Origin of the sequence: Chryseobacterium taeanense, from assembly GCF_900099685.1 — a bacterium.
Classification (GTDB): domain Bacteria; phylum Bacteroidota; class Bacteroidia; order Flavobacteriales; family Weeksellaceae; genus Chryseobacterium; species Chryseobacterium taeanense.
This window is the reverse complement of record NZ_FNDW01000003.1, coordinates 173014-226490: the sequence shown is the minus strand read 5'-3', so window position 1 is coordinate 226490 and position 53477 is coordinate 173014. Positions and strand designations below refer to the sequence as shown.

The following is a 53477-nucleotide window of genomic DNA, read 5'->3' as shown; positions in this document are numbered from 1 at the left end:
AAAGATCTTTGGTTCCCATTACTGCAGATTTTGAAATGGATAGCTCTCTTCCCGAAGTGGTTGGCAAGCTCAATGCAGATGTCGGTTATAAAAAAATGTTTAAAGCTGCATTCGGAGATGAGAATATTACGGGAGATCGGGTTTTGAAAGCAATTTCCCAGTTTATGGCTACACTTATTTCGGCAGATTCTAAATATGATCGTATGAAAAAGGGCATGGCTGTTTTTACCAGTGAAGAAAATCAGGGAATGAATTTATTTCAGAATAAATGTGCGTCATGTCATTCGGGAGATTTATTTACCGATGAAAGTTACAGGAATACCGGAATGTATTACAACAGTCAGTTTGATGACAGAGGACGGTACAGAGTAACTTTGGATTGGAATGACAATATGAAATTCAGGGTGCCAAGTCTCAGAAATGTAGAATATACTGCGCCTTATATGCATGACGGAAGATTTTATACGCTGGATGCCGTGTTGAATTTTTATTCAGATAACGTAGAAGATCAGCCAAACCTGGATCCTCTTTTGAAACAGAACGGACATCCGGGAATCGCGATGAACAGCCAGGAGAAACAATACATCATTGCTTTTCTGAAGACTTTGTCGGACAAAAACTTTATCTCAAATCCAAAATTTGCAGAATAATTATTGATTATGAAGAAGATAGTTTTTATAATATGCCTGATTATATTTCATGTAAGCCAGGCCAGATCTGTCGATGATAGCTTGTTTATTCACCATCCTTCAGATCTTTTTCTTATGGAAGACTGCGATGCTTGCGGGTGTGCAGCAGGAAATGGCTCTTCCGGATTTGAATCTTTGCTGAACCCTCAGTTTGTAGGCATCAAATATTTTGCTCAGCATTACAAAGCAAAAGAAAACCTGTTCGTTAATGATCTTACGCAGGATCAGTATTTTAATACCATTCAGCTTTGGGGGAAAATTCCACTGACTAAGAAAGTAAGTGTTTATGCCAGTGTGCCTTTTCATTTTCATGAGAAAAAGACTCTTCAGGGAGATGTAAAAATGCAGGGAGTTGGTGATGTAAACCTGATGGGGATTTACCGGCTGATTAATTCAAAAGATAATATCCATCAGCTGAACGGTGGAGTTGGGGTGAAAATTCCGTTGGGTAAGTTTGATGAGAAAGGTGTATCCGGTGTCAATCCGAGTTTTCAGTTGGGAACCGGAAGCTGGGATTATCAGCTGGCTTTAAATTACAAATTTCAGAAGGATAAAATTGCCGTTTTACTGAATACGGATTATACGATGAAAACCGAAAACAAAAAGCATTACCGTTTCGGAAACCAGTGGAATTATTCTGCGACAGGATTTTACAGGATTGCGGGGACAGAAAAATTCATTTTGTCAGGTAAAGCTGGCTTACAGGGAGAAGTTTATGATGCAAACCAACAGTTTAGCGAGATTCTTCCTAACACTTCGGGAAGTGCCCTATACGGAAAACTGGGATTTGAAATGTCTTACCGGAAAGTAAGCCTGGGAAGTGAAATGATGCTTCCTGCATATTCCAATTTGGCCGGAGGTGATATTGAGGCGAGATCACGGTTCAGTGTTTTTGTGAACTTTGGAATCTGAACTTTATTTATTTTAAAAAGAAAATATATCTCTTTTAACATCGTGTTTTTTAAGGCTTTCACAATTATTAAATGTGAAGGCCTTTTTGTTTTAGATAGGATCAATTGTTAATAGATGCGGATGTATAATTGCTAAAGAGAAGATGTGTATTAAATATGTTCTGATATTGGCATCCAGTTTATCACATTATAATCCTTTTTTTCCCTCAAGCCAATAACCTTGCGAATAAATATTACCTTGTAAGTTATCTTTCAGGACTTTTCTGAATGTCTGAACAGATTTTACGTTTCCTGTCAATATAAAATTTGCGGTATTCCATTCATCAGAGTTAAAAATTGGCAATTCATTTATCCATTCTTCATCTCTGAACGTATTTTTTTTAGAAAATACGGTATAATTTTCCAAGCCTAATAATTCAGGTATATTCTGATTCTCATCGTCCAATTCAAAATAAAACTGATATTGATGTTTATTCTTTTTCATGATTGGCAAAATGGAACAGGCAAGTCCCAAAGATGTTTCATCACCAAAAATAAATTGTTTCTTTATGCTTTCGTTATACACTTTTTTTCCTCTCGGAATGCTGATTCGCAGTTCGTCTTGCGGCTCCAGCGAGTCAATATACCGGCTTCCGACACCATTTCCGTGAATGTGAAAAACTATATCTAAAATTCCTTCATCGACATTATGATAGGAAGTGGTATAATTTCTAAACTCCGTATCACTTACACGAATAACATTGGCATGCCCGATTTGGAAGTTCATTCGTGATATATCACCCTGGAAACGTATTTTCTTAATGGTCGGATTGAGGTAAACGGTTTCCAATATTTTCATATCAGTCATTATGGAACCCGTTTTTTCCGTCAGATCAGCCGCCCATTTTGGTAATTTTGAAATCATCTTTATTGCATTAAAATCATAATACAAAGGAACAGATAATAGTATTGAAAAATAATAGAATGAAAGAGGTAAGTATAGGACTAATCGTGGTTTTTGTTTCTGAAAGTTAATGCAGTCATTCCGGTTGATTTAATAAACAGACGCGAAAAATAGGCATAATCTTCATAACCTAATTCGGCAGCAATTTCCTTGACCGATTTATTTGAATGATAAAGCAGTCGCTTAGCTTCCAGAATAACACGCTGCTGAATATGCTGAGTAACAGTAAATCCTGTTGTATTTTTCACACATTCATTAAGATAGGGAACAGAGATATTTAATTTTTGAGCATACCATGCCGGCCGTTTATCTTTAATAAAATTCTTTTCCAATGCTAATTTGAATGATTTTGATATAAGGTAAAAGCGGGAAATAGTATCCACTTGTTTTGTTTTTTTCAAATATTGGGATAGAAATAAAGAAATCAAAGTATTACAACTGTCTTTTAATGAGGACAGATATAATTTGCTTTCTTTTTCTTCAAATAGGTTGATGCACAACAAAAATGTCTGGCTGATGAGAGAAAAATGTTTTGAGCTTATTGGTAATGGCTTTGTGGGTGAGATTTCCTGCAATAATTTCAAATATTCTGGGTGTAGGTTTTCACTGTTGATAGCTAATAAGTAGAACTCTATATCTTCAGCTTTTAAAACTCTGTGAATCTGGTGAGGTGCAATATAAATTACAGAGAACTCTTTTATTTGGTGCTCCTCGAAATCAATTTCAAAATAAGATTTTCCTTTTTCCTGCAAAATAAAAAAATGATAATCGTGCCGATGTGAATATTCGGCTTCTTTTGAAAGTCGGAGATCAGCAATCGGATATTTCCCAACAGCAATACCCTTATTAAATTCCTTTGCTAAAGTGTTTACCGGAATTGATTTTGATTTGCGAGTCATGAAATTTTTTATCTTAAATAATTTACAAGACTTAAAGGTAAAGATTTTTTAATGTGACTTTTTATTATTTTGAAATTATTTAAAACGAAAAGCCTTGCAAATAAAATTGCAAGGCTTTAGATATTACTATCTTAAGATTTGTAGCCCGTAGGGGAATCGAACCCCTCTTACCAGAATGAAAATCTGAGGTCCTAACCGATAGACGAACGGGCCAGCTATCTTCCACTATTATAGTGTGTTAGTTTTTATAAGTTTCAACTCTTATCAATAATCATCAGGTTAGATAATGATTATTTTGTAGCCCGTAGGGGAATCGAACCCCTCTTACCAGAATGAAAATCTGAGGTCCTAACCGATAGACGAACGGGCCAACTATACTTATTAAGCTAGTTTGTTAACGTGCTTAGTTAATTTGCTTTTTAAGTTAGCAGCTTTGTTTTTGTGGATAATATTTTTCTTAGCTAATTTATCCAACAAAGAGATAACTTTTGGCAATTGTTCTGCAGCAGCAGCTTTGTTCTCTTCATTTCTTAACACCTTCATTGCTGTTCTAGCAGTCTTGTGGTAGTATCTGTTGCGAAGTCTTCTTACTTCGTTTTGTCTAATTCTCTTTAATGCTGATTTATGATTTGCCATATCGTTCAAATGTGAGTGCAAAAGTAAAAACTTTTTTTTTATCTACCAAATTAAATTTTAAAAAAAATTAATTTTCTTCTGATAAATATTTTCGGAGTTTATCAATTGCCTGTTCTATTTTAATATTCTCTTCTTCTCTTTCTAATTTTTTGATGGTAGCGGTAAGCATAGCCATCGCGTTGTTCCATTCTCCAGTGGTATTGGTGAAGGTAAGTCCGTCAATCGTGACTGCAAAATCGACTCTTTCTCCTGTTCTGTAAAGTCTGAAACTTATTTTTTCATCACTGCCTGTAATCCCGCCTTCATTGATCTTTAAATCGTAACTTTTTGGGTTAGAGTGGATTTTTTTAAAAAGCAATTTTGCTTCCTGTATTTTTAAATCCGGCATGATATGTATTTGTGGCTTTTATCAAGAAAAATCATTCTCTATTAAAGCGGTGCAAAGATAATATTTTTTTCTTTTAAACAAAATACACTGCTGATTTTTGAATCTACTTTTTGATAAGATATTCTCTATCAGAAACTTTTTCTTTTCAGTGTAATTGGATTTTATTTTAAAATCGTTTTAAAATAAAGTCCCTTTCAACAATTGTTAAAAGGGAATATGTGTATCGCAATACTTTTGTAGCCTATAGGGGAATCGAACCCCTGTTGCAAGAATGAAAATCTTGAGTCCTGACCACTAGACGAATAGGCCAAATTTTGAGGTTGCAAAAGTAATCATTAACTTTTTAACTTCAAAATTATATGTCATTATTTAAAAACTTTCTGAATGACCGTATTCTTAATGCCTTTGGCTTCAAGGTCTTTTTGAAGCTTCACCGCATCTTCCAGCGTAAATACTTTTCCGTAAGTATAGTAGAAAACTCCACTTTCTTTATTTCTGTCTACATCTTTCAATGTTTGGAGAATAAATGAATTTCCATTCAGTTTGGCTCCTGTATAGACTTCGATCGTATAATATCCCGTGCTTAGTTTCTGATTAGGCATAAATCCTACAGCGTATGCATTCCTGAACCCTGCATCTTTTGCGGTTTTAATATTAATATCTCTTACGGATGCTAGATTCGTTACTCCATAATAATATTTGTATTGTCCGTTTTCTTTAATAGGTAAAATGTAGTTCAGTCCTTTCAGTGCCGGATCGCCATCATTATATTTTGTCGGGGAACTCATCAATAAAATTCTGAAATCATTTTTAAGGGCCAGTTCTGCGAGCCTGTCTGGTTCCTGTTTTTTGGGAGCTGCCGGAGTTCCGGATTTTCGGTCAATGGCTTTTTTGTAATCAATAATAGCCTTATATATACTTTCTGCAATTTCATCCTGGCCTTTTTCAGAAGCCAGATAGTGGCTTTCTTCAGGGTGATTGATGAATCCTGTTTCAATAAGTACAGAAGGCATGGCATTCATACGAAGAACGTGAAGGTTCTTTTGCCAGACTCCTCTGGAGGTTCTTTTATCCTTATTAACAAAGTTTTCTTCTACCAGTCCTCCCAGGAGAAGACTCGATTCAAGATATTTACTCTGTTGAAGCTTCAATGCAATCAGAGATTCCGGGGAACTCGGGTCATAAGAACCGAAGGTCTGTTTATCCTTTTCATCTAAAAAGATCACATCATTTTCCCTTTTGGCCACTTCAAGATTGGTGTCATTCTGATCAGGACCCTGTACAAAAGTTTCCGTTCCGTAAGCAGTTGGTCTTTTAGAAGAATTACAGTGAATGGAAACAAAAAGATCAGCCTTACTTCTGTTAGCCAGATTGGTTCTGTCTGATAATGAAGGGTATTCGTCTATTTTTCTGGTGTAAATTACTTTAAAATCTTTATTTTTTTCAAGCATTGCCCCTACTTTTAAGGTAATGGCAAGGGTAATGTCTTTCTCGGCAATCCTTCCGATGTCTTCATAAGATCTGTTGGCTCCATGATCGGTTCCTCCGTGTCCTGCGTCCAAAACAATGGTGAATTTCTTTTGGGAAAAAATAAAGTTGGCCGACAGAATAAGGAGAAATGATAAAATTATTTTAAAATTTACTTTGTGCATCCTACAGTTTTAAAAATTATATTAATTTTGAGCCTTAATTATACCATAAATATAACAAATAAATTGGCCAAAACCGTCTCCAAAAATATATTACAAATTTTAATTATCCTAATTTTTAACAGTTTTTTAGCACAGCAAGCTCCTGAAAAACTGACTGAAAATACGGTTAATGATACTATTGCTAAACGAGATACGATTGTTCTGAAAAAAGAACCTCTGGAGGATGTTCTTCGTACCAAAGCAGACTATAACCGAAGAGATTTTCAGAAAAAAATGATTTATCTCAATAAAAATGCTCAGGTAAAATATCAGGATGTACAGATCGATGCAGATTATATTTCCATTGATGAAACCAAAAGTCTTATGTATGCCCGCGGGAAACAAGACTCTTTGGGGAAGTATATAGAACCTGCTGTCATTACACAAGGCGGGAAAAAGTATGAAACTGATGAATTTCAGTACAATACAAAGACTAAAAAAGCCATCGCTTTCAATGCGAGAACGGAAGAGAATGAAGGGGTAATTGTTGCCGAAAAAACAAAAAAATATAATGATTCTGTTTTTGCCATGAGAAGGGCAAACTATACAACAGATGATTATTTTATCAAGAAGAAAGATACGGCTGCGGATTATCATTTGCGCGCTTCCAATATTAAATTGGTTAAAACTAAAAATAAGTCTTCGATTATTTCCGGACCTATTCAGATGTATATAGAACAGGTTCCGACTCCTTTAATAATGCCTTTTGCGATCTTGCCTTTTTCGGATAAAAGGTCTGCCGGAATCCTCATTCCGAGTTTTGGGGAAAGGCAGGATGTGGGGTTTTTCCTCAACGGCTTAGGTTATTATCAACCAATCGGCGAGCATTTCGACCTTAAAATTCTTTCGGATATTTATACGAAGGGAAGCTGGAATTTACGTCCGGAAATGAACTATATGAAAAAATACCGTTATTCGGGAAACTTTTCTGCAGACATCGGAACGGCGGTAAGAGGAATTAAAGGTCTTGATGATTACAGTAGAACAAGTACTTACAGAATTGCCTGGAGGCATACACAGGATACCAAAGCAAATCCTTTCCTGAATTTTTCGGCATCTGTAGATATTGTGAGTACAAAATTCTACAACAATACACTGAACAATAATTATATTTTAAATCAAAACGTATTAAATACACAACAAAACTCTACGGTGACAATCACCAAAAGATTTTTGAAATTGCCGTCAACTATTACGGCGACCGCTTCGTATTCCCAGAATTTTGCGACCGGATTGTCAGATCTTCGTCTGCCGCAGATGAATGTGGCGATCAATCAGTTTTATCTTTTTAAATCTAAAACAGGAACTAGAACTGGTTTGCTGGAAAATATTACGGTGAATACGGGACTTAACCTTACCAATTTTGTGCAAACGGATGAAGGAGAGCTTTTCACTGCGGCAATGTGGGACAAAATGCAGACCGGTTTAAAAAACAATATTACATTAGGTACCAATACGACTATTGCGAAATATTTTACGTTCAGTCTGGGAGCGAATATTGACAATGCTTTAACGACAAAGACGGTTGATAAATTTTACGATCCGATCCAAAATGTGGTGGTCACTGAAACCAATAAAGGAATCGCAGGATATTCCACTTTTTCCACAACAGCAAGCCTTCAGACAACATTGTACGGACAGGCCAATTTCAAGAAAGGATCAACTATTGAAGCGATCAGACATATGATGACACCGAGTATCGGATTTACTTATTCTCCTGATTTCGGAGGTTCCGGTTTCGGATATTATAAAAATTATTATGATGCGAATGGAGCTTTAACGCCTTATTCTATATTTGACGGAGGAATTATCGGAAGCCCAAGCAGCGGAATGGTTGGTGCGCTAGGATTCAACATCGGGAACAATATTGAAATGAAGGTAAAGTCTAAAAGTGATTCTACGGGAGTAAAGAAGCTAAAGATTTTTGAATCATTAAATCTTTCCGGGAGCTACAATTTTGCGGCAAAAGATCATCCTCTTTCAATTATTACAATCAACGGACAGTCTTCATTTTTCAATAATAAATTAAATGTAAATACAAGCTTATCTTTAGATCCCTATAAAATCGTTTATCTTCCGGGGCAGGATGTTGGAATCAGGACAGAAGACCTTGGAGGGTTCAGTGTTCAGGGATTCAATGTTCAGCTTTCTTATCCTTTAAGTAGTGAAATTTTTGGTGAAAAAACTGATTATGCCAAAAAATATAAGGCGAAAGGGGAGGTGAGAAATGAAAATTATTATTTTGATGACGATAATTATGCCCACTTTAATCAGGCTTGGACATTAAATGTAAATGCCAATTATGCCTTTACCAAAAGTTATGCTTCAAGAACTCCGACAAGGCTGGCCTCTGTAGGGCTTGACGGGAGTATTAAGCTTACCCCGTATTGGAACATCAACGGAAGTACACATTATGACATGGTAACAAAGCAGCTGGCGTACACCAGAATTGGTTTTTCGAGAGACCAACGAAGTTTTACAATTAATTTCAACTGGGTGCCATTTGGCCAATATAAGGTGTATGACTTCTTTATCGGAATCAAAGCGAACATTTTAAGTGATGCTTTAAAATACAAAGACAGAAGTTTTACTCAGCCGAATGCACCATTCTAGCATTAGATTTGATATTTGATTATAGAAATAGAATATAAATTTTATATTTGCACCCAAAATAAATTCTAATGAAAAAAATAATCAACACTGTAAATGCTCCTGCAGCTATCGGACCTTACTCACAAGCCAACATGGCAAACGGAGTTTTGTATATCTCCGGCCAGATTCCTGTAGATCCTACAACAGGCAAATTGGTGGAAGGGATTGAAAAGGAAACGCATCAGGTAATGAAAAACCTTGAGGCTATTCTTACCGAGGCAGGGATGACTTTTAAAAATGTTGTAAAAGCTACGATCTTCCTTAAAAATATGGATGATTTTGCTGTAATGAATGATATTTATGCGTCTTATCTGGATGCAGAAAGTTTTCCGGCTCGTGAAACAGTACAGGTTTCCTGCCTGCCGAAAAATGTGGATATCGAAATTTCTATGATCGCTCATCAGGATTAATGAATTTTATAAGAAATACAATTGCGCTTATCGTGGGACTGGGAATTGCCGGGCTTACCATCACTCTTGGTATAAGAGTGTTTCCGCAATGGGTAACTTTCGATGCTTTTGCCCCGTTTGAACACTGGCAGCGATTTCTTGAAAGTATGCAGAACAATGATGCATTCTTTGGTTTTCTTTTATTTATTTCCGGGCTGGGAACCACTATAGGGGGAGTTGTAACAGCAATGATCGTTAAATATGCTAAAGTGGCTTACGCAATTCTGATAGGGTTTATTATGCTTTTTCTTGCCATGCTGGATGTTATCGTTTTTCCTTATCATCCTACATTTTATAAAATTTCAATTTTCCTTACTTTTTTTCCTTTTTCGTGGATCGGAGGTAAAATTGTAGAAATTATTTATGAACGGCAAAAGAAAAAAAGAACCTCCGAAAAGATAAATCAATCATAAACTAAAACGAAAATCGCTGCAGTCTTGCAGCGATTTTTTGTTGATATGAATGTTAAGTTGATTTCTTATGGCATTTTGAATCCTCTGGTATAAATCTGACCGTAACCATCCACAAATTTTACCGATACATTTCCTGAATATTTATCAAGAATTTTTTCAACATCTTTTTGTGAATTGACAGGTTTTCCATTAATTTCCATAATAATGTAGTTGTCTACAATTCCAATTTTAGCGATCTCACCGCCTTCTGCGACATTTTTGGCAACAACCCCGCTATTTAGGCCAAAGTTTGTTTTAACTCTTTCGTTAAGTGGTTCGAACTCGGCACCGATTTTCTCACTAACACTAAGATCTGCCTTTGTTCTCGTGCTGGTTCCTCCTTTTTGATCTCTCAATGTAACTGTTGCAGTATTTTCTTTACCATTTCTCAAATAAGTTACCACAACTTTATCTCCAGGACGTTTGCTTCCGATGGCAACAGATAGATCTGCATAATCAGTTACCGGAGTATTATCAATTTTAGTGATGATGTCACCTGTTTTTATTCCTGCATCCTCAGCGCCACTATTGTCACCAAATCCAATTACATATACTCCTGAACCAGGTTTAATGTTAGTCTTTTTCTCTCTGTTATAAAGCGCTATTTGCATATCGTTGGATAGATCTAAAGACTGAACCCCAAGGAATCCTCTTTGAACGATACCGAATTTTTTGATATCTTCAATAATTTTTCTGGCTAAATTGGAAGGTACTGCAAATCCATATCCCTGATAATAGCCTGTTGTAGATTGGATTGCTGAATTGATACCGATCAGGTCACCGTTCGTATTCACAAGCGCTCCTCCTGAGTTTCCAGGATTGATTGCAGCATCTGTCTGAATAAAACTCTCAATAGGATTAGCTGCTTTGCCTTCGCTTTTTAATATTCCGATCCCTCTTCCTTTGGCAGAAACAATACCGGCTGTTACAGTGGAATTTAATCCGAGTGGATTTCCTACTGCAAGTACCCATTGTCCGACTTCAATATTATCGGAATTCGCAAAATTCAGATAAGGTAATCCTTTTTCCTCTATTTTTAGTAATGAAATATCTGTATTCGGGTCTGTACCTACTAATGTGGCAATATAAGATTTTTTGTTGCTTAAAACGACTTCCAGTTTATTGGCACCTGCCACAACGTGATTATTTGAAATAATGTAACCGTCAGGCGAAATAATCACCCCTGAACCCATTCCCGATGGCATATTGTCAGGAGTCTGCTGTTGCTGACGTTGTCTTTGCTGGCCTCTGCCTCCAAATGGATCTCCAAAGAAAAAATCGAAAAGATCCTGCTCAGAAGCACGGTTGGCTGTTCTTGACTGATAGTTTTTAATAGTAACTACAGCCGGAACTGTTGTTTTGGCCGCTTTCACAAAGTCATCACCTACCGCAGCAGAATTCATGCCTGCAAAACTTACATTGGAAGCAGACTTCGTAAAGTATGACTGGTCGGTGTTGTCGGAATCATGATTGAAATATTGTAATGTTCCAACGGTAGTAGCTCCCGAAATTACACCTACTACAGCAAATGGTAATAGTTTTTTTAAAGTACTCTTCATTGTATATCTTCTTTATTGTTTTTAATTATTTTATACACTTTTCGTTTTTATTGTAAACAAATTTAATGCTAAATATGTATGCAGTTGGTATGTTTTGTTTCAATTTTAACTAAAATTTAACAGGAATAGGAATACTTTGTGCATTAAGTCATAATTGTCTTTTTTAATTAACATTTATTAAAATATTATTAAAGACAAAATGTCATATACTAAGATATGTTTTAATGATTAAAGTTAAAACATCATAGAGCATGTGATTTTGCCTGATAAATATTCTCAATTGAAAATTGCTTATCTTTGCAAAAATTTTCTCTGAAAGAATGACAAAAAGCGGAAAAATAGAACTGATGTCTCCTGCAGGCGATTTTATATCCCTTCAGGCAGCTATAGATAATGGAGCAGACTCTGTGTATTTCGGAGTAGAACAGCTTAATATGCGTGCAAGAGCAACGATGAACTTCACGATAGAGGATCTGCCGGAAATTTCCAGAAGATGCGAAGAAAAAGGGGTGAGAACATATCTTACGCTTAATACGATCATATACGATCATGATCTTTCTATCATCAAAACCCTTCTTGATAAAGCTAAAGAGGCAAATCTTACTGCTGTAATTGCAATGGATCAGGCAGTTATTGCCTATGCAAGACAAATTGGCATGGAAGTGCATATTTCGACACAAATCAATATCACAAATATTGAAACAGTGAAATTTTACGCTCTTTTTGCAGATACAATGGTGATGAGCCGTGAGTTGAGTATTTCGCAGATTAAAAAAATCTGTAGCCAGATTGAAAAAGAACAGGTAAAAGGCCCGTCAGGAAATCTTGTTGAGGTTGAAATTTTCGGACATGGAGCTTTATGTATGGCCGTTTCAGGAAAATGTTATTTAAGTCTGCATTCTGCCAATTCTTCTGCCAACAGAGGTGCTTGCAAACAGAATTGCCGTAAAAAATATACTGTTATCGATCAGGAAACCGGGTTCGAAATCGAACTGGATAATGAATATATGATGTCTCCAAAAGACCTTTGCACAATAGGTTTTTTAGATGAAATTGTAGATGCGGGTGTTAAAGTTCTTAAGGTAGAAGGAAGAGGAAGAGCTCCTGAATATGTTGCGACAGTAACGAAATGCTACAGAGAGGCTATCGATTCTATTGCAGAGGGTACTTTTTCTCAGGAAAAGGTTGCTGAATGGATGACGCAGCTGGAAACAGTTTATAACAGAGGTTTCTGGAGCGGTTATTATCTTGGTCAGGAATTGGGAGAATGGTCTTCAAATTCAGGTTCGAGCGCTACACAAAAGAAAGTTTATATTGGAAAAGGTAGACATTTCTATCCGAAATCCAACATCGCTGAATTTTTAATTGAGGCTTATGATCTGAACGTTGGTGACAGTGTACTGATTCAAGGTCCTACAACAGGTTCTCAGGAAATGGTGATTGAAACGATGATGGTTGATGAAAAAGGAAATTCTGAAAAAGCGACAAAATCGGATGTAATTACTTTTCCAACTAAATTCCGTGTGCGACCAAGTGACAAGCTTTACAAAATTGTAAAAGAAGTTAATTAATGGTTATCGTAACGCTTCAAAGAGATAAATGTATCGGCTGTAATTATTGTGCGGAATTTGCTCCTGAATATTTCAGGATGTCTAAAAAAGACGGAAAATCGGTATTACTGAAAACAGTTGATAAAAAAGGTTTTTACACACTTAAAACGCCGAATCCCGAAGCTTTGGAACCGTGTGATAAAGCAGCGAAAGCTTGTCCGGTAAAAATTATTTCAGTAAAAATGATCTGATTGCTATGCTAAAAGCCGAGCTTAGAAAAAAATATATGCAGAAAAGAAAAGCCTTGTCAGATGATGAGGCTTTCTTGTTATCCGAAAGGGTTTTTGAAAATTTTATAAATTATTTTAAACCTGTTTCGGGAGATAAAGTCCATATTTTTATTCCTATTTTCAGGTTCAAAGAAATAGACACAAGGCTCTTCATTAATTATTTTTTCAGCCGTAATATCCGTGTATTCGTCCCTAAAATAGTTGATACAAAGTTGATTTCTGTAGAAATTTTTGAAGATACGGTATTTGAAATCAATCAATGGAATATTTCAGAACCTGTTTCTAATGAAGATTCCAAGGTTTCTTTTTTTAATTATGTTATTACACCACTCTTGTATTGTGATCATAAAGGTAATAGAGTAGGCTACGGCAAAGGTTTCTATGACGGTTTTTTTGAAAATATTTCGAAAGAATCAAAAAAAATCGGAGTTAATTATTTTAACCCCGATGAAAATATCGATGATGTCTGGGAAAATGATATTCCGCTAGACTATCTTGTAACTCCTACTGAGGTGCTGTCTTTTTTTAGCAATGGATTGGAGTAGAAATTCAGGAAGAAAAATTTAAATTCTTTTTTTGTATTAGGAGTTGAAACCAGAATATATTGTGCATTCTTCTCAAACGTACCGATTGACTTATTTTTATTGTCAAAATACTCCACATTAAACTTGGCGAAATCCAGCGTGTCACGATTGTGCATATCCTTATAAACCTCAAGATTATTCACTTTAACGGTTTTTACCTTTAGACTGTCTAATTCATGAAACAGGTTTTTAAAAGTAAGACTGTCTGGCTTATGAAAATAACTTTGCATCTGTGAATAGATTACTGTGTCTATTTCCGTATTTCTATTTCCGGATAAATAAAGGGTAGAGAGATCAAGAAGTTCCTGAACTTTCTGCTTGGTGATAAAGTTAATTGCCTGTGCGCTATCCATCTGCACGGCAGGATAGGTTTTGGTATTATTGCTGTTTCTGAGCTTATCAAGATCGCTTATTTCTGTTTTTTTATTGTTACAGGAAACAAATGCAAGAAGCAATAGGGTGAAAACTAAAAAGTTATTTATTCTTTTCATCTGTTGCAATTTTAAATTTGATGGAGATGATTTTTCCGTTATTATCTTTTTTCATTTCTATTACACTTAAATTCTTCAGTGAAGTTGTAGGGGTTGTGACCAGAGTGATATATTTCTGCTTGTCCAGTCTTTCTATGCCATAAATATTATTATCATATATCTGATAAATAACTGCATTATTGCTTATAAGGCTTTCCAGTTGGTTTCTTTTTCTTTTAAGCTCCTCAGGATCTCCATTTGCATCTTTGATCGAAAAATAATAGGCTGCCATCTTATAATCATCCGGTTTTAATTCTATGATTTCTTCATCCGGGGCATTTTCAAGGCTTCTGTTGATTTCCAGGTATTCATAAAAAGGAGAACTGATCTGCATTTTCAGATTTTTGTCTTTGGTCGAATAATAAAAACATTCTCCGGGCTTTATTTTATAAAGAATAGGAGATTCATTTTCCTTAATGACTTTTATTTCCAAAGTATTCACTACACCCAGACCGCGGTCTGCATCGGTAAAACAGTATTTATAGGTTTTTGAAAAAATAACATCCTTAAAACCTAATAATCCTGTAAGAACAACCAGAACGGAAGTGATAAGAGCCCAGGCGTTCTTTTTAATAAAACTTTTTTTCGGTTTTTGTTCTTCCGAATTAGTTTTGGTATTTATATCTTTATTATGTATAATTGATTGATTTTCAGTATTTGATTTTTGTAAAACTTCATTATCGGCTGTTTTTTCTTCCTGTTTTTTTAGTGTAATGTCATTTTGAGGAAGGTTGGGAGCTGTAAAAACTATTTTTTCAATTTCCTTAAGATCATCATCGTCTAAATCTTCATCATCTTTCAGCAATTCTCCTGCAAAAAGATGTTGTTTCTTAAATTCATACCATGAGTCGTAGCCTGCATAAATACTCAATAAATTGAGCATATCGATTCTTGGTAATTTTGTGACAGGTGAATTTTTAAAATAGGTATAAAACGATTTTTCGCTAATGTTTCCTTTAGCTTTTTTTCGGAGATCTTCCTGAAAATATATAATGTCAATTCCCTTCCATTTAGAAATATCATCATAGGAAGGGGTGTATTCTTTCAAATATTGAGCCTGGACATCCTTTTTTAGCTGCTCAAAGTGTAATATATCTAAATCCGTCAATGTATTCTAAAATGATTAAATTATTGATTATCAGTTGTATTTATTTGTAAATCTATTTTACAAAGGTATTACAATTATTTTTCCTACACAAATTTTCTATCTGCCATACCTTTGTCTTGTTCAAATAATAGAACAGAGAAAAGATTTTATAAAACAATATTAACAAAATTAAATTTAATTTATTATGAAAAAGTCATTATTCGTAGCTGCTATCGCTGCTATCTCTCTAGTTGCTTGTAAAAAAACTGAAGCTAACTCTACTGAAGGATCTGTAGATTCAGTTAACGCTGCTGCTGATTCAGCTAACGCTGCTATCGATTCTACTGCTAGCGCTACTGTAGATTCAGTAAAAGCTAACGCTGATGCTGCTAAAGATTCAGTAAAAGCTGATGCTAACGTAGCTAAAGAAGAAGTAAAAGCTGAAGCTAAGAAAGAAGAAGCTGCTAAATAATTAGACAAGCTTTAAAAATAAAAGAACCGCTCACCCAGTGATGCGGTTTTTTTATGCCTTAAAGTTTAAATAACTAATAGTTATTAAATTTATCCTTTCTGTCTCAGGGCTTCATAACAAGTAATCGCAACAGCATTACTCAGATTCAGAGAGTCTATACTACCTGACATAGGAATAAGCGTATTCATTCCTTTGCCGATCCAAAAATCACTCAATCCTGAATGTTCTGTTCCAAATATTACCGCGGACTTCTTTGTGAAATCTCTTATATGAAGATCCTGTGAATTTCCATCCATAATGGTTGTATAGATATTAAATCCGTTTTGGGTAAGAAATTCCAATGTTTGTTCATTCTCTGATTGAAATACTTTCATTCCGAAAAGACATCCGACGCTGGATCTTATAACATTGGGATTGTAAAAATCTGTTTTTCCGTCGGAAACAATCAGTGCGTCAATTCCGAAGGCTTCACAACTTCTTAAAATTGCTCCCAGATTACCGGGTTTTTCTACCCCTTCAACAACAATAATCGTAGAATTTTCTTTTGGGATAAATGAAAATAGATCAGCTGCTTTTGTTTTGTAAATACCGATAATACCTTCTGAACTTCCGCGATAGGCTATTTTTTCATAAACTTTGTCACTCACCAGATGTATTTTCGCTTTGGGAAGATCTTTCTGAAAGATGTTTTCACATATAAAAAACTCAACAGGCTCAAAACCGAATTTCATAGCACGGTCATTTTCCTGTTGGCCTTCAACGGCAAAAACCTCTGATTTTTTCCGAAATCTGTTGTCTGTAAGAAGTTTAGTGATGTATTTTACCTTTTCGTTCTGAAAGCTTTCTATTAACATTCCGCAAAATTATGCAAAATTATTTTTAAGAGCATTTAAAACTGTTTTTTAGAAAATAAAAACTCCGATCAGCAGACCAGAGTTTCTTTAATTTGAGCTTCTATTCTTCAGAAATGTTCAGAGAAATCTGAGAATTGTCAATGAGACTTTGAGGAAGATCTTTTTTATTTTTTATACCAAGAGATTTCAGTTTTTGTGTTTGTATGACGAGATTGTCATTTCCTGTAGAAAGTTGTTTGTAAGCATCATTATAAACATTTTTTGCCTGATCGAGATTTCTTCCCAGCTTTTCGAGGTTTTCTACAAAACCTACAAATTTATCATAAAGTTTTGCGCCACGATCTGCAATTTCCATAGAATTTCGGTTCTGATATTCGCGTTTCCAAAGATCAGCGATCAGTTTTAATGAAGTGATAAGATTGCTTGGATTAAGCAATAATATTCTTCTTTCGTAGGCGTAATTCCATAAATTTTGATCTGCCTGCATGGCGGCGATATATGCCGGTTCACTCGGGATGAACATCATGACAAAATCCAGAGATTTTCCATAATCGTCATATGCTTTCTGGCTCAGCTGTGTAATGTGATTTTTAATGGAAGACAGATGCTGATTAAGTTTCATAATATATACATCCTGATCGGTTTCGTCTACAAGTTCAGTGAAAGCGGTAAGGGAAACTTTAGAATCGATAATGACATTTCTTTCATCCGGATATTTTATGACAGCATCAGGACGCATTTTTTTACCGGAAAACTCTGAAAACAACGCTTTGTTGTCTTCGTCGCGTAGTTCATGTTCCAGAAAATATTCTCTTCCTTTCACAAGACCGGATTTTTCCAGAATGCTTTCAAGAATCATTTCTCCCCAATTTCCCTGCGTTTTGCTTTCGCCCTTTAAAGCACGTGTTAATTTCTTTGCATCTTCGGAAATCTGCTGATTAAGCTCGGCAAGTTCCTTCACTTTTTCAGCCAGAGAAAAACGTTCTTTATTTTCTTTTTCATAAGCCTCATTAACGCGGTTTTTGAGATCTGTTATTCTTTCCTGGAAAGGTTCGAGGATTGTTTTAAGATTATTCTGATTTAAAGTAGTAAACTTTTCTGTCTTTTCTTCCAGGATTTTATTGGCAAGATTTTCAAACTGCAGTTTTGATTCTTCCTGAATTTTTGTGATTTCTTCTTTCTGCGTTTCAAGAGATTTCTGCAAACTTTCATTGATAGCCGAAAGTTCAGAATTTTTCGCAAACAGAGATTGTTTGTCATTTACAAGACTTTCTATCTGTGATAATTGTTTGGCATTAATTTGCTTTTGTTCCAAGAACTGAGACTGTAAAGAAGTGTATTCTGCAGAAATTCTTGAAAACTCGTTTTTAAGATCATTAAATAAATCAGACTGTTGTAGGTTTATCTTTTTTTCTTCGCTGATGGTTTGCGTCAATTCCTGGATTTTAATGTTTGAATTTTCCAGATCAGAATTGTTTTTAATATATAAATTGTTCAGCTCATCGTATGAACTTCTCGACACCATTGAAGATTTCAAAGCAAAATACAGAATGATTGCTCCAACGACTCCTCCTGCAATACATCCGATAATTAAATAAGTCATTTCCATGTTTCAAAATTACAAAAAGGAAACTTTATTTTTTACGGAAATCCTTAAGTTTTATTTTAAAGAAAAATTGTTGTTTATTTTTATTTTTGTATTTGTAAAATCAATTTGTTTTTCGTTATTTCAAGTATTCAAATATTAAAATTAGATTTAATGAAATTTTTAATCGTTTCAGCCATTATGTTTTCAGCTATAGTATCGGGTCAGGATTTTGCCAATTATGCAAAATATGAAAAGCAGAATATTGAAATATTATCTAAAAAGGTAGCTCCGAATACCGTTTTCATGGGCGATTCTATTACAGAAGGATGGTTTTCTACAGATCCTGCGTTTTTCACGAAAAACAATTTCGTGGGAAGAGGAATCAGTGGGCAGGTGACTTCGCAAATGCTTTTAAGATTCAGGGAAGATGTTATTAAATTGAAGCCAAAACGTGTGGTGATTCTTGCCGGGACGAATGATATTGCCGAAAATCAGGGACCGATTTCTTTGGATAAGGTTTTTGGAAATATAGTTTCTATGGTTGAGCTTGCGAAGGCGAATAATATCAAAGTTGTTCTTTGCTCCGTTCTTCCGGCTTATGATTTTGGCTGGAGAAAAGATATGCACCCGGCTGAAAAAGTAATTGTCCTCAACAAAATGATTGAGAACTATGCAAATACACACAATATTCCTTATGTGGATTATCATTCTGAAATGAAAGATTCACGTAACGGACTTGATAAAATTTATACTGAAGATGAAATTCATCCGACTGCAAAAGGCTATGAAAAAATGGAAGCTATTTTGATGAAAAAGCTGAATAAAAGCTAGACTGAATATACTTTTTATGCAGAAACGAAAAGAAAAAAATATAAAACATCCAATAACGTTGCTAAAAAGGTTGCTATAAAAACTGCCAGGTTTTCTCTTGTTTTATTTACGATCATTCTTATAATCCAATAGTTTATGATATAAACCGGAATAAGGAGGAAAAAATTAAAAGCTACCAGGAAATTCATTTTATAAATTGCAATGATTAGCAAGATAAAACTGATTACAGAAGAAGTAAGAATCGCATAGAAAGCTTTTAGTAATGTTATAGAATCTACTTTTAAGTTTTCAATATTTTTATGAATATGTGCATATTTAATATTAACAAGCTCTTCTATCTCTTTCTCTGATAGCAAATCTGATTTTATTAAAGAAAAACATTCTTGCTTTGAATATTTGGCCATATAATGCTGATGGATTTCTCTTATAAGTCTGTTACGCTCATCCTGTAGCTTTTTTTGGTTCTCTATTTTGAGCATAAAATTTTCCATAGAATCCCTCCTGGAAATTTCTTCTAAAAGATCTTGGCTTGCTTTGCCTTGATAATCTATTTGATTTTTATAAGATTCTATCAGATCTTTTTCAGAGAATTTACTGTAAAAACTCATGGTTATTGAATTTTATTAATTTTGAATCCTTAAGAATTCTTTAGCCAACTCGATCATTTTTGGATCTCCTGTATATTTTCCATGTTCGTCGGAGAGCTTTACGGTCGGGATCCATTCATGATTAGGAGCCTGAACGCCGATCAGCTTCATCACGATATTCATCGGTTTTAAGCCTACGTCATTGGTAAGGTTGGTTCCGATTCCGAACGACACGCCAATTTTTCCTTTACAGTAGTTGGTGATTTCTTCTACTTTTTCGAGATTTAAGCCATCAGAGAAAATAATATATTTGAATAAAGGATTAATGCCATGTTTTTCATAATGAGCAATTGTCTTATCTGCAAACACTAAAGGATCTCCGCTGTCGTGACGTACTCCATCGAAAAGCTTGGCAAATTTTTTATCGAACTGCTGAAAGAAAACATCTGTCGTATAAGTGTCCGAAAGAGCGACACCCAAATCACCTCTGTACACATCTACCCAATGTTCTAATGCCAGTTGATTTGCCATTTTAAAGCCATATTCTGCAGCGTGAAACATAAACCATTCGTGAGCGTGTGTTCCGATTGGTTTTACGCCATATTTCATTGCAAAATGTACATTTGAACTTCCGATAAAAGTTGAATCTTTCTTTTGTGTCAGGGTTTCCATGACCATGTTCTGGACTTTATAAGAATGTCTTCTTCTTGTGCCGAATTCAGCAAATTTTACTCCCAGTTTTGCCAGAGTTTCCGCTTTTTCAGAGGTTTTACTGATTACCGTTTCGTTGGAATCTCTCTCCAAATGGTTCATTTCGTAGTGGAGTTCGCTGATGAGTGCAAGCAAAGGAACTTCCCAAAGAATTGTTCTGTACCAAAGCCCTTCCACGATTACAGATAAATCACTTCCTTCCTGATGAATTTTAACCTCTGTCGGATCGAAATGATAGCCTTCCAGAAAATCGAGATAAGGAAGATCGATGTAAGGACATGTTCTTGCCATAAATTTTTTCTCTTCTTTGGTGAGTTTAAGTTCTGCCATTTTATTGACTGCTTCTCTTAAAGCCACATCGAACCCTTCCGGAAACTGATGTTTTCCTCTGTTGATGAATTCGTATTTTACTATAGAACCTGGGAAGAGTTTCACCACTGCATTTTGCATGGTTATTTTATAGAAATCATTATCCAATATGGAATTCAATCGTACGTCGTGCATAATTGTGTAATTTATACGCAAATTTAATTATAAAAAATAAAATCACCTAAATGTAAGGTGATTTTTTTAATTTTTTCTGATAAAATATTATTTTCCAAGATAAGAATTATACATCCATACTTCTTTTTCCTGTTCAGTGATGTAGTCGCTCATCTGGGAGTTGGTACCTTCATCGCCTGCTTTTTCAGTAATGTCTAAAAGTTCTCTCTGAAGATCAATTACAACTTTAAATGAATTTAAAATAATCTCTACACTTTTTGCCCCGTCGCTTACTTCCTGACTTTCTTTAATTGTTGCTACTTTTAAGTAATCAGAATAGTTGTGTGCCGGTGTTGCTCCTAAGGTTAAAATTCTTTCTGCAATTTCGTCGATTTTTAAAACCAAGCTGTTATACAGTTCCTCAAATTTCGGATGCAGTGTGAAAAACTGATCTCCTTTAATGTTCCAGTGTGAACCTCTTGTGTTTTGATAGAACACGGAATAATTTGCCAAAAGGATATTGAGTTTTTCTGAAATTTTTTTACAGTCGTCTTCTTTAAGACCAATAATGTTCGCGTTTTTCATATTAATTTAGTAGTTTATTTTCTGTAACAAATTTATGTAAATATTGTGCCGAAATCCATAAATCGTGATTGATGATAGCTATTGCGAAATTTTTTTAAATAAGTTTACTTAATATTGCAGCAAAGAAAATTAATGCTATGTTGAAATATAAAATATTGGCTGTCATAATAGTTATTGTATATTTTTTACAAACCTTTTTTGTTTCTTTCGGAGGTGTTGGTGCAGACAGTCTTTCATATTTTGGTATTGCGGCGGATCTTCCTGCTCCGAAAACGAATCTTTTTCCTTTAGGATATCCGGTTTTACTGAGATTAGCTCATTTTTTTTCTGAAGATTATTTTTGGGCTTCAAAAATTCTGAATGCATTGTTCACGATTATCATTCTGTTTTTTTCTTACTATAAGAAATTTTATTTTAGGGAAACGGTGCTGGTTTTCGCCGGGAAAACATTTTATTTCGTCTTTTTTAATGCAATGTCTGAAGGTCCTTTTATTTTCTCTATGTATTTCTTATTGTTTTTTTTACATCAGATATTTTCTGAAAATAAGAATCTTTATATAAATGCCTTCGGAGCTTCAATGATGATGATCTGTATGTTTTTTTTCAGATATTCAGGGGTTTATATTTACCTTTCTATTGTGTTGTTTGTGATTCTATTCTTTTTTAAATTAAAAGAAAAGACATATTTTAAAGCGCTGATTCTATTTATTATCATCTCAGGATTGGGAATAGGAAGTTACTTGTCGTTGAATTATTTTCATTTTGGAAGCTTTACGGGAGAAGGACTGAGAGGAAAAGCAGGCGATCATTCCTTTCTGCAACTGATAAGAAACCTGTTTGGTCTTGTAAATGCAGTCGATCCTTTTATTGCAATAAAACCGATTTCCAGTAGTTTCGGAAGTATTGCTTTTCAGTTTGTGGTTTTTGTTATAGACCTGTTTATTTTTCGCTATATGCTTCAATATTATAAGAAGGCAAAAGAGACTTCTTTGTTTAGTTTTCATATTCTTTTGTGGATCATGGCAGGGTTTTATGGAATTGCTTTATTGGTTTCAGGATGGTTTCAGCAAATTGAGGAAATGGGCGTGAGGCTCATGGCTGCTTCTAATTTTTGCCTTTTCTTTTCATTTCTTATTTTCTATTTTAAAAACAATAGTTCGGATAAAATGATTTGGAGAATAAGTTGTTTCTTTTTTGTCTTCCTTGTTTTGTATGGATTAAAAGATCCTGGCTATTATCTGGAAAATAAAAATAAGATTGAACCTCAAATGTCTAAATTTAAAGATAAAACATACCTTTATAATGATGAGAAAAATAGTATAACGGCTACAACATATTATTTCCCCATCATTAATAAATCTTTTAAATATAATCACACCAACAAACAAAAAGGTAAGCTTAAGGAGGGTATTGCAGGAACTCTGAATCCTAAAATAAAATGGATAAAAGAAGATACTGTTCAGGATAAGTCTAAAGTTTTATACACTTCACAATTAAAGCTTAATTGATTGATTAAAAACTATTTTCACTTCAAATGCTCTGTTTATGGGATTATTGTTAATTAAAATTTAATAAAGATTATAATTTCTGCATAACTGCTTGTTAATTAAAAAAATATTATTATTTTTGCACCCTAAAATAAAAAGCAATTAAATGCCTACTATTCAACAATTAGTAAGAAAAGGAAGAGCCACGCTTGCCAAGAAGAGCAAATCGGCTGCCCTTGATTCTTGTCCACAAAGACGTGGTGTATGTACGAGAGTATATACTACTACACCGAAGAAACCTAACTCTGCACTTAGAAAAGTAGCAAGGGTAAGACTTTCTAACGGTAAAGAAGTTAACGCCTACATCCCGGGCGAAGGACATAATCTTCAGGAGCACTCGATAGTATTGGTAAGAGGCGGAAGGGTGAAAGACCTACCGGGAGTACGTTACCACATCGTAAGAGGTGCATTAGACACTGCAGGTGTAAATGGAAGAACACAGAGAAGATCGAAGTATGGAGCGAAGAGACCTAAACCAGGTCAGGCACCAGCTGCACCAGCAAAAGGAAAGAAAAAGTAATCATTAAATAAGGTACAGAAACAATGAGAAAGACAAAAGCGAAAAAAAGACCGTTGTTACCAGATCCGAAATTTAATGATCAATTGGTAACAAGATTCGTAAATAACTTAATGCTTGACGGTAAAAAGTCAATCGCATTCAAAATTTTCTATGATGCATTGGATATCGTAGAAACTAAAAAAGGAGATACGGAAAAAACAGCCCTTGAAATCTGGAAAGATGCATTAACTAACGTAATGCCTCACGTAGAAGTACGTTCCAGAAGAGTAGGTGGTGCTAACTTCCAGATCCCGATGCCAATCAGAGCCGACAGAAAAATTTCTATGGCAATGAAATGGTTAATCAAATATTCTAAAGCTAGAAATGATAAGTCTATGGCTTTGAAATTAGCTAACGAAGTTGTAGCTGCTTCAAGAGAAGAAGGTGCCGCTTTCAAAAAGAAAACAGATACTCACAAAATGGCGGAAGCGAACAAAGCGTTTTCACACTTCAAATTCTAATCTGAAATGGGAAGAGATCTTAAATTTACAAGAAATATTGGTATTGCTGCTCACATTGATGCAGGAAAAACTACCACTACAGAAAGGATTTTATTCTATACAGGTGTAAACCATAAAATTGGAGAAGTTCACGATGGTGCTTCTACAATGGACTGGATGGAACAGGAAGCAGAAAGAGGTATTACCATTACTTCTGCTGCAACGACTTGTAACTGGAATTTCCCAACAGATCAGGGTAAGAAATTACCTGAAACAAAACCTTACCACTTCAACATTATCGATACACCGGGACACGTTGACTTCACAGTAGAAGTAAACAGATCTTTGAGAGTATTGGACGGATTGGTATTCCTTTTCTCTGCTGTAGACGGTGTAGAGCCTCAGTCTGAAACAAACTGGAGACTTGCAGACAACTACAAAGTTGCGAGAATGGGATTCGTAAACAAAATGGACAGACAGGGTGCTGACTTCTTGAACGTTGTAAAACAAGTAAAAGAAATGTTAGGATCTAATGCAGTTCCAATCGTTTTACCAATCGGTGCTGAAGAAGATTTCAAAGGTGTTGTTGACTTAATTAAAAACAGAGCGATCATCTGGGATGAAGCTGGACAAGGTGCTACTTATGAAGTAGTTCCGATTCCGGAGGACATGAAAGATGAAGTTCTTGAATATAGAGAGAAATTAGTAGAAGCTGTAGCTGATTATGATGAAACTTTGATGGAGAAATTCTTCGAAGATCCGGATTCAATTTCTGAAGAGGAAATCAACGAAGCTCTTAGAAAAGCTACTATCGACCTTTCTATCATTCCAATGACTTGTGGATCTTCTTTCAAAAACAAAGGAGTACAGTTCATGCTTGATGCTGTTTGTAAATATCTTCCTTCTCCATTGGATAAGGATAATATCGCAGGAACAGATCCAAGAACTGACGCTGAGATTGAGAGAAAACCATCTGTTGATGAGCCTTTCGCTGCATTAGCTTTCAAAATTGCTACTGACCCATTCGTAGGTAGATTAGCATTCTTCAGAGCTTATTCAGGAAGATTGGATGCTGGTTCTTATGTTTTGAACACAAGATCTGGTAACAAAGAAAGAATCTCAAGAATCTATCAGATGCACGCAAACAAACAAAATCCGGTTGAATATATCGAAGCTGGTGATATTGGTGCTGCTGTAGGATTTAAAGATATCAAAACAGGAGATACATTATCTGATGAAAAGAACCCAATCGTTCTTGAATCTATGATCTTCCCGGATCCGGTAATCGGTATCGCTGTTGAGCCTAAAACTAAAGCTGACCAGGATAAAATGGGTAACGCTTTGGCTAAATTAGCTGAAGAAGATCCAACATTCCAGGTTAAGACTGACGAGGCTTCAGGACAAACAATCATCTCTGGTATGGGTGAGCTTCACTTAGATATCATCGTAGACCGTATGAGAAGAGAGTTCAAAGTTGAAGTTAACCAAGGACAGCCGCAGGTAGAATACAAAGAAGCTCTTACTCAAAAAGCTAACCACAGAGAGGTTTACAAAAAGCAATCCGGTGGTAGAGGTAAATTTGCTGATATCGTATTCGAAATCGGTCCTGCAGATGAAGGTAAAACAGGTCTTGAATTCGTTAATGAAATTAAAGGTGGTAACATTCCAAAAGAATTTATCCCTTCAGTTGAAAAAGGATTCAAAGAGGCTATGAAGAATGGTCCGTTGGCAGGATTTGAAGTTGAATCAATGAAAATCGTATTGAAAGACGGATCTTACCACCAGGTTGACTCGGATCAGCTATCTTTCGAATTAGCAGCTAAAATGGGATTCAAAGAATCTGGTAGAGCAGCTAAAGCGGTGATCATGGAACCAATTATGAAACTGGAAGTTGTAACTCCGGAAGAATATATGGGTGATATCGTGGGTGACCTTAACAGAAGAAGAGGTACTGTAAACGGTATGGATGATAGAAACAACGCTAAAGTTATCAAGGCTTTCGTTCCGCTATCTGAAATGTTCGGTTATGTAACTTCTCTTAGAACGTTATCTTCTGGTAGAGCAACATCTTCTATGGAATTCGAAAAATACGAAGCTGCTCCTACAAACGTTGCTGAAGATGTAATCGCTAAGGCTAAAGGTTAATATTAAATTAGATTAAAATGTCACAAAGAATCAGAATAAAACTTAAATCTTACGATTACAACTTAGTAGATAAATCTGCAGAGAAAATCGTAAAAACGGTAAAGGCTACCGGTGCTGTTGTAAACGGACCGATTCCATTGCCTACCAATAAGAGAATCTTCACTGTGTTGAGATCTCCTCACGTAAATAAGAAAGCAAGAGAGCAGTTCCAGTTATCAGCTCACAAGAGATTGATGGATATCTACTCTTCTTCTTCTAAAACTGTTGATGCTCTAATGAAATTAGAACTTCCTTCAGGAGTAGACGTAGAAATTAAAGTGTGATAAAGGCTGAAAACAATTAATGTTTTCACTGCAAAATCAAACTTTGCTATGATAATAAAACCGTTCCTTTTAAAAGGGGCGGTTTTTTTTGTTTTCGAAGATTATTTTTATTTTATTACTATTATGTATTGCAAGGTTCTGTTTAAATTGTATATTTGTAAAAATGTTATTATGAAAAGATTACTTTTATTACTGCTTATGATGGGCATCTATATGAATGCACAGACTCAAAGATTTATTTATGAATTACAATTTAAAATGGACTCTACCAAAAATCAGCATGAGAAACTGAATTTTGTGTTGGATGTAAATCCAAAGGATGTAAAATATTATGAATACGATTATTTAAAATCAGATTCTATCAACAAAAAAAATGGAAATTACACACATCAGTATGGAGGGTGGTTTCCTTCTTTAAAACGAGAACGAAATTCATTTAAAAATCAAAATTATGAATTGATTGGTCATGATATGTTTACTTTTCCTACAGAAGATAAAATTTCATGGAATCTTACCAAAAAAACAAAAAAATTCGGTGAATATACCTTACAGAAGGCAACAACAAATTTCGGTGGAAGAGGCTGGATTGCATGGTTTAATAAAGATATAAATATTTCAGAAGGTCCATATAAATTCCGAGGACTTCCCGGACTGATTTTCCAGCTTGAGGATTCCGGTTCTAATTTTATTTTCACATTAATTAAAAATAATAACTTAAAGGAAACTTATGATACGGTCGGATTTGTTGAAACCTTTTATGGAACAAAACCTTTAGAAGTTTCAGAAAAGCTTAGAATCAAGAAAAAAATGGATTTTTATAATGATCCGCTGCAGGATATGAGAAAAGATTTTAAAGAAAATATGCAAGGAGAAATGTTTGTGATGGGCACAAAAATTACCAGCAAAGAACAGTTTAATGAACTGAGTAAAAAACTTCAGGAAATGCTTCGTAAAACAAACAATCCAATCGAGCTAAATAAAGCAATGAAATATTAAATAACCATAACTTATTAGTTACCTTAAAACTCTGCTATTTCGGCGGAGTTTTTGATGCGTATTCATATTAAAAAAGAACAAAAATGTCTAAAGCAAATCAAAGTATATTTGAAAGGTTTTCAAATTGGGCAACAAAATTTACGGGAAGTTCTTACGCCTTTATAGGGGCGACAGTAATAGTTGTCTTATGGGCTGTAACCGGACCGGTTTTCAAATACTCCGAAACATGGCAGCTCGTTATTAATACAGGTACAACAATCATTACTTTTTTGATGGTTTTTCTGATCCAAAAAGCACAGAATAAAGACTCAAAAGCGATACAGATCAAGCTCAATGAATTGATTGCTGCCAACGAAAAAGCGAGTAACAGGATTGTCGATATTGAAGATCTGACGGAAAAGGAACTGGATCAGCTTCATTGCTATTATGAAAAACTAGCAGATTTTGCAGAAGAAGATACCGATATCCATTCATCACATTCGATCGATGCTGCACAACGAAATCAGGATCACAAAGACAGGATTTTCAGAAAAAAACATGAAGAATGGCTAAAAGAACAGGAACAAAAAAAGGAATCTCGATGATTCCTTTTTCTTTTTATTTCATAAAATATCCAAAATAAGAGCAGCTTCCCATGAGGTCTCTTGCCGTTTCCGTATCAGCGTATTGGGATTTCAACATCGCAAAATAAGTTCTGTATCTCTGGTTTTTGATTTGATCGAGCCGAGCCTGGTAAGCGTCACTTTTCTCACTCCATTTAGGATCAGAATAATCAATTTTTGAAGGATTTTTAGCTTCATATTGATAATATTTTCCCTGTTCGGCACTCGCCATCTGGAAAAGAACTCTTGCTTTTTGCTCTTTATCAGAAGAAATTTCTAATGACTTTTTATAATAATTGATGGCCAGATCAAAATTATCCGGTTCTATATAAGTTCTGTCCAGAAAGTTTTTATAGTAATATTGATAAGGATTTTTCTGATCTGTATTTTGAAAATAATATTTTCCTCCGTTTGAATTGTCAATATCCATCACAAAAAGCTGTCGGTAATATCCAAGAACTGAAGTGTTGTACAAAAGATTTCCGATCAGTTGATTCGCTTTCCCTGCAGTCTGGTTTTTACCTGATCCTATTTTTTTCAATTGAATCAAGGCATTTGCCAATTCCAATTTATTCATATTTGGTTTGATGAAAGAAAATGCAGAGTAATCTTCTTTTTTCATGCTTTCTTCCGGCGAACTTTGGAAGCTTTCCCAGACATTATGCCCGAAAACAAGATCAGAAATATTACTGAAACCATTATAAGCTCCTGACGGATATTTAAGAGGACTAACTTTTTTGTCATCATAATTCCATTCGGTTCTTGGAATTCCTGAAAAGTTTTGCGCTTTCGAATAATAAGCTTTTGCTTTTTCAAAATCTGCCTGTCTCATTGCTCTGTCGCCATAGATCACTGCGAAAAATGCGTCTATATTTCCTACGTCATTAATGTTTTTGGCGATAATCTGCTGCTCAAATTGCGTTTTGTCAGTTTTTCGGTAAAAATCTTCCACACTTTTCACCAGACTTGAATTCGGGTTGTATTGAAGATCAGAAAGCTTATTGTTCATAAGGAAAGATTTGCCGTCTTCACCCTGAAGGAAATAACGGTTAGCAAGAACATCTTTAAGAAAATCGGCCGTCGAAGGAACTTCACCATAATAATTGTATTCGTCTGTTTCGGTGCTGTCTTTTTTCTCTTCCGGCTTTTCGATGAAATATTCCGAATAATTCTTCATTAAATAATCTTCGTATTCCGCATCAATTTTAGGTTGAGAAACGATATCATTTAAAACTTTCATCCTTTTGATTTGTTCTGCATATTCAGGATTATTGGTTTTAATATCGTTTAAAATTTCAGTACTTTCTTTGTAATCTTTTTTTAGAAATTTCAAATAAGCATCTGCAATCTGCCAGTATTCATCTTTGGATTTCTCTTTTGTTTTGGTGGTGAATTTTTCCAGTTCATCCAGAAAATCTTTTGTCTTATCATCATACCAATAATTGTTTTTTGAGAAGACCGGAATTCTGTTGGGATTTTCAAGAAGTTCATCATCGCTTTGATCTTCTTTGACATCATTGGAACTTTTGTCTTTCTTACTGCTGAAAAGGTTTTTGAAGAATCGGATGATCTTCTGCCAGAAGGAAAGTTCTTTTTTGGGTTCTTCAGTCTCTGTTTTGTTTTGAACCGTGCTATTTGTGCTGTTTTTCTGAACGGTTGTATTGTTGTCGTCAGTATAATAATAGATAGGAAGATAACTTCTTTCAAGTTCGTTAATACTTCTTACAGCCATCACTTTCAGGATTTCCGAATCTGGATTGATCTCAAACATTTTTTCCATGATAGGAATAGGATTGTTAAAATCTTCGTAGCCTAAAAGAAAGTAAGCCATATTTTTGTCTTCATCCGTTTCTGCTCGTTTTAGAATGTTATTAAAAGAAGCAGTATCCGAAAGTTTCATAGATATAAAGGCAGATTCTTTACGGCTTTTACTGTCTTTGAAAACCTGAAAGAAATTCCAGTTGGCTTCACTGTTCATTCCCAAACCTCTCTGAGCTCCTGCGAGCTGATCGAGTGCCATAATATACGGTGCGCCTTTCAAACGGAGAGGCTCTACATAGGTTTTGAAAGCTTTTAGTGCCGCATCATAATTTCTTGTATAATGATTGAAACGTACAATCTGGTAGCCATATCTTTGCTTGATTTCCGGATTTTTCGCCGCATTATACAAGGATGTAAGAGCGGAAATGGTTTTTCCGTAATCAAGATTGGTTGCATTTTTTCCTGTGCCCGGTTCTCTGTAATAAAAAGAGTCTGCACTTTCGATATAATTGATCTTCATGTAAGGCTCAAGATATTTAGCTTCTATCAGATAATCAATTCCTTCACGATATTTTGTGTAAAATCCGGGACCTAAGTTTACCAAAAGCTGATTGGATGGTGTCCCTTTTTTCAAAGCATTCAGGTCACTCATATTCATTTTATTTACCAGATATTCCGTTTGAGCATAGCTTAGCTGATTATTGAAATATCTTTTCCATGCATCAATATTTTCATCAGGAATTAAAGATGGTTTGAAATCGTTGTAAAACCTTGTTGAATAGCTGTGAAGAAAAGGCAGGTAAGATTTATCTTTAATAATACTTTGTGTAAAAAGATTAAAATATTCATAATCCGGATCTGACCAGGCGCAGGCTTCAGATTTGGAATAAAAAAGCGATAAAACCGCCAGTGAAAGGAAGTACTTTTTCATTTTATGATGGTGTTTTTATATGACAATTTTAATGAGTTTATTAATATAATTTTAAAAATTAAAATTTTGTCCTGTAACAAATTTACGGTCTAACTGATAATAAATAATATTGAAACGGTGTATTTTTTTCTCAAGGAAACTTACGACTTCTGTCAACTGCTGTTGTGAAACTGTTTCAACTTTAATCCTGAAACCTTTATTCATATAGTTTCCAAAATAAAAACCGTCTTTAAGGATTTCAATCTCATTGTCTGAAATCTTTTTAAAGTTTGAATTTTCCAGGTCTTTTTCAGACAAAGCATTAATGAGTTTGTGCTTTCCCAAATAATTGGTTACAATTCCCCATGAATATATCGGGAGTGCAACTTCAATCTTTTTTATAGGGTATTCATCAATCTTTTTCAGGTAGCTTTTTAGTGTATTGATGTCAAGAATTGAGTTTTTGTCAGAATTTTCCAAGGGCGACGACGTAGAGTAGCACATAAGGTACACTTTTTCTACCGGAGGAATCCCGGTTTGGATTTTATCTTTCACCTGGTGAAGTCTTAACGTGCAGGTAATTTCTTTTTTTGAAATCTTTTTTAATTCTTTTAGAAATTTAAAATAATCATCCCGTGTTCCGGCAGTCCAGTCGCAGTCGATTTGTATTTCCGGGACGGTATTCAGACTGTATTCTGAAATTTTTTTGTCTATTAATTTATTGATGCTGTTGGCGAGAAAGCTGATTTCATTATCTTGAATGTAAAGAAAAGTTCGGTTGGTAATGAAAACGACCGGAATGATTTTTTGTCTAAATTCGACACTTTGATCTTTCGTAATAACTCCTACAGGCTGGAATTTGCCAGCAGATTTATCCACATCAAAAAATCTCGTGTATAAAAGCGGAAGAGTCGCCTTATTCAAAACTTGCTTTTCTTCGGTGTCGAGGTAAAGTTTTGTTTTCCAGTAATAAAATGTGTACGGATGATTTTCCTTTTTGCTGCAGGAAAATATAATCAGCAGAATACATAAGAATTTGAATGTTTTCATTACTGATAGAAATCAATATCATCAAATGTGAAAGCAGAATTAATGGCTTCTACAGCATTACTTATGTTCTTTTCAAAAAAAAGAAAAGGATTACTGAATGCAATCTTCAATTTGGGTAATATCTTATATGTGTTTTTCATATTTCCGGAAGTTTATAAATAAATTTAACCTTACAAAAATCAAACCGTAATTTCAGTGATCGAAAGATGTCTTTTATCGAAAGATTTTAAGATTCACAAATTATTCTTTTTAATTTTCCATACAATATTTTCAAAAATGATCTAAATGATTAAAAATCAAAATATTTTGTTATAAATATTTGTCAGATTAAATTTTATTCATAAATTTGCACACTCATTTTAGGGGCGTAGTATGCCTACATCAAACGTAGAAATTACTTCAGACTTCCTGAAAATGATGATAAATAAAGGATAAATTTTATTATAATATAAACAATGTCAGGTATTATTGGTAAAAAAATCGGTATGACATCTTTGTTTAACGAAGAAGGGAAAAACATTCCTTGTACAGTTATTCAAGCTGGTCCGTGCTCGGTTTTACAGGTCAGAACCATTGAAAAAGACGGTTATAAGTCAGTTCAATTAGGTTTCGATGACAAGAGTGAGAAGAACGTTGGTAAAGCGTTAGCTGGCCATTTTAAAAAGGCTGGTTCTGCTCCTAAAGCTAAATTGGTTGAATTCTATAATGAATTCGTTGATGAAGTAAAAGTAGGAGAGGAAGTAAAAGTTGATTTGTTCACTGAAGGTGAATATGTTGACGTAACAGGAACTTCAAAAGGTAAAGGTTTCCAAGGTGTTGTTAAAAGACATGGCTTTGGAGGTGTAATGCAGGCAACTCATGGTCAGCACAACAGACTTAGAGCTCCAGGTTCTATCGGTGCTGGATCTGACCCTTCAAGAGTATTCAAAGGGATGAGAATGGCTGGTAGAATGGGAGGTAAGCAGGTAACTGTACAAAACCTTCAGGTATTAAAAGTGGATCAAGAACAAAATCTTTTAGTAGTAAAAGGTGCTGTTCCGGGAGCTAAAAATTCTTATGTAATTATCAGAAAATGGAACTAGTAGTATTAAATACATCAGGAAAAGAGACCGGAAGAAAAGTAACTCTAGACGAATCAGTATTCGGAATCGAGCCAAATCAGCACGCGGTTTACTTAGAAGTTAAACAGTACCTTGCTGCACAAAGACAAGGGACTCATAAAGCAAAAGAAAGAAGCGAAATCACGGCTTCTACTAAAAAACTTAAGAAGCAAAAAGGATCTGGTTCTGCAAGATACGGGGATATCAAATCTCCAGTTTTCAGAGGTGGAGGTAGAGTATTCGGGCCAAAACCAAGAGACTACAGATTCAAATTGAACAAAGCGCTTAAGAGATTAGCTAAAAAATCTGTTCTTTCTCAGAAAATGAGAGACAACAGCATCAAAGTTTTAGAAGATATGAGCCTTAACGCTCCTAAGACTAAAGATTTCATTACTTTATTAGATGCATTAACATTGAACGGTAAAAAATCTTTATTCATTCTTCCTGAAGCTAACAAGAATGTGTATTTATCTTCAAGAAACTTACCTAAAACTAAAGTAATGAACTTCAACGAAGTAAGTTCTTACGATTTAGTAAATGCAGGTGAGATCGTATTCTTCGAAGGTGCAGTTGAAAAATTCCAGGAAAATTTAAAGAAATAAATCATGTCTATTATTATTAAACCAGTTATCTCAGAAAAGGCTAATTACCTTACGGATTTAAGAGGTTCTTATTCTTTCTTGGTAGATACTAAGGCGAATAAAATCCAAATTAAAAAAGCTGTAGAAGCGGCTTATGGTGTAAAAGTAGCAGACGTTAATACAATGATTTATGCTCCGAAGGTTTCTTCGAAATACACTAAAAAAGGTCTTCAGGTTGGAAAGACAAACAAATTGAAAAAAGCGGTAATCAAACTTGCTGAAGGTGAGGTTATCGATATTTTTGCTGTAAATTAATTATTAATTATAAATAATAGTAATGTCTGTTAGAAAATTAAAACCTATCACCCCGGGACAGAGATTCAGAATTGTAAACAATTTTGAGGAAATTACTACCAACAAACCAGAGAAATCTCTAACTGTTGGTATTAAAAAGTCAGGTGGACGTAACCAAACTGGTAAAATGACCATGCGTTACACCGGCGGTGGACACAAAAAGAAATACAGAATTATTGACTTCAAAAGAAACAAAGCAAACGTTGAAGCAACTGTAAAATCTGTAGAATACGATCCAAACAGAACTGCATTTATCGCTTTATTAGAATATGCTGACGGAGAGAAGAGATATATCATCGCTCCAAACGGTATCAAAGTAGATCAGAAAGTAGTTTCAGGTGAAAGCGTAGAACCAAATGTAGGTAACGCAATGAAATTGAAAAACATTCCATTGGGTACTGTAATTTCTTGTGTTGAAATGAAACCTGGTCAAGGTGCTATTTTAGCAAGAAGTGCTGGTTCTTCAGCGCAATTAACTTCAAGAGATGGGAAATATGCGATCATCAAATTACCTTCAGGAGAATCAAGAATGATCCTTACTGAATGTATGGCAATGATCGGTTCAGTTTCCAACTCTGATCACCAATTAACAGTATCAGGTAAAGCTGGTAGAAGCAGATGGTTAGGTAGAAGACCAAGAACAAGAGCGGTAGTAATGAACCCAGTAGATCACCCAATGGGTGGTGGTGAAGGACGTTCTTCAGGAGGTCACCCAAGATCTAGAAACGGTAAACCGGCTAAAGGTTACAAAACTAGAAAGAAAAACAAAGTGTCTAACCGTTACATCGTATCTAAAAGAAAATAATTATGGCAAGATCACTTAAAAAAGGACCGTTCATTCATCATACTTTAGATAAGAAGGTTCAGGCAAATATAGAGTCTGGTAAGAAGACAGTTATCAAAACTTGGTCTAGAGCATCGATGATCTCTCCGGACTTCGTAGGACAAACTATTGCTGTACACAACGGGAAATCTTTTATCCCTGTTTATGTTACAGAAAACATGGTAGGTCACAAGTTAGGCGAATTTTCTCCAACAAGATCTTTCAGAGGTCATGGTGGTAACAAAAACAAAGGAAGCAGATAATCATGGGATCAAGAAAACAAGATAGTTCAATCGCAAGAAAAGAAGCTAACAAAGACGTTGTTAAAGCTTCATTAAATAACTGCCCATCTTCTCCTAGAAAAATGAGATTAGTTGCTGATATCATTAGAGGAGAGCAAGTAGATAAAGCTCTTTATATCCTTAAATATTCTAAGAAAGAAGCTTCTAACAAATTAGAAAAATTACTTCTTTCTGCAATTGCCAACTGGCAAGTGAAAAACGAGGGAGCTGACATTGAGGAAGCAAACCTTATCGTTAAAGAAATATTCGTGGATAGTGCAAGACAATTGAAGAGACTAAGACCAGCTCCACAAGGTAGAGGGTACAGAATCAGAAAAAGATCTAACCACGTTACATTAATCTTAGGTAATAAAGAAAATTAATCAAGGTATGGGACAGAAGACAAATCCAATTGGTAACAGATTAGGTATCATCAGAGGATGGGATTCTAACTGGTTTGGCGGAAACGATTATGGTGACAGAATCGCGGAAGACTACAAAATCAGAAGATACCTTGAAGCTAGATTATCTAAAGGTGGGATTTCAAGAATTTATATTGAAAGAACATTAAAATTAGTAACAGTTACAATTACTACTGCTAGACCGGGACTTATCATCGGTAAAGGAGGTCAGGAAGTTGATAAATTAAAAGAAGAGTTGAAGAAATTGACTAAAAAGGATATTCAGATCAACATCTTCGAAATCAAAAGACCTGAGCTTGATGCAGTATTAGTAGCTGACAGTATTGCTAAGCAAATCGAAAACAGAATTTCTTACAGAAGAGCTGTAAAGATGGCGATAGCAGGTACAATGAGAATGGGTGCAGAAGGTATCAAAGTTCAGATCTCTGGTAGATTGAACGGTGCTGAAATGGCAAGATCAGAATCTTTCAAAGACGGAAGAATTCCATTGTCTACTTTCAGAGCAGATATCGATTACCATATCGGTGAGGCGCTAACTCAGTACGGAAAGCTAGGCGTAAAAGTTTGGATCATGAAAGGTGAAGTTTACGGTAAAAGAGAACTTTCTCCACTAGTGGGACAACAGAAAAAAGGAGGTCAGTCAGACAGAAGAGATAACAGAGGAGGAGACAGAGACAACAGAAGACCTAGAAAGAACAATAACAATAATAACAATAATAATTAAAAATTTTAGATTAGACCATTTTGAATTTTAAATTACCGTTACTTTTTTAAAATAAAAAACAATCTAAAATCTAAAATCTAAAATCTAAAATTTAGAAATTATGTTACAACCAAAAAGAACCAAGTTCCGTAGAGTTCATAAGATGAAAATGAAGGGGAATGCCCAGAGAGGTAATCAACTTGCTTATGGAACTTTCGGAATCAAGGCGACAGAAGGTGCTTGGATCACTGCAAGACAAATTGAAGCTGCTCGTATCGCTGCGACAAGATATATGAAGAGAGAAGGTCAACTATGGATCAAAATCTTCCCGGATAAGCCAATTACTAAAAAACCAGCTGAAGTAAGGATGGGTAAAGGTAAAGGTGCCGTGGAATATTGGGTAGCTGTAGTAAAACCAGGTAAAATTATGTTCGAAATCGGAGGTGTACCTTACGAAATCGCTAAGGAAGCTCTTAGACTTGCTGCACAAAAATTACCTGTAGTTACTAAATTTGTAGTTGCTAACGATTTTGTTAAACCTCTTTAATCTTTGAATACAATGAAAAAAGCTGATATTAAAAATTTAAGCGCGGGTGATATTCAAGCTCAATTGACTGAAGCAAAAGCTCAATATTCTAAATTGAAATTGGCTCATGCAATCAGCCCAATTGAAAACCCGATCCAAATCAGAGATTTGAGAAAAACAATCGCTAGACTAAATACTGAGTTAACTAACAAACAATAATTTCATTTTACAATGGATAGAAATTTAAGAAAAGAAAGAATCGGAGTGGTTTCCAGCAATAAAATGGAAAAAACTATTGTTGTTAGTGAAACTACGAGAGTAAAACACCCGATGTACGGTAAATTCGTATTGAAAACGAAAAAATATACTGCACACGACGAGAACAACGAATGCGCAGAGGGCGATACAGTTTTAATCCAGGAAACTAGACCTTTGAGCAAAAACAAAAGATGGAGATTAGTAAGAATCATTGAAAAAGCTAAGTAATAATGTTACAAACAGAATCAAGATTAAAAGTTGCTGATAACACAGGTGCTAAAGAAGTATTGGTTATCAGAGTTCTGGGAGGAACCAGAAGAAGATATGCTTCAGTTGGTGATAAAATCGTTGTTACTATCAAAGATTCTACACCATCAGGAAACGCTAAGAAAGGTCAGGTATCTAAAGCTGTAGTAGTAAGAACTAAAAAAGCAGTAAGAAGAAAAGATGGTTCATACATCAAATTTGAAGACAATGCTTGTGTATTGCTAAACGCAGCAGGAGAAATGAGAGGAACACGTGTTTTCGGACCGGTTGCCCGTGAGTTGAGAGACAAAGAATATATGAAAATCATTTCATTAGCTCCTGAAGTACTTTAATATTTAAAATTTTAAAAAAATGTCAAAGTTAAAAATAAAAAGAGGAGATAACGTAATCGTAACTACCGGAAAGAAAGGTCTTAAAGGTGGTACAGGTGAAGTTATTGAAGTGATCAAAAAAGAAGGAAGAGACCCTAGAGTTATCGTTGCAGGACTTAACATCGTTAAAAAACACGTTAAGCCTTCAGCTTCTAACCCTCAAGGAGGAATCACTGAGAAAGAAGCTTCTATTCATATCTCAAACGTAGCTTTAGTTGGTAAAGACGGAAAAGCTATCAAAGTAGGTTACAAAATCGAAGGAGATAAGAAAGTAAGAATCAACAAAAAAACGGGTGAAACTTTATAATTTTTAAGAATACATGGAATATATAGCAAGACCCAAAAAAGCATATAAAGAAACGATTGTTCCTGCAATGATGGAAGAATTCGGATACAAATCTGTAATGCAGGTGCCTAGACTTGAGAAAATCGTTTTATCTCAAGGTTTAGGAGATGCTACTGCAGATAAGAAAATCATCGATTATGCTGTTGAAGAATTAACGAATATCACTGGTCAGAAAGCTGTTGGTACGATCTCTAAGAAAGACGAAGCTGCTTTCAAACTAAGAAAAGGTATGCCTGTAGGGGCTAAAGTTACGCTAAGAGCTAACAAAATGTATGAGTTCTTGGATAGATTAACTTCTTCTGCTTTGCCACGTATCAGAGATTTCTCTGGAATCAAGGCAGATGGTTTCGATGGTAGAGGAAATTACAACTTAGGGATTACTGAGCAGATCATCTTCCCTGAAATCGTAATCGACAAAGTGAAAAAAATCCAAGGTATGGATATCACTTTCGTTACTACTGCGAAAACAGATAAAGAAGCTAAAGCATTATTAACTCACTTCGGTTTACCATTCAAAAAGAACTAAGAAATGGCTAAAGAATCAATGAAAGCGCGTGAGCGCAAAAGAGAAGCGTTAGTAGCTAAATACGCTGATAAAAGAAAAGCTTTAAAAGAAGCTGGTGATTATGAAGGACTTCAGAAATTGCCTAAAAATGCTTCTCCTGTAAGATTACATAACAGATGTAAATTAACAGGAAGACCAAGAGGATACATGAGAACGTTTGGTATTTCCAGAGTAACTTTCAGAGAAATGGCAAACAACGGTCTTATCCCGGGAGTTAAAAAAGCTAGTTGGTAATAATTACTAATTAAAAAATAGGGACAATTAAGTTGTCTGGATACTAAAGATACAAAATATCAGACCGAAGTTTCTGAGGTCTGATATTTTACTCTTCAAGTCCTTACAATACTGATTGTTCTTTAACCAATAATTTATAAAAGAAAAATGGTAACAGATCCAATTTCAGATTTCCTAACAAGAGTAAGGAACGCACAAAGCGCAGGCCACAAAGTGGTGGAAATTCCTGCATCGAAAATCAAAAAGGAGATTACTAAGATTTTATTTGATCAAGGGTATATCTTAAACTACAAGTTTGAAGATAGCGCTGTTCAAGGAACAATCAAAATCGCTTTAAAGTACGACAAGCAAACCAACAAACCTGCTATCAAGTCTATCCAAAGAGCTTCTAGACCAGGTTTGAGACAGTACAAAGGTTCAGCCGAGCTTCCAAGAGTACTAAACGGTTTGGGTATTTCTATCATCTCTACTTCTAAAGGAGTAATGACTGACAAGAAAGCTAGAGAAGAAAAAGTAGGCGGTGAAGTAATCTGCTATGTTTATTAATTTTTAATCACAGGAAAATGTCAAGAATTGGTAAAGCAATTATAACAGTTCCAGCAGGAGTTACAATCACTGAAAAAGACGGTGTAGTAACTGTAAAAGGTCCTAAAGGAGAACTTTCTCAGGAGCTTACAGGTGGAATTACTATAGAACAGAAAGATGGTGAACTGAACGTAAACAGACCATCTGATGCTAAACAACACAAAGCGCTTCACGGTTTATACAGAGCGTTAATCAACAACATGATTGTTGGTGTAAATCAAGGTTTCGAAAAGAAACTGGAACTAGTAGGAGTAGGATACAGAGCTTCACACGCAGGTCAAAAACTTGAGTTAGCTTTAGGATTCTCTCACGGTATCGTATTAGAACTTCCAAGCGAAGTAAAAGTAGATACATTGACTGAAAAAGGTAAAAACCCAATTATTACTTTAACGTCTCACGACAACCAACTTCTAGGGATGGTAGCTGCAAAGATCCGTTCTTTCAGAAAGCCTGAACCATACAAAGGAAAAGGTGTAAGATTCGTAGGGGAAATTGTTAGACGTAAAGCTGGTAAATCTGCTTAATAAATTATAAGTATTATGGCATTAAGTAAAGTAGAAAAAAGAATAAGAATCAAAAGAAGAGTAAGAGGAAAAATCTCCGGATCTTCTGAATTGCCAAGATTATCTGTATACAAAAGTAATAAGGAAATTTACGCTCAGTTAATCGACGATAACAGTGGAAAAACTTTAGCTTCTGCTTCTTCTAGAGAGAAAGGTGTTGAGGCTAACGGAACTAAGACTGAAGTTTCTGCTGCTGTAGGTAAAGCTATCGCTGCTAAAGCTATCGCTGCAGGAATCGAAAATATTGTATTTGATAGAAACGGATTCGTATATCATGGAAGAGTAAAAGCTCTTGCTGACGGTGCGAGAGAAGGTGGACTTAAATTCTAATCATTAAATTTCGGAAAATATGTTAGGACTAGATAATATAGAAAGAGTAAAACCGGGAGGATTAGAACTTAAAGATCGTCTCGTAGCTGTTAATAGAGTAACAAAAGTAACTAAAGGAGGTAGAGCTTTCGGATTTTCTGCTATTGTTGTAGTAGGTAACGAAGAAGGTGTGATCGGTTTCGGTTTAGGAAAATCTAAAGAAGTTGCTTCTGCAATTGCTAAAGCAGTTGAAGATGCTAAGAAAAACCTTGTGAAAGTTCCTGTAATGAACCACACAATTCCTCACCAAACGACTGCAAGATACGGAGGTGCAGATATCTTCTTGAGACCTGCTTCTCACGGTACAGGGCTTATCGCCGGAGGTGCGGTAAGAGCGGTATTGGAGTCTGCTGGTATCCACGATATCCTTTCAAAATCTAAAGGATCTTCTAACCCTCACAACGTAGTGAAAGCTACTTTCAAAGCGTTATTGGATATCAGAAGACCTGAAGAGATCGCTAGAATGAGAGGAGTTTCTCTAAGTAAAGTGTTTAACGGTTAATATATAAAACAATGGCAACAATCAAAGTAAAGCAAGTAAGAAGCGCTATTGGAAGAACAAAAACCCAAAAGAGAACGCTTGAAGCATTAGGACTAAAGAAACTTCATCAAGTTGTAGAACACGAAGCTACTCCTTCTATCTTAGGAATGATAGCTGCAGTTAGTCACTTACTTGAAGTTCAGAAATAATTAAAAAATTCAAAGATTAAAAGATTAAAATATTCTTTCTATTTTAGTCGGAATTTTTTAATCTTTAATTTATTTAATCTTTAAATCAATAAAAAAATGAATTTAAACAACATAAAGCCAGCTGCAGGATCTACTTTCAATTCAAAAAGAATTGGTAGAGGTCAGGGTACTGGAAAAGGAGGTACTTCTACAAAAGGTCACAAAGGACAGAAATCAAGAGCCGGATATTCTCAGAAGATCGGTTTTGAAGGAGGTCAGATGCCTTTACAAAGAAGATTACCGAAATTCGGTTTTAAAAACGTAAACAGAAAAGAGTTTAGAGGAATTAACCTTGATACAATCCAGACTTTAATTGAGAATAAATCTATCACAGGAGATATTACAAGAGAAGTTATGATTGAAAACGGTTTAATTACTAAAAACGAATTAGTGAAAATTATGGGTAGAGGAGAATTGAAATCTGCGGTTTCAATCTCTGCTGACAAATTCACTAAATCTGCTGAAGAGCTTATCGCTAAAGCAGGTGGAAAAGCAATTACCTTATAATAATTACTAATGAAAGAATTTATACAAACCCTCAAAAATATTTGGAGTCTTAAAGAACTTAGAGATAAAATTATCTTTACTTTAGGAATTATCCTTGTGTATAGATTCGCATCTTATATCTCTCTACCTGCAATTAACCTTGCAGAAGTGGGAGATCTCTTAGAGCATTATAAAAATCAAGGCGGTAACAAGCAAGGAGCAGGTCTCCTTGGCTTGCTTTCGTCGTTTACGGGAGGAGCTTTCAGCCACGCTTCCGTAATGGCGTTAGGGATCATGCCTTATATTTCTGCTTCTATTATTGTTCAGTTGATGGGGATGGCTATTCCTTATCTTCAGAAGCTTCAGAAAGATGGAGAGTCAGGTAGAAATACATTGAATCAGATAACTAGATGGTTAACAATCGGAGTTTGTCTTGTACAGGCACCTTCTTATTTAACTTCTATTACTCAATTGTTCTTACCGTATGCTCAGTTCTCATCTGCTTATTATGTAGAGCCAAATTCTATCATGTTCTGGTTGCCAAGTATTGTTATTTTGGTTGCCGGTTCAGTGTTCGCAATGTGGTTGGGTGAAAAAATCACCGACAAAGGTATCGGAAATGGTATCTCTATCCTTATTATGGTGGGGATTCTTTCAAGATTACCAGAGGCATTCGTACAGGAAATAGCAGTTCAGAACGGAAAAGGAGGAATGGGGTCTATCATGATCCTTATTGAAGTAATTTTCTGGATGGTAGTGGTTCTTTTAGCGGTGGTATTGTCCGTTGCTGTAAGAAAAATCCCTATCCAGTATGTAAGCAGAGCTCAGGCAAGAGGAGGTGTAAACAGAAATCTAATGCAAGGAGCAAGACAGTGGATTCCATTGAAAGTAAATGCTGCCGGTGTAATGCCGATCATCTTTGCTCAGGCATTGATGTTCGTACCGGGATTATTGACTAAAGTAGATGAATCTAACACTTTTCTTGCTGGCTTCAAGAATGTTTTTAGCTGGCAGTACAATGTATTGTTCGCTCTATTGATTATTATCTTCTCGTTTTTCTATACTGCAATTACAATTCCGGTAAACCAGATGGCTGATGATTTGAAGAGAAATGGAGGTTTAGTACCGAAGGTAAGACCAGGAAAAGAGACGGCTGATTATTTAGATGATATTTTATCAAAAATTACCTTGCCAGGTGCAATTTTTTTATCTATCTTTGCAGTCCTTCCGGCAATTGTACACGGAAGCTTTGTTCAGACAGATGCGTTCGCCTTATTTTTCGGGGGAACGTCACTATTGATTATGGTGGGAGTAATTTTAGATACTGTTCAACAGATTAATACCTATCTGCTGAACCATCATTATGATGGCTTAATGCAGTCTAAATTATCAAGAACGACTGGATATTAATTTATGGCAAAACAAAAACATATTGAACAGGACGGCGTTATTACGGAAGCACTTTCGAACGCTCAGTTCCGTGTTGAACTGGAAAATGGGCATGTTCTTATTGCTCATATCTCTGGTAAAATGCGTATGCATTATATTAAATTATTACCTGGTGATAAGGTAAAATTAGAAATGTCTCCTTACGATTTGTCGAAAGGGAGAATTACATTTAGATATTAATTAGATATAAAAAACAATCTGCCAAATGGAACATGTGTTTCATTTGGCTATTGTTAAAAAAGATAAATATTTTCAAATGAAAGTAAGAGCATCAATTAAAAAAAGAAGCGCTGATTGCAAAATCGTACGCAGAAAAGGTGTACTATTCGTAATCAACAAGAAGAACCCAAAATTTAAACAAAGACAAGGCTAACATTAAATTATGGCGAGAATTTCAGGTATTGATTTACCAAAAAACAAAAGAGGTGTTATCGGTTTAACTTACATCTACGGAATTGGAAGAAGTACTTCTTCAGAAATCCTTAAAGCTGCCGGTATCAGCGAAGACAAGAAAGTCAACGAATGGAATGACGATGAATTGGCTGCAATCAGAAACTATATCTCTGAAAACATTAAAGTAGAAGGGGAACTAAGATCTGAAGTGCAATTGAACATTAAGCGATTAATGGACATAGGATGCCAACGAGGAATACGTCACAGACTTGGATTACCTTTAAGAGGCCAGAGAACGAAAAACAACTCTAGAACCCGAAAAGGAAAGAGAAAAACTGTTGCTAACAAGAAAAAAGCTAGTAAATAATCGTTAGGAATTATGGCAAAACAAACTAAAGTAGTTAAGAAAAGAAAAGTAAAAGTTGAAGCTATTGGTGAAGCTCATATTCAGGCTTCTTTCAATAACATCATCATTTCTTTAACAAATAAAAACGGAGAGGTTATCTCTTGGGCTTCTGCCGGTAAAATGGGTTTCAGAGGTTCTAAAAAGAATACTCCATTTGCTGCTCAGATGGCAGCTGAAAATTGCTCTGCTGTAGCTCACGAAGCTGGATTAAGAAGAGTAAAGGTGTTTGTAAAAGGTCCTGGTGCAGGTAGAGAATCTGCGATCAGATCTATTCACAATTCAGGAATTGAAGTTAGCGAAATCATTGATGTGACACCTATGCCGCACAATGGATGTAGACCACCAAAAAGAAGAAGAGTTTAATTTTTAGAATTTATCCATTATGGCAAGATATATTGGTCCTAAAACTAAGATTGCGAGAAAGTTTGGTGCTGCAATCTACGGAGATGACAAAAACTTCGAAAAGAGAAAAAACCAACCGCCAGGACAACATGGTCCTAACAAAAGAAGAGGTGCTAAAAAATCTGAATATGCAGTTCAGTTGGCTGAAAAACAAAAAGCTAAATATACTTACGGTATTTTAGAAAGACAGTTTGCTAACTTATTCGACAAAGCACACAGAAGTAAAGGTGTAACAGGTGAAGTTCTATTACAACTTTGCGAATCTAGATTGGATAATGTAGTGTACAGATTAGGTTTTGCTAAAACAAGATCTGCTGCTAGACAGCTTGTTTCTCACAGACACATTACTGTGAACGGAGAGCTGGTAAATATTCCATCTTATTTGCTAAAAGCAGGTGACGTAATCGCTGTAAGAGAGAAATCTAAATCTCTTGAAGTTGTTACAAACGCATTAGCTTCTAAAGCAAATTATGAGTGGTTACAATTCAACGATGAGAAGAAAGAAGGTACTTTCGTTTCTGCTCCTGAGAGAATCCAAATTCCGGAAGACATCAAGGAACAGCTTATCGTCGAACTTTACTCTAAATAATTTTTTAATCAAATTTTTGCTCAACCCAATAATATGGCAATTTTACAATTCATAAAACCCGATAAAGTAATTTTACTTAACTCTGATGATTTTAGAGGTCAGTTTGAATTCAGACCACTAGAACCAGGTTTCGGGCTTACAATCGGTAATGCTTTGAGAAGAGTGTTGCTTTCTTCTCTGGAAGGATACGCTATTTCATCTATCAAAATAGAAGGTGTAGAGCACGAATTTTCAACTATTCCAGGAGTAATCGAAGATGTTACCGAAATTATCCTTAACCTTAAGCAGGTAAGATTAAAAGCTACGGCAGAAAACCAGTCTAATGAGCAGGTTGTTGCTAAAGTTTCGGGGCAAACGATTATTACTGCTGGTGATTTAGGTAAATCTATCAACGGATTTGAGGTATTAAACCCGGATTTAGTGATTTGTAACCTAAACAATGATGTAACTTTCGAAATTACTTTCAATATAGAAAAAGGAAGAGGGTATGTGCCTTCTGAACAAAATAAGTCGAACAATGCACCTGTAGGTACTATTGCTATTGACTCTATTTTTACGCCAATCAAGAAAGTACAGTATAGCATTGAAAATTATCGTGTAGAGCAAAAAACAGACTACGAAAAACTTGTATTAGATATAGAAACTGACGGATCTATCAGTCCTCAGAATGCTTTAACAGAAGCTTCTAAGATATTAATTTATCATTTCATGTTGTTCTCTGATGAGAGAATCACCCTTGAAACGGAAGCTGTAAAAGCATCTATCCAATACGATGAAGAAACTCTTCATACAAGACAACTCCTTAAGTCTAAATTAGCAGATATGGATCTTTCCGTAAGAGCCTTGAACTGTCTGAAAGCGGCTGAAGTTGAAACACTTGGAGAATTGGTTTCTTACAGTAAGTCTGATTTGATGAAATTCAGAAATTTTGGTAAAAAATCTTTGACAGAACTAGAAGAATTAGTGCATTCAAAAGGTCTTAACTTCGGTTTCGACGTTGCAAAATATAAGTTAGACGCTGATAAATAATTAATAATGAGACACGGTAAAAAATTCAATCACTTAGGAAGAACAGCTTCTCACAGAAGTGCTTTACTTTCTAATATGGCTTGTTCTCTAATTGAGCATAAAAGAATCAACACTACTGTTGCTAAAGCTAAAGCTTTAAGAGTATATGTTGAGCCTCTATTAACAAAAGCAAAAGAAGATACTACACACAACAGAAGAATTGTTTTTTCATATCTTCAAAATAAAGAAGCAGTTGCTGAATTGTTCAGAACTGTAGCACCTAAAATCGCTGAGAGAAACGGTGGTTATACAAGAATCATCAAAACAGGTTTCAGACCAGGTGATGCTGCTGATACTGCTCTTATCGAATTGGTAGACTTCAATGAGCTTTACAATCCTAATGCTGAAGAGAAAAAAGCTACAAGAAGAAGCAGAAGATCTACAACAGCTAAAAAAGAAGCTGTGGTTGCTGAAGCTCCTGTAGTAGAAGAAAAGGCTGCTGAGCCAACGGCTGAAGCTGCTGATTCTGCAGAGGAAAAAACTGAAGAATAATATTCATTCAGATATAAAAGAAAAACCGTTCAGATTGCTGAACGGTTTTTTTATGTTTAAATTTTTGTCTTTACAAGTTGGATGATATTATTTCCCTGGTCTAAAATCAAACTGTCACCTTTTACGGTGGCTTTCATATCCATTTTTTCATACGTCGTTTCATTTCCCGTAGATTCTACCTTATTCAAGATAAAAGTCTTGTTGTTGCTTCTTACACTCATGGTTTTTTCTTCATAATTAAAAACTACTTTTACCAGGCTTCCGTCGGTAGCTTTGTAAACGTAATCTGTTTTTATATATTTTTTTCCATTCACATCAGTTTGATACTGAACAGTGGAATCTACTTTCCCGTTATCTGCTAATATCACTTCCGAACTGTCTGATTTTAAAACATTTTTATTTCCGCTCTCACTTTTTTTGCAACTTATTACTGACAGTGATATTGTTGCAACTGCTATGAAAATTCCTTTTTTCATGATGTTAATTTTTTTAATGTATTGATTGTTAAATATTTTCAAAAGTAAAGTAATTTTCACTAAATTTAGTAAAAACAAAAACTAAACCAATAAACGAAGCTTAAAACTTTAAAATATTACCCGAAAGAGTAATTGACATTTCTCTTTTTTCTGGTGAAATTTGCCTTAAACAAACCATAAACATGAGCATTTCCATAGCCATAGTAGAAGACGAAAAGAACTACAACAATGCGTTAAAGAAAGTCATCAATTATCAGGATGATATGAAAGTTGTTGCCCAGTTTTTCAATGGGAATGAAGCGCTGAAAAATCTTTCTGACATTTCCCCGGATGTTGTTATGATGGATATTCAGCTTCAGGATATGCTCGGCATTGAAATTATTGAGAAACTTAAAAAGGAAATGCCGGGAACGCAGTTTATCATGTGTACCAGTTTTGAAGATGATGAAAAAGTTTTCAGTTCTCTTAAAGCCGGTGCAATGGGATATCTTGTAAAGGGCGAAAGTATGGATAAGATCCTTTCATCAATAAGAGATGTATATAACGGTGGCGCTCCCATGAGTTTCTCGATTGCCCGAAAAGTTCTCAGCCACTTCGAGAGAAAACTTCCTGAAATAAAAGGTTTTGATGAGTTGACAGAAAGGGAAAAAGAAATTCTGGAGCTACTTTCTCAAGGTTTGCTGTATAAAGAAATCGCTGACAAAAAATTTATCAGTATCGATACTGTTAAAAAGCATGTTGGAAACATTTACAGAAAACTCCACGTCAGTAATAAAGTGGAGGCTATTAATAAACTTAACAATTTTAAAAACTAAGAATTATGGAAGGAAATCAAGATCTACTGAATGTAACAGGGAGAATTCATCAGCTTGTAGAGTATGGGATTTTTACCGTTGATGAACTAAGTCAAATACAATCTTTTTGCCGTGATGAAATTTCAAGACTAGACTCAAGTGGCTTTATAGAAAGAGAGGAAATCAACTGGGGGGCTTATAAAATTCGCGAACAAATGACCGGCGATGAAATAGATGAGGCAATGGCTAGAAGTATGACAGGTGAATTCAATAATTCAGATGATATTGCTGAAATTTATAAGCAAAGGCTTGATATATCTTATGAAGTTATCAAAGATTTATTTGGAAGTTATCAACAAATGAAAATCTTTATAGGAGCGAACGAAAAGAGACTGTTTTTTTTATTCGAAGATGAAACGGAGAAAAAATATTACACCTTAGATAACAATTTAAGAAAAGAGGAAATTACAAAAGGTGAATTTGATAATTACAAAACGGGGTATAATGAAGGACTTAAAACAGTATTAGATGAACATATTCGTCTGCATGATCCTACAACTTCAAATACCGAAACGTTTATGTTACGTAATACTTTTTATGATATGCTTAATGAGCAAAGACCAAAATATCCCAATCTTGTTATCTCTTTTAATCCTGCAATACATACTTCTGACGAAATGTTTGAAGTATCTTGTGCAAATGGATCTTCATTTAAAGCAAGCTATAAACATAGACTGACATTTATTATGATATTGGGATATTACCAAGGAAAAGACTTTGTCGGAATTCAAGGTAGAGGATTTTATGACAGAAACGGCCTTTGCCCGCCGGGATGTTAGATGAGTATTCTCAATATAACATATTACGTTGTCTTAGGGATGAACTTTATTTTTTCCATGATGTATAAAAGATCATGGAAAAATCTTTTTCCGGTTTATTTTGGGATTACAATCATCGTTGAAATATTATTTACAATGAAAGTAAATTTTGTAACCGAAAGATTGTATAACTATTTAGATATGTTTTGTATTGGATATTTCGGATTTATTTATTTTAAAGAAACCAATAAAAACCTTGTTTTAAAGATTGTCTGCTTCTTTTTTTTGATACTAAGCGGAATATTCATTTTTATATCAGAAACTGAATATTCCATTGTCACAGGATATTTGTATTGCCTTTTTTTAATTTTTATTTCCTTGTTTTGGATGTATCAAAAGATATCAGATAATAATCAGGAAGATAGTTTGATAAACTTAAGTTTTTTCTGGCTAAGTATTTCATTATTGTTTTGGGCTGTATTTTATATTTTCAGAATGTTTCCGATGTACTATTTTAACAACGAAGATGTCGGGTTTTTAGAGGAAATATCTAAAGTTTTTACTTTGATTAATATAATAACCTATTTATTATTTATGCGTAGCTTATTTTGTAAAAGATGAAAAATCTCCCCATAGAAATTAAGATAGTTTATATAACCGCAGCAATAGTAACAATGCTATTTATAGGCTTCATTGTTTTTGTCGTATTGATGTATAACCGAAAACAACTTTTAAACCTCAAAGAAAAACAGCTCAAAGAATCCGAACATCAAAACCAGCTTCTCCAGAAAGAACTTGAAAAACAAAAACTCATCGAAAAAGAGCGGGAAAGAATTTCTCACGATATGCACGATGATCTCGGTGCAGGAATTTCAGCTTTAAAACTTCAGGCAGAATTTTTAAAACAACGAGCTGAAAATGACGATCTGAAAAACGATATCGATGAGATGCTGAAAACCTCCGAAGAAATGAACCTTTCCATGAGGGAAATGTTGTGGAGTTTAAATTCAGGGAATGATACGCTGGGAAATTTTATCGATTATGCTAAAATGTATGCACAGAACTTTCTTAAAAAAACTAAAATTCTAATTATTACAGAAAGTGAAAATATAGATGAAGAAACTGCCGTATCAACGGAACAAAGAAGGAATCTGTTTTTATGCTTAAAAGAAGCGTTGAATAATGCGTACAAGCACAGTCAATCCGATCAGATTAAACTATCATTTATCCAAAAAGATAAAGAATTCATGATGAGAATTTCCGATAATGGAATTGGAATTAACCATGAAGAACCAGAGGGAAACGGACTGCGGAATATGAAACGTAGAATGCAGGAACAGAACGGACATTGTGAAATTACTACGGAAAACGGCACGCATCTATTTTTCAGAATAGAATTGTAATTGAATTTTGAATATTTAAATGCGATTTTGTCTGAAAATCACCTTTTTGTGGAATTGAAATAAATTAATTTTAATAATAACTTTGAAATATAAATTTAAAAACAAGCAATCATGAAAACGACAATTGATAACACATTTGAAGACTTTAAAACAGCATTAAATAATAATCCCGCACTTCAGGAAGAATTCAAGGCAGATCCCGTGAAAGCGGCCGAAAACCTCGTTGTTACAAACCCGAAAGATACTGATCCCTGGATTTATAGAATCATTGTTATATCTCTCGGATTAGCAATTTTCTCAATTATAATTACTCTAACTATTATGACAATCACTGTGGAGAAAGATGATTTTAATCCTCAGATCATCACCATTTTTACAGCTATATCATCAGGAGCCATCGGAGCTCTGGCTGGACTTCTTGCCCCTTCGCCTAACAATTCTAAATAATAAAAATTAATAACAATGAAACCTTTAACATTAAACCTTACTGTAACTGGCGGAACTTCAATTTTAGGAATTGTTTTTAAACTCTTTAAAAAAGGAAGTACGGTGCCAATCATTGAAATGACAAAAGACGCTTCTTTTTCACACGAATTCAACCTGGAGGATAACACCGAATATGATCTGTACATTATTGGTTCAAACCCAATTGCGGATGACAGAAGAACAGTAATTAAACTTGAATGTGACAATTTTACTTTTGATCCGACATCTGATAGAAACCCCGTTACCAGAACCGGAAAAGCTTATCTGGTCACCTATTCATTTAATACAAACTAAAGCCATGAAAAATCTAATCTTTAAATTGTTTTTCATCATCCTTCTTCAAAATTTCACGATAATTATAGCTCAGGAAATTAAGCTGAATGAGAGAACAATAAGTTCAGCCGGAGTTTACAAGAGAATACAGGAAACAAAAACAGGAAACTGGAAAGATGTTATGACAGATTTTATGCAGGCGGCTGTGAAAGATCTTACCGGCGATAAAAAATCATTCCAGTATAAAGCAAGTCTATTTTCAATAAAGTCCAGAGCTGACAGCACTTTGCTGGTCGATTACAATTATGCCCGGGAAACTTTCAGCAGAAATTTTCAGATTGCAGTAGGATTAAATCTTGATAATGACTACAAATTTGACGGTTTCCAGTACGGTTTTGATTGGGCAATTGTGAACAAGAGAGATTTGAGCATAGCCAAAACGTCAAAGGAATTAGAAGATCTGTTTCAGGGTTCTAATTCTATGCTAATTGACAAACTTCAGGCCTATAGGCAAATCCATAATAATGATGATGAATTTATAAGATTAAAACAAATTATAAACGATGCATACGAAAAAGGGCAATACATCCCTCGTGAAAACCTACCTGAAGAATTTTTAAATACCTTGCCGGAAGATTATACCCAAATGTCAAAAGCTTTTGAAAAACAGTTTAACGATGAAATTGAAGCCATAAGAATGCGTCCGTTGCTTACGGTAGGATTTCATAGCAATTTTAAAAAAGATGCTAAGTTTCTTGATGAATACGATGCCAGTTTAGTTTACCTGCAGGGACTGACGAAAAAAGGCAATAAAATGGAAATTGATTTTAGAAACCAGTTTAAAGCAAAAGACAGTTTGGCGACATCTTTAATTAAAAGAAAAGAATTTTCTTCTCAGTTAGGGTTAAATATTTCCATTCTCAAAAAAGGAGAAGAATCTTTAATAGAGTTTAAACCGAATTTTGAATTTAAAAGAATCTTCTCAGGTTTAATGGAAGATGAAAAAAACAATCAGTTTCTGGCAAATGCAGATTTAAGAATAAAAGTTTTAAAAAATCTTTGGATTCCTTTAGTTTTAAAATATGATATTGAAAATAATAATCTTTTCGGATTTCTGAATATCAGCTTTAATTTTGACGCGATAAAAAATGAATAAGCAATCCGGAATATAAGTTCGGTCTTTTTCTGATTTAATTTTAGAAAAGGTTTTATTTTTTAATCACGACAAACTATCACAATCTCAAAATTAACTAAAATTTAACTCTGAATAAACGTATAAATTAGCCTTCATTTGCTTTAAAAAGTCAAAAATTGATTAAATTTGTCTGAACTATAAAAAAACGAACAATGAGTTACATTTCTTACATAGAAGCGAGACAAATTTTAGATTCAAGAGGAAATCCTACAGTTGAAGTAGATGTATTCACGGAAAGCGGTGCGATGGGTCGTGCAGCAGTACCTTCCGGAGCGTCTACAGGAGAGCATGAAGCGGTCGAATTGCGTGATGGCGGTTCAGAATATATGGGGAAAGGTGTTCTTAAGGCTGTTGAGAATGTAAGAGAAGTAATTGCGCCTGAGCTCGTGGGGCTTCCGGTTTACGATCAAAACTTTATCGACCAGATTATGATTGATCTTGACGGAACGAGCAATAAAGGAAATCTTGGTGCCAATGCAATTTTAGGAGTTTCTTTGGCGGCTGCCAAAGCTGCTGCTACAGAATTGAGAATGCCTTTATATAAATATGTGGGCGGCGTAAATGCCAACACGCTTCCTGTTCCAATGATGAACGTTATCAATGGTGGTTCTCACTCAGATGCGCCTATCGCGTTTCAGGAATTCATGATTATGCCGGTGAAAGCAGATTCTTTCTCTCACGCATTAAGAAAAGGAACTGAAATTTTCCATAATCTTAAATCAATTCTTCATTCAAGAGGTTTATCTACGGCGGTAGGAGATGAAGGTGGTTTTGCACCTACTTTTAAAGGAACTGAAGATGCTTTGGATACCTTGCTTCAGGCAATCGAAAAGGCAGGTTACAAACCTGGTGACGATATCATGTTAGCGCTTGACTGTGCTGCTTCCGAATTCTACAAAGATGGAATTTACGACTACAGAAAATTCCAGACTCCGGATGCTGCCCAGTTCTCGAGCAGTGAGCAGGTTTCATATTTGGCAGAATTAGCTGCAAAATATCCGATTATCTCTATCGAAGACGGAATGCAGGAAAACGACTGGGAAGGTTGGAAAATGCTAACTGATAAAATCGGAGACAAAGTACAGTTAGTAGGAGACGATTTATTCGTAACAAACGTAGAAAGGCTTTCAAGAGGAGTAAAAGAAGGAATTGCCAACTCAATCCTTGTAAAAGTAAACCAAATTGGTTCTCTTTCTGAAACTATGGCAGCGGTGCAAATGGCTCAGAATAACAGATTCACCTCTGTAATGTCTCATAGATCTGGAGAAACAGAAGATTCTACGATTGCTGATTTAGCAGTAGCAATGAACTGCGGACAGATTAAAACAGGTTCAGCTTCAAGATCAGACAGAATGGCAAAATACAACCAATTGTTGAGAATTGAGGAAGCTCTTGGCGAAACTGCAGTTTTCCCAGGCTTAGATGCCTTTAAAATCAAAAGATAATTAATCGAATTTATAAATAACGGCAAGCGAAATTTTTAGTTTGCCGTATTTTGTAATAAGTAGTATATTTAGAAAAAAAATAAAGAATGTCAGACAACAAAGTAATATTGAATTACGACGGTAATTCGTATGAATATCCAATTGTGGATAGTACTATCGGAGACAGAGGAATCGATATTTCAAAATTAAGAGACCAAACGGGTCTTATTACTCTTGATTTAGGCTACAAAAACACAGGCGCTACACTTAGTGAAATCACTTACTTAGACGGAGATAAAGGAGAATTATTCTACAGAGGATATCCGATCGAGCAAATTGCTGATAAATCCAACTTCACAGAAGTAATGTACCTTTTGCTAAACGGCGAATTACCTACTCAGGATCAGTACAACTCTTTCGAATCAAACATTAAAAAATATAATTTCGTGGCAGAAGAGATGAAAAAGCTAATTGATGCTTTCCCTCGTTCTG

70 protein-coding genes and 3 tRNA genes (2 of these 73 only partly in view) are annotated in these 53477 nt (G+C 35.0%); 53 read left to right on the top strand and 20 right to left on the bottom strand.

Annotated features, from left to right (window positions below):
• Nucleotides 1-650, top strand: the 3' portion of a protein-coding gene (locus BLR30_RS06560; RefSeq protein ID WP_394332369.1) for a cytochrome-c peroxidase. It extends 349 nt beyond the left edge of the window; the window shows 650 of its 999 coding nt (coding positions 350-999); its start codon lies off the left edge, out of view; its stop codon occupies nucleotides 648-650.
• A 9-nt stretch (nucleotides 651-659) separates the two neighbouring features.
• Nucleotides 660-1601 (top strand): transporter, encoded by a 942-nt coding sequence (locus tag BLR30_RS06555; RefSeq protein WP_089856300.1) that lies wholly within the window; start codon nucleotides 660-662, stop codon nucleotides 1599-1601.
• A gap of 186 nt (nucleotides 1602-1787) precedes the next feature.
• On the opposite strand, the gene BLR30_RS06550 is transcribed toward BLR30_RS06555, so the two are convergent.
• From BLR30_RS06550 to BLR30_RS06515, 8 genes are all read right to left on the bottom strand, one after another.
• Nucleotides 1788-2504, bottom strand: a complete 717-nt coding sequence (locus BLR30_RS06550; protein ID WP_089856298.1) for an FAD-binding oxidoreductase — start codon at nucleotides 2502-2504, stop codon at nucleotides 1788-1790.
• A gap of 80 nt (nucleotides 2505-2584) precedes the next feature.
• On the bottom strand, nucleotides 2585-3442 hold the full coding sequence (locus BLR30_RS06545; protein ID WP_089856297.1) for an AraC family transcriptional regulator: 858 nt from the start codon (nucleotides 3440-3442) through the stop codon (nucleotides 2585-2587).
• Nucleotides 3443-3583: 141 nt separating this feature from the next.
• A tRNA-Glu gene (locus BLR30_RS06540) sits at nucleotides 3584-3655 on the bottom strand.
• Between the two features lie 85 nt (nucleotides 3656-3740).
• Nucleotides 3741-3812, bottom strand: a tRNA-Glu gene (locus tag BLR30_RS06535).
• Between the two features lie 11 nt (nucleotides 3813-3823).
• Nucleotides 3824-4078, bottom strand: coding sequence for a 30S ribosomal protein S20 (gene rpsT, locus BLR30_RS06530; protein ID WP_089856296.1), 255 nt, complete (start codon nucleotides 4076-4078; stop codon nucleotides 3824-3826).
• Nucleotides 4079-4145: 67 nt separating this feature from the next.
• Nucleotides 4146-4466, bottom strand: coding sequence for a hypothetical protein (locus tag BLR30_RS06525; RefSeq protein WP_089856295.1), 321 nt, complete (start codon nucleotides 4464-4466; stop codon nucleotides 4146-4148).
• A 237-nt stretch (nucleotides 4467-4703) separates the two neighbouring features.
• A tRNA-Glu gene (locus BLR30_RS06520) sits at nucleotides 4704-4775 on the bottom strand.
• A gap of 56 nt (nucleotides 4776-4831) precedes the next feature.
• Nucleotides 4832-6118, bottom strand: coding sequence for an N-acetylmuramoyl-L-alanine amidase family protein (locus BLR30_RS06515; protein ID WP_175443612.1), 1287 nt, complete (start codon nucleotides 6116-6118; stop codon nucleotides 4832-4834).
• Nucleotides 6119-6181: 63 nt separating this feature from the next.
• On the opposite strand from BLR30_RS06515, the gene BLR30_RS06510 reads away from it, so the two are divergent.
• The 3 genes from BLR30_RS06510 (at nucleotide 6182) to BLR30_RS06500 (ending at nucleotide 9671) form a co-directional block, all read left to right on the top strand.
• A complete protein-coding gene (locus BLR30_RS06510) occupies nucleotides 6182-8770 on the top strand; it encodes a putative LPS assembly protein LptD (RefSeq protein WP_089856538.1) in 2589 nt (862 codons plus the stop codon).
• Between the two features lie 68 nt (nucleotides 8771-8838).
• On the top strand, nucleotides 8839-9219 hold the full coding sequence (locus BLR30_RS06505) for a RidA family protein (protein WP_089856294.1): 381 nt from the start codon (nucleotides 8839-8841) through the stop codon (nucleotides 9217-9219).
• Nucleotides 9219-9671, top strand: coding sequence for a hypothetical protein (locus tag BLR30_RS06500; protein ID WP_089856293.1), 453 nt, complete (start codon nucleotides 9219-9221; stop codon nucleotides 9669-9671). The genes BLR30_RS06505 and BLR30_RS06500 overlap by 1 nt, the downstream gene beginning before the upstream one ends.
• Nucleotides 9672-9736: 65 nt before the next feature.
• On the opposite strand, the gene BLR30_RS06495 is transcribed toward BLR30_RS06500, so the two are convergent.
• Nucleotides 9737-11269 (bottom strand): trypsin-like peptidase domain-containing protein, encoded by a 1533-nt coding sequence (locus BLR30_RS06495; RefSeq protein WP_089856292.1) that lies wholly within the window; start codon nucleotides 11267-11269, stop codon nucleotides 9737-9739.
• Between the two features lie 320 nt (nucleotides 11270-11589).
• Between BLR30_RS06495 and BLR30_RS06490 the strand changes: the two genes are divergently transcribed.
• From BLR30_RS06490 to BLR30_RS06480, 3 genes are read left to right on the top strand one after another with little or no spacing between them, the layout of a single operon-like run.
• Nucleotides 11590-12840: a peptidase U32 family protein gene (locus BLR30_RS06490; protein WP_089856291.1), complete on the top strand. Its 1251-nt coding sequence runs from the start codon at nucleotides 11590-11592 to the stop codon at nucleotides 12838-12840.
• Complete coding sequence (locus BLR30_RS06485; protein WP_042722999.1) at nucleotides 12840-13070, top strand: ferredoxin; 231 nt, start codon at nucleotides 12840-12842, stop codon at nucleotides 13068-13070. Before BLR30_RS06490 ends, BLR30_RS06485 begins: the two co-directional genes overlap by 1 nt.
• A 35-nt stretch (nucleotides 13071-13105) precedes the next feature.
• Nucleotides 13106-13654, top strand: a complete 549-nt coding sequence (locus BLR30_RS06480; protein WP_317041388.1) for a 5-formyltetrahydrofolate cyclo-ligase — start codon at nucleotides 13106-13108, stop codon at nucleotides 13652-13654.
• Here the strand turns inward: BLR30_RS06480 and BLR30_RS06475 are convergent.
• Together BLR30_RS06475 and BLR30_RS06470 are read right to left on the bottom strand one after the other, a co-directional pair.
• Nucleotides 13600-14184: a hypothetical protein gene (locus BLR30_RS06475; RefSeq protein ID WP_089856290.1), complete on the bottom strand. Its 585-nt coding sequence runs from the start codon at nucleotides 14182-14184 to the stop codon at nucleotides 13600-13602. The two genes, BLR30_RS06480 and BLR30_RS06475, sit on opposite strands and share 55 nt — an antisense overlap.
• Nucleotides 14168-15331: a hypothetical protein gene (locus tag BLR30_RS06470; protein WP_089856288.1), complete on the bottom strand. Its 1164-nt coding sequence runs from the start codon at nucleotides 15329-15331 to the stop codon at nucleotides 14168-14170. Before BLR30_RS06470 ends, BLR30_RS06475 begins: the two co-directional genes overlap by 17 nt.
• 184 nt (nucleotides 15332-15515) lie before the next feature.
• Here BLR30_RS06470 and BLR30_RS06465 point away from each other — a divergent pair, with 184 nt between their 5' ends.
• Nucleotides 15516-15782, top strand: a complete 267-nt coding sequence (locus tag BLR30_RS06465; protein WP_089856287.1) for a hypothetical protein — start codon at nucleotides 15516-15518, stop codon at nucleotides 15780-15782.
• 89 nt (nucleotides 15783-15871) lie between these two features.
• On the opposite strand, the gene BLR30_RS06460 is transcribed toward BLR30_RS06465, so the two are convergent.
• Both BLR30_RS06460 and rmuC read right to left on the bottom strand, forming a co-directional pair.
• Nucleotides 15872-16636: a TrmH family RNA methyltransferase gene (locus BLR30_RS06460; protein WP_089856285.1), complete on the bottom strand. Its 765-nt coding sequence runs from the start codon at nucleotides 16634-16636 to the stop codon at nucleotides 15872-15874.
• Nucleotides 16637-16736: 100 nt separating this feature from the next.
• Nucleotides 16737-18245, bottom strand: a complete 1509-nt coding sequence (gene rmuC, locus BLR30_RS06455) for a DNA recombination protein RmuC (protein WP_394332368.1) — start codon at nucleotides 18243-18245, stop codon at nucleotides 16737-16739.
• Nucleotides 18246-18395: 150 nt separating this feature from the next.
• Between rmuC and BLR30_RS06450 the strand changes: the two genes are divergently transcribed.
• Complete coding sequence (locus BLR30_RS06450; RefSeq protein WP_089856531.1) at nucleotides 18396-19055, top strand: SGNH/GDSL hydrolase family protein; 660 nt, start codon at nucleotides 18396-18398, stop codon at nucleotides 19053-19055.
• Nucleotides 19056-19069: 14 nt separating this feature from the next.
• Here the strand turns inward: BLR30_RS06450 and BLR30_RS06445 are convergent, their stop codons facing one another.
• The 3 genes from BLR30_RS06445 to BLR30_RS06435 all read right to left on the bottom strand — a co-directional run bounded on the left by BLR30_RS06445 (nucleotide 19070) and on the right by BLR30_RS06435 (nucleotide 21421).
• Complete coding sequence (locus tag BLR30_RS06445; protein ID WP_089856282.1) at nucleotides 19070-19663, bottom strand: hypothetical protein; 594 nt, start codon at nucleotides 19661-19663, stop codon at nucleotides 19070-19072.
• Between the two features lie 15 nt (nucleotides 19664-19678).
• Entirely contained in the window at nucleotides 19679-20857 is a 1179-nt protein-coding gene (gene pncB / locus BLR30_RS06440) for a nicotinate phosphoribosyltransferase (RefSeq protein WP_089856280.1), read from the bottom strand.
• 87 nt (nucleotides 20858-20944) lie between these two features.
• Nucleotides 20945-21421, bottom strand: coding sequence for a Dps family protein (locus BLR30_RS06435; protein ID WP_089856278.1), 477 nt, complete (start codon nucleotides 21419-21421; stop codon nucleotides 20945-20947).
• 137 nt (nucleotides 21422-21558) lie between these two features.
• Here BLR30_RS06435 and BLR30_RS06430 point away from each other — a divergent pair, with 137 nt between their 5' ends.
• From BLR30_RS06430 to BLR30_RS06400, 7 genes are all read left to right on the top strand, one after another.
• Nucleotides 21559-22929, top strand: a complete 1371-nt coding sequence (locus tag BLR30_RS06430; RefSeq protein WP_089856275.1) for a hypothetical protein — start codon at nucleotides 21559-21561, stop codon at nucleotides 22927-22929.
• A gap of 145 nt (nucleotides 22930-23074) precedes the next feature.
• Nucleotides 23075-23488: a 30S ribosomal protein S12 gene (gene rpsL / locus BLR30_RS06425; RefSeq protein WP_027381287.1), complete on the top strand. Its 414-nt coding sequence runs from the start codon at nucleotides 23075-23077 to the stop codon at nucleotides 23486-23488.
• Between the two features lie 23 nt (nucleotides 23489-23511).
• Nucleotides 23512-23988 carry a 30S ribosomal protein S7 gene (gene rpsG, locus BLR30_RS06420; protein WP_072883914.1) on the top strand — a complete coding sequence of 159 codons (477 nt, stop codon included), beginning with the start codon at nucleotides 23512-23514 and terminating at the stop codon, nucleotides 23986-23988.
• A 6-nt stretch (nucleotides 23989-23994) separates the two neighbouring features.
• Entirely contained in the window at nucleotides 23995-26112 is a 2118-nt protein-coding gene (fusA, locus tag BLR30_RS06415) for an elongation factor G (RefSeq protein ID WP_089856272.1), read from the top strand.
• Between the two features lie 17 nt (nucleotides 26113-26129).
• The gene (gene rpsJ, locus BLR30_RS06410; RefSeq protein WP_002661363.1) at nucleotides 26130-26435 is read left to right on the top strand and encodes a 30S ribosomal protein S10; all 306 of its coding nucleotides are present in this window, start codon (nucleotides 26130-26132) and stop codon (nucleotides 26433-26435) included.
• A 171-nt stretch (nucleotides 26436-26606) separates the two neighbouring features.
• A complete protein-coding gene (locus BLR30_RS06405; RefSeq protein ID WP_175443611.1) occupies nucleotides 26607-27431 on the top strand; it encodes a GLPGLI family protein in 825 nt (274 codons plus the stop codon).
• An 83-nt stretch (nucleotides 27432-27514) separates the two neighbouring features.
• Entirely contained in the window at nucleotides 27515-28015 is a 501-nt protein-coding gene (locus BLR30_RS06400) for a low affinity iron permease family protein (RefSeq protein WP_089856268.1), read from the top strand.
• A 13-nt stretch (nucleotides 28016-28028) separates the two neighbouring features.
• On the opposite strand, the gene BLR30_RS06395 is transcribed toward BLR30_RS06400, so the two are convergent.
• The 3 genes from BLR30_RS06395 to BLR30_RS17675 are packed head-to-tail and all read right to left on the bottom strand — an operon-like array spanning nucleotide 28029 to nucleotide 31894.
• Nucleotides 28029-30725 carry a hypothetical protein gene (locus BLR30_RS06395; RefSeq protein ID WP_089856267.1) on the bottom strand — a complete coding sequence of 899 codons (2697 nt, stop codon included), beginning with the start codon at nucleotides 30723-30725 and terminating at the stop codon, nucleotides 28029-28031.
• Between the two features lie 51 nt (nucleotides 30726-30776).
• Complete coding sequence (locus BLR30_RS06390; protein ID WP_089856265.1) at nucleotides 30777-31754, bottom strand: hypothetical protein; 978 nt, start codon at nucleotides 31752-31754, stop codon at nucleotides 30777-30779.
• Nucleotides 31754-31894, bottom strand: coding sequence for a hypothetical protein (locus tag BLR30_RS17675; RefSeq protein ID WP_175443610.1), 141 nt, complete (start codon nucleotides 31892-31894; stop codon nucleotides 31754-31756). Before BLR30_RS17675 ends, BLR30_RS06390 begins: the two co-directional genes overlap by 1 nt.
• 315 nt (nucleotides 31895-32209) lie before the next feature.
• Between BLR30_RS17675 and rplC the strand changes: the two genes are divergently transcribed.
• The 28 genes from rplC (at nucleotide 32210) to rplQ (ending at nucleotide 46116) form a co-directional block, all read left to right on the top strand.
• Nucleotides 32210-32836 carry a 50S ribosomal protein L3 gene (gene rplC / locus BLR30_RS06385; RefSeq protein ID WP_089856263.1) on the top strand — a complete coding sequence of 209 codons (627 nt, stop codon included), beginning with the start codon at nucleotides 32210-32212 and terminating at the stop codon, nucleotides 32834-32836.
• Nucleotides 32827-33456, top strand: coding sequence for a 50S ribosomal protein L4 (rplD, locus tag BLR30_RS06380; RefSeq protein WP_089856261.1), 630 nt, complete (start codon nucleotides 32827-32829; stop codon nucleotides 33454-33456). Before rplC ends, rplD begins: the two co-directional genes overlap by 10 nt.
• A gap of 3 nt (nucleotides 33457-33459) precedes the next feature.
• Nucleotides 33460-33750: a 50S ribosomal protein L23 gene (rplW, locus tag BLR30_RS06375; RefSeq protein WP_042720941.1), complete on the top strand. Its 291-nt coding sequence runs from the start codon at nucleotides 33460-33462 to the stop codon at nucleotides 33748-33750.
• A gap of 22 nt (nucleotides 33751-33772) precedes the next feature.
• The gene (rplB, locus tag BLR30_RS06370; RefSeq protein ID WP_027381305.1) at nucleotides 33773-34594 is read left to right on the top strand and encodes a 50S ribosomal protein L2; all 822 of its coding nucleotides are present in this window, start codon (nucleotides 33773-33775) and stop codon (nucleotides 34592-34594) included.
• A 2-nt stretch (nucleotides 34595-34596) separates the two neighbouring features.
• Nucleotides 34597-34875 (top strand): 30S ribosomal protein S19, encoded by a 279-nt coding sequence (rpsS, locus tag BLR30_RS06365; RefSeq protein ID WP_002983209.1) that lies wholly within the window; start codon nucleotides 34597-34599, stop codon nucleotides 34873-34875.
• Between the two features lie 2 nt (nucleotides 34876-34877).
• Nucleotides 34878-35276 (top strand): 50S ribosomal protein L22, encoded by a 399-nt coding sequence (gene rplV / locus BLR30_RS06360; protein ID WP_029297778.1) that lies wholly within the window; start codon nucleotides 34878-34880, stop codon nucleotides 35274-35276.
• Nucleotides 35277-35283: 7 nt separating this feature from the next.
• Nucleotides 35284-36039: a 30S ribosomal protein S3 gene (gene rpsC / locus BLR30_RS06355; protein ID WP_089856259.1), complete on the top strand. Its 756-nt coding sequence runs from the start codon at nucleotides 35284-35286 to the stop codon at nucleotides 36037-36039.
• 100 nt (nucleotides 36040-36139) lie between these two features.
• The gene (gene rplP, locus BLR30_RS06350) at nucleotides 36140-36565 is read left to right on the top strand and encodes a 50S ribosomal protein L16 (RefSeq protein WP_089856257.1); all 426 of its coding nucleotides are present in this window, start codon (nucleotides 36140-36142) and stop codon (nucleotides 36563-36565) included.
• A 12-nt stretch (nucleotides 36566-36577) separates the two neighbouring features.
• Complete coding sequence (rpmC, locus tag BLR30_RS06345; protein ID WP_027381309.1) at nucleotides 36578-36763, top strand: 50S ribosomal protein L29; 186 nt, start codon at nucleotides 36578-36580, stop codon at nucleotides 36761-36763.
• Nucleotides 36764-36775: 12 nt separating this feature from the next.
• Nucleotides 36776-37030 carry a 30S ribosomal protein S17 gene (rpsQ, locus tag BLR30_RS06340; protein ID WP_029297775.1) on the top strand — a complete coding sequence of 85 codons (255 nt, stop codon included), beginning with the start codon at nucleotides 36776-36778 and terminating at the stop codon, nucleotides 37028-37030.
• Between the two features lie 2 nt (nucleotides 37031-37032).
• Nucleotides 37033-37401, top strand: coding sequence for a 50S ribosomal protein L14 (gene rplN, locus BLR30_RS06335; protein WP_007839504.1), 369 nt, complete (start codon nucleotides 37033-37035; stop codon nucleotides 37399-37401).
• 19 nt (nucleotides 37402-37420) lie between these two features.
• Nucleotides 37421-37747 (top strand): 50S ribosomal protein L24, encoded by a 327-nt coding sequence (gene rplX / locus BLR30_RS06330; protein WP_034678023.1) that lies wholly within the window; start codon nucleotides 37421-37423, stop codon nucleotides 37745-37747.
• 13 nt (nucleotides 37748-37760) lie between these two features.
• Complete coding sequence (rplE, locus tag BLR30_RS06325) at nucleotides 37761-38312, top strand: 50S ribosomal protein L5 (protein WP_072883928.1); 552 nt, start codon at nucleotides 37761-37763, stop codon at nucleotides 38310-38312.
• Nucleotides 38313-38315: 3 nt separating this feature from the next.
• On the top strand, nucleotides 38316-38585 hold the full coding sequence (rpsN, locus tag BLR30_RS06320) for a 30S ribosomal protein S14 (protein ID WP_027387207.1): 270 nt from the start codon (nucleotides 38316-38318) through the stop codon (nucleotides 38583-38585).
• A 147-nt stretch (nucleotides 38586-38732) separates the two neighbouring features.
• Nucleotides 38733-39131: a 30S ribosomal protein S8 gene (rpsH, locus tag BLR30_RS06315; protein WP_039364085.1), complete on the top strand. Its 399-nt coding sequence runs from the start codon at nucleotides 38733-38735 to the stop codon at nucleotides 39129-39131.
• Between the two features lie 17 nt (nucleotides 39132-39148).
• Nucleotides 39149-39694 (top strand): 50S ribosomal protein L6, encoded by a 546-nt coding sequence (rplF, locus tag BLR30_RS06310; protein WP_089856255.1) that lies wholly within the window; start codon nucleotides 39149-39151, stop codon nucleotides 39692-39694.
• 15 nt (nucleotides 39695-39709) lie between these two features.
• Entirely contained in the window at nucleotides 39710-40063 is a 354-nt protein-coding gene (gene rplR, locus BLR30_RS06305) for a 50S ribosomal protein L18 (protein WP_029297764.1), read from the top strand.
• Nucleotides 40064-40082: 19 nt separating this feature from the next.
• Nucleotides 40083-40604 carry a 30S ribosomal protein S5 gene (rpsE, locus tag BLR30_RS06300; RefSeq protein ID WP_042721505.1) on the top strand — a complete coding sequence of 174 codons (522 nt, stop codon included), beginning with the start codon at nucleotides 40083-40085 and terminating at the stop codon, nucleotides 40602-40604.
• A gap of 11 nt (nucleotides 40605-40615) precedes the next feature.
• Nucleotides 40616-40792, top strand: coding sequence for a 50S ribosomal protein L30 (gene rpmD, locus BLR30_RS06295; protein ID WP_029297759.1), 177 nt, complete (start codon nucleotides 40616-40618; stop codon nucleotides 40790-40792).
• A gap of 96 nt (nucleotides 40793-40888) precedes the next feature.
• A complete protein-coding gene (gene rplO, locus BLR30_RS06290; protein ID WP_089856253.1) occupies nucleotides 40889-41338 on the top strand; it encodes a 50S ribosomal protein L15 in 450 nt (149 codons plus the stop codon).
• Nucleotides 41339-41347: 9 nt separating this feature from the next.
• Nucleotides 41348-42727, top strand: a complete 1380-nt coding sequence (secY, locus tag BLR30_RS06285; RefSeq protein WP_089856251.1) for a preprotein translocase subunit SecY — start codon at nucleotides 41348-41350, stop codon at nucleotides 42725-42727.
• Between the two features lie 3 nt (nucleotides 42728-42730).
• Nucleotides 42731-42946 (top strand): translation initiation factor IF-1, encoded by a 216-nt coding sequence (gene infA / locus BLR30_RS06280; RefSeq protein ID WP_029297754.1) that lies wholly within the window; start codon nucleotides 42731-42733, stop codon nucleotides 42944-42946.
• A gap of 76 nt (nucleotides 42947-43022) precedes the next feature.
• Complete coding sequence (rpmJ, locus tag BLR30_RS06275; RefSeq protein WP_007839480.1) at nucleotides 43023-43139, top strand: 50S ribosomal protein L36; 117 nt, start codon at nucleotides 43023-43025, stop codon at nucleotides 43137-43139.
• A 9-nt stretch (nucleotides 43140-43148) separates the two neighbouring features.
• Nucleotides 43149-43526, top strand: coding sequence for a 30S ribosomal protein S13 (rpsM, locus tag BLR30_RS06270; protein ID WP_027381318.1), 378 nt, complete (start codon nucleotides 43149-43151; stop codon nucleotides 43524-43526).
• Nucleotides 43527-43538: 12 nt separating this feature from the next.
• Nucleotides 43539-43928, top strand: coding sequence for a 30S ribosomal protein S11 (gene rpsK, locus BLR30_RS06265; RefSeq protein ID WP_002983263.1), 390 nt, complete (start codon nucleotides 43539-43541; stop codon nucleotides 43926-43928).
• 19 nt (nucleotides 43929-43947) lie between these two features.
• Nucleotides 43948-44556 (top strand): 30S ribosomal protein S4, encoded by a 609-nt coding sequence (rpsD, locus tag BLR30_RS06260; RefSeq protein ID WP_029297746.1) that lies wholly within the window; start codon nucleotides 43948-43950, stop codon nucleotides 44554-44556.
• A gap of 33 nt (nucleotides 44557-44589) precedes the next feature.
• The gene (locus BLR30_RS06255; protein WP_089856249.1) at nucleotides 44590-45585 is read left to right on the top strand and encodes a DNA-directed RNA polymerase subunit alpha; all 996 of its coding nucleotides are present in this window, start codon (nucleotides 44590-44592) and stop codon (nucleotides 45583-45585) included.
• Nucleotides 45586-45591: 6 nt separating this feature from the next.
• Complete coding sequence (rplQ, locus tag BLR30_RS06250; protein WP_089856248.1) at nucleotides 45592-46116, top strand: 50S ribosomal protein L17; 525 nt, start codon at nucleotides 45592-45594, stop codon at nucleotides 46114-46116.
• 56 nt (nucleotides 46117-46172) lie between these two features.
• Here rplQ and BLR30_RS06245 read toward each other — a convergent pair whose 3' ends face one another.
• Nucleotides 46173-46592 (bottom strand): hypothetical protein, encoded by a 420-nt coding sequence (locus tag BLR30_RS06245; protein ID WP_089856529.1) that lies wholly within the window; start codon nucleotides 46590-46592, stop codon nucleotides 46173-46175.
• Between the two features lie 182 nt (nucleotides 46593-46774).
• On the opposite strand from BLR30_RS06245, the gene BLR30_RS06240 reads away from it, so the two are divergent.
• From BLR30_RS06240 to BLR30_RS06200, 8 genes are all read left to right on the top strand, one after another.
• Nucleotides 46775-47407, top strand: a complete 633-nt coding sequence (locus BLR30_RS06240; RefSeq protein ID WP_089856246.1) for a response regulator — start codon at nucleotides 46775-46777, stop codon at nucleotides 47405-47407.
• A 5-nt stretch (nucleotides 47408-47412) separates the two neighbouring features.
• The gene (locus BLR30_RS06235; RefSeq protein WP_089856244.1) at nucleotides 47413-48225 is read left to right on the top strand and encodes a hypothetical protein; all 813 of its coding nucleotides are present in this window, start codon (nucleotides 47413-47415) and stop codon (nucleotides 48223-48225) included.
• 653 nt (nucleotides 48226-48878) lie between these two features.
• Nucleotides 48879-49607, top strand: coding sequence for a sensor histidine kinase (locus BLR30_RS06225; protein ID WP_228400728.1), 729 nt, complete (start codon nucleotides 48879-48881; stop codon nucleotides 49605-49607).
• A gap of 111 nt (nucleotides 49608-49718) precedes the next feature.
• Entirely contained in the window at nucleotides 49719-50054 is a 336-nt protein-coding gene (locus tag BLR30_RS06220; RefSeq protein WP_089856238.1) for a hypothetical protein, read from the top strand.
• 15 nt (nucleotides 50055-50069) lie between these two features.
• Nucleotides 50070-50387, top strand: coding sequence for a hypothetical protein (locus BLR30_RS06215; RefSeq protein ID WP_089856236.1), 318 nt, complete (start codon nucleotides 50070-50072; stop codon nucleotides 50385-50387).
• 4 nt (nucleotides 50388-50391) lie between these two features.
• Nucleotides 50392-51522 (top strand): hypothetical protein, encoded by a 1131-nt coding sequence (locus BLR30_RS06210; RefSeq protein ID WP_089856234.1) that lies wholly within the window; start codon nucleotides 50392-50394, stop codon nucleotides 51520-51522.
• 191 nt (nucleotides 51523-51713) lie between these two features.
• Nucleotides 51714-53006 carry a phosphopyruvate hydratase gene (gene eno, locus BLR30_RS06205; protein ID WP_089856232.1) on the top strand — a complete coding sequence of 431 codons (1293 nt, stop codon included), beginning with the start codon at nucleotides 51714-51716 and terminating at the stop codon, nucleotides 53004-53006.
• A gap of 86 nt (nucleotides 53007-53092) precedes the next feature.
• Nucleotides 53093-53477 carry the start of a citrate synthase gene (locus tag BLR30_RS06200; RefSeq protein WP_089856230.1) on the top strand. 902 nt of this gene lie beyond the right edge of the window, so only the first 385 of its 1287 coding nucleotides appear in the window; the start codon lies at nucleotides 53093-53095; its stop codon lies beyond the right edge, outside the window.

What these genes read in the sequence shown, in the direction of transcription:
- BLR30_RS06555 (WP_089856300.1), top strand. Translation starts at nt 660, where the DNA reads ATGAAGAAGATAGTTTTTATAATATGCCTGATTATATTTCATGTAAGC.
- BLR30_RS06550 (WP_089856298.1), bottom strand. Translation starts at nt 2,504, where the DNA reads ATGATTTCAAAATTACCAAAATGGGCGGCTGATCTGACGGAAAAAACG.
- BLR30_RS06545 (WP_089856297.1), bottom strand. Translation starts at nt 3,442, where the DNA reads ATGACTCGCAAATCAAAATCAATTCCGGTAAACACTTTAGCAAAGGAA.
- rpsT (WP_089856296.1), bottom strand. Translation starts at nt 4,078, where the DNA reads ATGGCAAATCATAAATCAGCATTAAAGAGAATTAGACAAAACGAAGTA.
- BLR30_RS06525 (WP_089856295.1), bottom strand. Translation starts at nt 4,466, where the DNA reads ATGCCGGATTTAAAAATACAGGAAGCAAAATTGCTTTTTAAAAAAATC.
- BLR30_RS06515 (WP_175443612.1), bottom strand. Translation starts at nt 6,118, where the DNA reads ATGCACAAAGTAAATTTTAAAATAATTTTATCATTTCTCCTTATTCTG.
- BLR30_RS06505 (WP_089856294.1), top strand. Translation starts at nt 8,839, where the DNA reads ATGAAAAAAATAATCAACACTGTAAATGCTCCTGCAGCTATCGGACCT.
- BLR30_RS06500 (WP_089856293.1), top strand. Translation starts at nt 9,219, where the DNA reads ATGAATTTTATAAGAAATACAATTGCGCTTATCGTGGGACTGGGAATT.
- BLR30_RS06495 (WP_089856292.1), bottom strand. Translation starts at nt 11,269, where the DNA reads ATGAAGAGTACTTTAAAAAAACTATTACCATTTGCTGTAGTAGGTGTA.
- BLR30_RS06490 (WP_089856291.1), top strand. Translation starts at nt 11,590, where the DNA reads ATGACAAAAAGCGGAAAAATAGAACTGATGTCTCCTGCAGGCGATTTT.
- BLR30_RS06485 (WP_042722999.1), top strand. Translation starts at nt 12,840, where the DNA reads ATGGTTATCGTAACGCTTCAAAGAGATAAATGTATCGGCTGTAATTAT.
- BLR30_RS06480 (WP_317041388.1), top strand. Translation starts at nt 13,106, where the DNA reads ATGCAGAAAAGAAAAGCCTTGTCAGATGATGAGGCTTTCTTGTTATCC.
- BLR30_RS06475 (WP_089856290.1), bottom strand. Translation starts at nt 14,184, where the DNA reads ATGAAAAGAATAAATAACTTTTTAGTTTTCACCCTATTGCTTCTTGCA.
- BLR30_RS06465 (WP_089856287.1), top strand. Translation starts at nt 15,516, where the DNA reads ATGAAAAAGTCATTATTCGTAGCTGCTATCGCTGCTATCTCTCTAGTT.
- BLR30_RS06460 (WP_089856285.1), bottom strand. Translation starts at nt 16,636, where the DNA reads ATGTTAATAGAAAGCTTTCAGAACGAAAAGGTAAAATACATCACTAAA.
- rmuC (WP_394332368.1), bottom strand. Translation starts at nt 18,245, where the DNA reads ATGGAAATGACTTATTTAATTATCGGATGTATTGCAGGAGGAGTCGTT.
- BLR30_RS06450 (WP_089856531.1), top strand. Translation starts at nt 18,396, where the DNA reads ATGAAATTTTTAATCGTTTCAGCCATTATGTTTTCAGCTATAGTATCG.
- BLR30_RS06445 (WP_089856282.1), bottom strand. Translation starts at nt 19,663, where the DNA reads ATGAGTTTTTACAGTAAATTCTCTGAAAAAGATCTGATAGAATCTTAT.
- pncB (WP_089856280.1), bottom strand. Translation starts at nt 20,857, where the DNA reads ATGCACGACGTACGATTGAATTCCATATTGGATAATGATTTCTATAAA.
- BLR30_RS06435 (WP_089856278.1), bottom strand. Translation starts at nt 21,421, where the DNA reads ATGAAAAACGCGAACATTATTGGTCTTAAAGAAGACGACTGTAAAAAA.
- BLR30_RS06430 (WP_089856275.1), top strand. Translation starts at nt 21,559, where the DNA reads ATGTTGAAATATAAAATATTGGCTGTCATAATAGTTATTGTATATTTT.
- rpsL (WP_027381287.1), top strand. Translation starts at nt 23,075, where the DNA reads ATGCCTACTATTCAACAATTAGTAAGAAAAGGAAGAGCCACGCTTGCC.
- rpsG (WP_072883914.1), top strand. Translation starts at nt 23,512, where the DNA reads ATGAGAAAGACAAAAGCGAAAAAAAGACCGTTGTTACCAGATCCGAAA.
- fusA (WP_089856272.1), top strand. Translation starts at nt 23,995, where the DNA reads ATGGGAAGAGATCTTAAATTTACAAGAAATATTGGTATTGCTGCTCAC.
- rpsJ (WP_002661363.1), top strand. Translation starts at nt 26,130, where the DNA reads ATGTCACAAAGAATCAGAATAAAACTTAAATCTTACGATTACAACTTA.
- BLR30_RS06405 (WP_175443611.1), top strand. Translation starts at nt 26,607, where the DNA reads ATGAAAAGATTACTTTTATTACTGCTTATGATGGGCATCTATATGAAT.
- BLR30_RS06400 (WP_089856268.1), top strand. Translation starts at nt 27,515, where the DNA reads ATGTCTAAAGCAAATCAAAGTATATTTGAAAGGTTTTCAAATTGGGCA.
- BLR30_RS06395 (WP_089856267.1), bottom strand. Translation starts at nt 30,725, where the DNA reads ATGAAAAAGTACTTCCTTTCACTGGCGGTTTTATCGCTTTTTTATTCC.
- BLR30_RS06390 (WP_089856265.1), bottom strand. Translation starts at nt 31,754, where the DNA reads ATGAAAACATTCAAATTCTTATGTATTCTGCTGATTATATTTTCCTGC.
- BLR30_RS17675 (WP_175443610.1), bottom strand. Translation starts at nt 31,894, where the DNA reads ATGAAAAACACATATAAGATATTACCCAAATTGAAGATTGCATTCAGT.
- rplC (WP_089856263.1), top strand. Translation starts at nt 32,210, where the DNA reads ATGTCAGGTATTATTGGTAAAAAAATCGGTATGACATCTTTGTTTAAC.
- rplD (WP_089856261.1), top strand. Translation starts at nt 32,827, where the DNA reads ATGGAACTAGTAGTATTAAATACATCAGGAAAAGAGACCGGAAGAAAA.
- rplW (WP_042720941.1), top strand. Translation starts at nt 33,460, where the DNA reads ATGTCTATTATTATTAAACCAGTTATCTCAGAAAAGGCTAATTACCTT.
- rplB (WP_027381305.1), top strand. Translation starts at nt 33,773, where the DNA reads ATGTCTGTTAGAAAATTAAAACCTATCACCCCGGGACAGAGATTCAGA.
- rpsS (WP_002983209.1), top strand. Translation starts at nt 34,597, where the DNA reads ATGGCAAGATCACTTAAAAAAGGACCGTTCATTCATCATACTTTAGAT.
- rplV (WP_029297778.1), top strand. Translation starts at nt 34,878, where the DNA reads ATGGGATCAAGAAAACAAGATAGTTCAATCGCAAGAAAAGAAGCTAAC.
- rpsC (WP_089856259.1), top strand. Translation starts at nt 35,284, where the DNA reads ATGGGACAGAAGACAAATCCAATTGGTAACAGATTAGGTATCATCAGA.
- rplP (WP_089856257.1), top strand. Translation starts at nt 36,140, where the DNA reads ATGTTACAACCAAAAAGAACCAAGTTCCGTAGAGTTCATAAGATGAAA.
- rpmC (WP_027381309.1), top strand. Translation starts at nt 36,578, where the DNA reads ATGAAAAAAGCTGATATTAAAAATTTAAGCGCGGGTGATATTCAAGCT.
- rpsQ (WP_029297775.1), top strand. Translation starts at nt 36,776, where the DNA reads ATGGATAGAAATTTAAGAAAAGAAAGAATCGGAGTGGTTTCCAGCAAT.
- rplN (WP_007839504.1), top strand. Translation starts at nt 37,033, where the DNA reads ATGTTACAAACAGAATCAAGATTAAAAGTTGCTGATAACACAGGTGCT.
- rplX (WP_034678023.1), top strand. Translation starts at nt 37,421, where the DNA reads ATGTCAAAGTTAAAAATAAAAAGAGGAGATAACGTAATCGTAACTACC.
- rplE (WP_072883928.1), top strand. Translation starts at nt 37,761, where the DNA reads ATGGAATATATAGCAAGACCCAAAAAAGCATATAAAGAAACGATTGTT.
- rpsN (WP_027387207.1), top strand. Translation starts at nt 38,316, where the DNA reads ATGGCTAAAGAATCAATGAAAGCGCGTGAGCGCAAAAGAGAAGCGTTA.
- rpsH (WP_039364085.1), top strand. Translation starts at nt 38,733, where the DNA reads ATGGTAACAGATCCAATTTCAGATTTCCTAACAAGAGTAAGGAACGCA.
- rplF (WP_089856255.1), top strand. Translation starts at nt 39,149, where the DNA reads ATGTCAAGAATTGGTAAAGCAATTATAACAGTTCCAGCAGGAGTTACA.
- rplR (WP_029297764.1), top strand. Translation starts at nt 39,710, where the DNA reads ATGGCATTAAGTAAAGTAGAAAAAAGAATAAGAATCAAAAGAAGAGTA.
- rpsE (WP_042721505.1), top strand. Translation starts at nt 40,083, where the DNA reads ATGTTAGGACTAGATAATATAGAAAGAGTAAAACCGGGAGGATTAGAA.
- rpmD (WP_029297759.1), top strand. Translation starts at nt 40,616, where the DNA reads ATGGCAACAATCAAAGTAAAGCAAGTAAGAAGCGCTATTGGAAGAACA.
- rplO (WP_089856253.1), top strand. Translation starts at nt 40,889, where the DNA reads ATGAATTTAAACAACATAAAGCCAGCTGCAGGATCTACTTTCAATTCA.
- secY (WP_089856251.1), top strand. Translation starts at nt 41,348, where the DNA reads ATGAAAGAATTTATACAAACCCTCAAAAATATTTGGAGTCTTAAAGAA.
- infA (WP_029297754.1), top strand. Translation starts at nt 42,731, where the DNA reads ATGGCAAAACAAAAACATATTGAACAGGACGGCGTTATTACGGAAGCA.
- rpmJ (WP_007839480.1), top strand. Translation starts at nt 43,023, where the DNA reads ATGAAAGTAAGAGCATCAATTAAAAAAAGAAGCGCTGATTGCAAAATC.
- rpsM (WP_027381318.1), top strand. Translation starts at nt 43,149, where the DNA reads ATGGCGAGAATTTCAGGTATTGATTTACCAAAAAACAAAAGAGGTGTT.
- rpsK (WP_002983263.1), top strand. Translation starts at nt 43,539, where the DNA reads ATGGCAAAACAAACTAAAGTAGTTAAGAAAAGAAAAGTAAAAGTTGAA.
- rpsD (WP_029297746.1), top strand. Translation starts at nt 43,948, where the DNA reads ATGGCAAGATATATTGGTCCTAAAACTAAGATTGCGAGAAAGTTTGGT.
- BLR30_RS06255 (WP_089856249.1), top strand. Translation starts at nt 44,590, where the DNA reads ATGGCAATTTTACAATTCATAAAACCCGATAAAGTAATTTTACTTAAC.
- rplQ (WP_089856248.1), top strand. Translation starts at nt 45,592, where the DNA reads ATGAGACACGGTAAAAAATTCAATCACTTAGGAAGAACAGCTTCTCAC.
- BLR30_RS06245 (WP_089856529.1), bottom strand. Translation starts at nt 46,592, where the DNA reads ATGAAAAAAGGAATTTTCATAGCAGTTGCAACAATATCACTGTCAGTA.
- BLR30_RS06240 (WP_089856246.1), top strand. Translation starts at nt 46,775, where the DNA reads ATGAGCATTTCCATAGCCATAGTAGAAGACGAAAAGAACTACAACAAT.
- BLR30_RS06235 (WP_089856244.1), top strand. Translation starts at nt 47,413, where the DNA reads ATGGAAGGAAATCAAGATCTACTGAATGTAACAGGGAGAATTCATCAG.
- BLR30_RS06225 (WP_228400728.1), top strand. Translation starts at nt 48,879, where the DNA reads ATGCTATTTATAGGCTTCATTGTTTTTGTCGTATTGATGTATAACCGA.
- BLR30_RS06220 (WP_089856238.1), top strand. Translation starts at nt 49,719, where the DNA reads ATGAAAACGACAATTGATAACACATTTGAAGACTTTAAAACAGCATTA.
- BLR30_RS06215 (WP_089856236.1), top strand. Translation starts at nt 50,070, where the DNA reads ATGAAACCTTTAACATTAAACCTTACTGTAACTGGCGGAACTTCAATT.
- BLR30_RS06210 (WP_089856234.1), top strand. Translation starts at nt 50,392, where the DNA reads ATGAAAAATCTAATCTTTAAATTGTTTTTCATCATCCTTCTTCAAAAT.
- eno (WP_089856232.1), top strand. Translation starts at nt 51,714, where the DNA reads ATGAGTTACATTTCTTACATAGAAGCGAGACAAATTTTAGATTCAAGA.